Genomic DNA, 56,423 nt, shown 5'->3' on the forward strand with positions numbered 1-56,423 from the left:
GCCTCGCGCCGCCGCCCGCGCGTCGCCTCGCGCCGCCGCGCCCCGCCCCGCGCTCCCGGGCCGGCCTGCCGACGCCCCGCGCCGCCGGGCTGTCGCGCCGCCCGGGCCGTCAAACCCCGCCGCCCGGGCCGTCACCCCGCCGCCGGGGACCCGAGGCACCGCCCCTCAAGATGAAGCCCGCCTCGGGTGCCCCGCCGGTGTGAAGGATCCGGCTACCCCCGCAGCGCTGCCTTGGCGAATGACGTCATTCCCTCGGCGAAGTCCACTTCCGGCCGCCAGCCGAGCTCCGCCCGTAGGCGCCCCGAGTCCGCCGTGATGTGGCGGACGTCGCCGAGCCGGTACTCGCCTGTCACCGCCGGGGCCGGGCCGCCGAAAGCTCGCGCCAGTTCGTGGGCCATCTCGCCGACGGTGTGCGGCTCCCCGCTGCCGGTGTTGTACGCCGTGAACGCCCCCGCCTCCCGCTCGCGCACCGCCTCCAGCGCCAGCGCGTTGGCCGCCGCCACATCCCGTACGTGCACGAAGTCCCGGCGTTGGCCGCCGTCCTCGAAGACCTGGGGCGCCTCGCCCCGCTCCAGCGAGGAACGGAAGAAGGAGGCCACACCGGCGTACGGGGTGTCGCGGGGCATGCCGGGGCCGTACACGTTGTGGTAGCGCAAGGACACCGCGCGGCCACCGCTCGCCCGCGCCCACGCGGCGGCCAGATGTTCCTGCGCCAGCTTGGTGGATGCGTACACATTGCGCGGATCGGCGGGCGCGTCCTCACCCACCAGGCCGGGCCTCAACTCGGCCCCGCAGTCCGGGCAGCGGGGCTCGAAGCGCCCGGCGTCCAGATCCGCCGCCGCGCGCGGACCCGGCCGCACCACCCCGTGCCGTTCGCACGCGTAGCGCCCTTCGCCGTAGACCACCATCGACCCGGCGAGCACCAGGTCGCGTACCCCGGCCTCGGCCATCGCGGCGAGCAGCACGGCCGTACCCAGGTCGTTGCAGCCGACGTACGCGGGTGCGTCCGCGAAGTCCTTGCCGAGGCCCACCATCGCCGCCTGATGACACACCGCGTCCACCCCGCGCACCGCGTCCCGCACCGCGTCCCGGTCCCGGACGTCGGCCACGGTCCACCGCTGCCCGTCGGGCGCCCGCGGCGCGACGGCGTGCGCGGAAGGCAGCAGGGCGTCGTACACCTCCACCTCATGTCCGCGTTCGGTGAGGGCTTCGACCACGTGCGATCCGATGAACCCGGCGCCGCCGGTGACAAGTACGCGCATGCGGCCCACGCTAGGCGCGCCGAGCAGGGAAGACGGCCTGCGACGGGCCCACGTCACGGGTCCGTAAGAACCCCGCGGCGACGAGGCGTGACCAGGGGAGGGAAAGGAAGCGCGGAGGGGTTCAACCGTGCCGTGCCGTCACGATGCCGCGTGCCAGGCCGAGTTCCACCAAGTCCTGCGGGCGCAGACGGAGTTGCTCCGCCGTCGCTCTGACCTCCTCGTGCCCTCGTTTGAGGATCGCCGTGGCCTGCTCCGGGGCGATCACCGAGAAGTAGCTGTCCGGTGTCGCCCAGAGATTGTCCGGTGACGCGAGCGCGAGCGCCCCGCCCGAACCGCCCTCGCCGATGACCAGCGACGTGACCGGAACCGGTGAGGTGGCGACGGCGGCGAACAGATCGGCGATCGCCGCGCCCGCCCCCGCCCGTTCGGCCTCCGCCCCGTTGGCGGCGCCCGGGGTGTCGACGAGGGTCAGGACGGGAATCCCGAGCCGCCCCGCGAGCCGCACGAGTCGTGCCGCGGTGCGGTACCCGGCGGGCGTCGTCGCCGTCCCGCCCTGCGCCGCGAAGGCGACGGTCCGCCCTTCGCGCCGCCCGAACCCGCAGAGCATCCCCGGGTCCGAGCCCCCGCACCGGTCACCGCGCAACGGAGCCCGCTCCGTGAAGTAGGCGTCCAAATAGGCCTCCGCGCGCGGGCGTTCGCGGGCGCGGGCACGGCTGACGGCCTCCCAGCCGGTGGCGGGCAGGTCGCAGCGGCCGAGCGCGTCGGGCGGTTCGGGGGAGCCGAGCGCGTCGGGGGGCGCGGGGGAGCCGAGCGCGTCGGCCCCGGGGCGGGCGCCGCCGGGAGCGGACAGCAGACCGAGGCGCAGCGCCAGTGCCTCGCGCAACTCCTCGGGGCGTACGACGTCATCGATCGACCCGGCCGCGAGCTGGGCCTCGGCGGTGTAGGCGGTCGGATCCGCGTCCGCCGGCCGCACCCGGGACCCGGCGAAGCCGACCTGGCTGCCGGGCAGGGCGAGGATCAGGTCGGCGCCGGCCCCCAGGGTGGCCCAGCCGCCGCCCGTGGTCGGGTCACGCAGGACGGCGATCCGGGCCAGACCCGCAGCGCCGGTGAGCTCGGACTGCCGTGCGACGCGCTGAAGTTGGACCAGCGCGCGCATGCCCTCCTGCATGCGGCTGCCACCCGTCGCGATCAGCGAGACGACGGGCAGCCGGTGGTCCCGGGCGTGGCGGTGCGCGGCTTCCAGGCGGTCACCCGTGCGCTCGCCGAGGGAGCCGCCCAGGAAGGCGAACTCGAAGGAGACGATCACCGCGGGGGTGCCGCCCACGGTGGCGGCGCCGCAGACCACCGACTCCCGCTCGCCGGTGCGTTGTCCGGCGCGGGCGAGGGACTCCGCGTAGCCCTGCCAGTCGAGTGGCCCATCGGGCCGCCGGGAGGCCCCGGAAGCCCCCTCGGCCGACGGTAGTTCGCGAAAGGTGTTCCCGTCGGCCACCGCGGTGATGGCGGCGCGTGCGGTCGAGCGGAGGGCCGGGCCGGCAGGCGTCGGCTCAGGCATGGAGGGACCGCTTCATGATCTTTCCCATGTCGTTGCGGGGGAGCTCCGACAGGTAGCGAACCGTGCGGGGGCGCTTGTGCGGGGCGAGCTGGGCGGCCACGTGGTCCGCCAAGTCGGCTGCTGTGGGCGGCTGATCGGGATCGGTCGGCACGATCCAGGCGACGATGCGCTCGCCCAGGTCGTCGTCGGGTTCCCCGGTCACGGCGGCCTCTCGTACGCCCGGGTGCTCAAGGAGGGCGTTCTCGATCTCGCCCGCGCCGATCTTGTAGCCGCCGCTCTTGATGAGGTCGATGGCCTTGCGGCCGACGATGCGCACATAGCCGTCGTCGTCGCGCACCGCCATGTCGCCGGTGCGGAACCAGCCGTCGGCGGTGAAGGCGGCGGCGGTGGCGTCCGGCCGGTTCAGGTACTCGGTGAACAGATTCGGGCCGCGCACCTCGATCTCGCCGACCTCCTGCCGGTCCGAGGTCTCGGCGCCGGACTCGTCCACGAGCCGCAACTCCACTCCGCCCAGCGGCACCCCGACGGTTCCGGCGCGCGGTTCGCCGTCGGCCCGCACGCTCGTGTTCATCAGGGTCTCCGTCATGCCGTACCGCTCGATCACCCGGCGACCGGTGGCCGCCGCGATCCGTTCGTGGTCGTGGACGGGCAGCGCGGCGGACCCGGAGACCAGGATCCGTGCGCCGGACAGGGCCTTGGCGAGGCCCGGGTCGGTGGGCAGCGCCTCCGCGATGCGGTGGTACATGGTCGGCACGCCGAACAGCATCGTGGCCCCGTCGGTGAGTTCCCGCCGCACCCCCTCGACGGAGAACCGGCCCAGGTGCCGCACCGATCCGCCCCGGCGCAGCGGTCCGAGGATGCCGAGGATCAGTCCGTGCACGTGGAACAGCGGGAGCCCGTGCACCAGCACGTCGTCGGACGTCCACTGCCAGGCGTCCTCCAGGGCGTCCAGGGTGGTGGAGAGGGCCCGGCGGGGAAGTACCGCGCCCTTGGGCGGTCCCGTGGTGCCCGAGGTGTAGACGATCAGGGCGGGGGACTCGGGGTCGGGCTCGACGGGCGTGACCGCGGCCGTCGTACTGCCGGCGAGGTTGATGTCCGTGCGCTTCAACGCCCGCAGAGGCGCCGGGAGTTCGTCGCCGGGCGCCGCGAGCACCACCGTCGGGGCGCTGTCCGCCACGATGTGCCCCAGCTCGCGCTCGCCGATCTTCGGGTTCAGCGGCACCACGGGCACACCGGCGAGCAGCGCGGCCACCACACCGACGGCGGTCTCCAGGGTCGGTGTGGCCCACAGTGCCGCCCGGCGCGCCGAGCCGATCGATGCGGCCAGGGAGCCTGCCGTGGCGGCGAGCTCGGCGTAGGTCAGCGAGCGTTCGCCGAAGCGCAGGGCGGGGAGGTCGGGGCCCGCGACGAGGGCCGGGAAGAGGGGCGGATGGGGGGAGCTCACGCTGCGTATCTCCTTGGTTGTCGTCACGGGCCGTTGTCTTGTGCTGGTTCGTCCTACCCGAATCCTGGCACCACGAAGACGAGCCACACCGCGGCGGGCACCACGGCCACCACGATCCCGCCGTAGACCATCAGCTGCCGGAAGAAGCGCTCCCGGTCGACGTCCGGGGCGGCGGCGAGCACCAGCGCGCCGTTGGTGGAGAAGGGGCTGACGTCCACGACGGTGGCGGACACGGCGAGCGCCGCGATCATGCCGACCGCCCCGATCTCGCCCTGGGCCAGGAACGGTACGGCGAGCGGGATGAGCGCCCCCATGATCCCGACGGAGGAGGCGAACGCGGAGACGATCGCGCCGATGTAGCAGAGCAGTACGGCGGCGAGGAGCGGGACGCCGATGTCGGAGACGCCCTCACCGGCCCACTTGATGGTGCCCATCTCCTCAAGGACGCCGACGTAGGTCAGCACACCGCAGATGAGCAGCACGGTCGGCCAGGCGATCTCGCCGACGGCCTTGCGGCTGACATCGGGCCAGAACGCGCTCAGAAGCACGGCCAGCGTGATGGCGCTCAGGCCGGCGTCGAGATCGAAGGCCAGCACGGCGACGACGAGGGCGACCAGCGCGGCGAGCGTGGCGATCTTGGCCGGATCGAGCCGCGAACCGGCTTCGTTTTCGGCCGACTTGGCTTCTTCCGACGGCGGCTGCGCTGCTGCGGACCCGGCTTCCTCGGAGCGGCCGCCCAGCTTCAGCCCGCCGAAGAGGACGAAGACGATCCCGGCGATGATGAGGTTGACGACCAGTGAGGCGAGGAAGAGCACGACCTCGTTCCCCGGCAGGTTCTCGCGCTCCATGATGCCGTTGACGATCGACCCGTAGATGCTGATGGGCGAGAAGCCACCGCCTTGGGCTCCGTGCACGACCATGGCGCCCATCAGGAGCGGGCTGATGCCGTACCGGGCGGCGAAGCTGAGGGCGATGGGGGCGACGATCGCCACGGCGGCCGGACTGACCGCGCCGATCGCGGTGAGCGCCCCCGTGATCACGAACATCACCCAGGGGATCAGGGCGATCCGTCCGCGCACGAGGCGGATGGACGCGTGCACCAGCCAGTCGGTGGTGCCGTTGGCGCGGGCGATCGCGAACAGATAGGTCACGCCGACCAGGACGACGAAGAGGTCGCCGGGGAAGCCGGCGAAGATGCCGTCCGCATCGAGGTCGGCGACCAGTTCGCCGACCGCGAAGGCGGCGGCGAAGGCGAGCGCGCCCATGTTGATGGAGCGGGTGGTGGCGATCACGAAGACCACCACGAGTACGAGGATGGAGATGAGTTCGGCGGACATCGTGGGCTCCCGTCCCTGGGGCCGTCCCTCAGTGGCCAAGTGGCTGAGCCAATTTGGCCGTTGGCGGAACTCAGCGTCGGGGTATCGGTTTCGGCCGTCAAGAGATCGGACGCAAATTGGCTCAGCCACTTGCCCACTCGTCCACTGGATCGGCCGCTGTTAGGCTGCGGGACCATCGGCACGGGGACCGAAATCCGGCACTGAGGCCGATATGGGGGGTTGGGATGGCTGACGCACTGCGCCCCATGGGCAGGACGCGCCTTTACGAGCAGGTGCTCGACCGGCTGCGCGCCTACGTCGGCGAGGGCGGTCTGCGCTCCGGCGACCGGCTGCCGCCCGAGCGTGAACTGGCCCAGCGTCTCGGCGTGTCCCGCGCCTCCGTCAAGCAGGCCATCGTCGTACTGGAAGTGCAGGGCCTTGTCGAGGTGCGGCACGGCGGCGGCACCTACCTGGTCAAGGACAGCCTGGACGCCGAGCCCGTGGAGCGGCTCGTGGAACGCAGGCGCCGGCTGCCCGACGTCCTGGAGGCGCGCGAGGCCCTGGAGACCAAGCTCGCCGAACTGGCCGCGGAGCGCCGCACGGACGAGGACGTACGGGCGATGCGGGAGGCGCTCGACACGATGGCGCGGGAGATCGAGGCGGGTGAGCGCGGAGTCGAGGGTGACAGGCTCTTCCACGCCGCCGTGACCGCGGCCGCCCACAGCGTGCTGCTCGCCGAGTTCATGCGCTCCATCGCCGAGCAGATCACCGAGAGCCGCAACGAGTCGCTGCGCCAGGTGCGCCGTCCCGCCCGGTCCCTCGCCCAGCACCACGAGATCCTCGACGCGATCGAGGCCGGGCGGGGCCGGGCGGCGGCCGCCGCGATGCGCCGGCACGTGCGGACGGTGGCGAAGGTCCGGCTCCTCGACTGGAACCCGGACGAAGAGGCGAGCACGCCGGACCAGCCCGAGGGTTGATACCCGCGGTAACTCCCCTGCCGCACGGGTCTTTTCATTCGTCGCCCCAGACCTCACCATTCTCGGCTGAACGTGGTGAAGTCCGCCGGACCGAGGGGGAACCCGTGCTGCGCCGAATGTCCCTGCCGCTGACCGTCGCGGCCGTCGCCGCCCTGCTGCTGCCGCTGACCCCGGCAGCCCAGGCGGGCGAGAACCCGAAGGCCGCCCGCACTCCGGTGATCTTCGTCCACGGCTACAACGCCGACCCGGGCGTGTGGGGCTCCCTGCGGGAGGACTTCAAGGCGTCCGGATACACGGACGCGGAGCTGTTCTCCTGGGGGTACGACACCAGCCGGTCGGTGAACGAGGTGCTCTCCGGCCGCTTCGCCGCGTACGTCGAGGAAGTGCGCGCGCAGTCGGGCGCCGCCAAGGTGGACGTCGTCGCCCACTCCTTCGGGAGCCTCGTCACCCGCTGGTACGTCAAGCACGGCGGCGGCACCGCGACGGTCGCCCACTGGGCATCCCTCGCGGGCCCCAACCACGGCACCGCCACGGCCTGGGCCTGCGCCGCCTGGTCGCAGGCCTGCCGTGACATGACGCCGGGTTCGTACGTACAGGACGGGCTCGCGGAGGGCGACGAGACACCGGGAGGCGTCGCCTACGCGACCTGGTGGTCCCACTGCGACGAGGTCATCAACCCCGACAGCAGCGTGCGCGTCGACGGCGCCACGAACAACGCGGCCGGCTGCCTGAAGCACAACGACCTGCTGGGAGATGACGGGGTGTCACAGGGAGTGCGTGACTTCGTGGGCTAGTGGCGCACGCGGAAGCGGGTCATCAGGTCCTCGCCCGCGGGGCCCGAGGCCGACTTGTCGACCACGTAGGCGGTGCCCTTGTTCACGTGGACGTGGTTGGGCAGGGCCGCGGTGGTCACCGTCTTCACGACGGCGCCCTTGTGCGGGTCGACGACGGTGACGGTGGCGGAGAGGCGGTTGACGGCGAGGACGTGACCCGAACGGTGGTCGACGGCCACGGACTTGGTGCCCGCGCCCGATGCCACGGACCGGGTGACGGCGCCCTTGCGCAGGTCGACGACCGAGACGGTGCCCGCGGTCTGGTCACCGGTGTAGGCGGTGCGGCCGTTCTTCGAGAGCGCCACCGAGAGCGGACCGTCGCCGGTCGGGATGAGCCGCGGGCTCCCCGTACCTGCGGGGACCTCGATAATCCGGTCGCCGGTGTGGTCGGCCGCGTACACCGAGCCGGTCCGCTCGTTCACGGCGAGGCCCGTCGGTCCCGCACCGGGGACGGTGACGCGCCGCTTCTCCTTGAAGGTGCCGGAGTCGAAGGCGACGAGGGTGCCGTCGCCGAAGGCGCTCGCCCACACCAGGTCGCGCCGCTCGTCGACGACGATCTCCCGTGAGTGGTTCACGCCGGGCACGGTGGCGAGGTGCTTGCCGGTGCGCTGGCTGTAGACGGAGACGGAGTTGTCGCGGGTGTTCGTCGTCCAGACGGTGTTGTGCTCGTCGTCGACGGCGACGCCGTAGACGGACTGGACGGCGCCCGTGGCCGCGTTGGTCGCGGGCGCGTATCTCCGCTCCACCCGCAGCGAGTCCGGGTCGACCTTCAGCAGGCTGGAATCCGTGACGGGAGCGGGCGGCTGGCCCACCGAAGACGCGACCCAGAGCGCGTCGTTCCGCTCCGAGTACGCGGACTGATACAGACCCGGCGCGATCGGGGCGGTGGTCGCGGGCGAGCCGCCGCCCGTGGTGACGGCGCCCGCGGACCCGGTCGAGGCCAGGGCGCCGCCCGCGGCGAGGGACACGGCTATCGCGGTGGTACGGCGGGCCCGGCGGATGGTTGAGCTCATGCTGCGTCGATCTCCTTGGCAGGGGTGCCTCCGGAGGGAGGCACTCGCCGATCAACTTAGCCGAGCCTTACCTAATCCGTCACCGGGGGTTTCACCGGACGACTCGGGGCCCTCGCCGGACTCCGCTCAGGACAGGCAACCCGCGTGCGCGAGGGCCTGCTTGAGCAGTACGCCGTGACCGCCCGGCATCTCGTTCTGGACCACCACCGACAAGGCCTCCTGCGGGCTGAACCACGCCAGGTCGAGAGCGTCCTGGCGGGGACGGCAGTCGCCGGCGACCGGGACGACGTAGGCGAGGGACACCGCGTGCTGGCGGGGGTCGTGGAACGGCGTGATGCCTTGCGTCGGGAAGTACTCGGCGACGGTGAAGGGCTGCAGGGAGGCCGGGACGCGGGGGAGCGCCGCCGGGCCGAGGTCCTTCTCCAGGTGGCGCAGCAGGGCGTCCCGGACGCGCTCGTGGTGCAGGACCCGGCCGGAGACGAGGGAACGGCTGACCGAGCCGTCCCGCCCCATCCCCAACAGCAGTCCGATGCTGGTGACTTCGCCGCTGTCGTCGGTGCGCACCGGCACCGCCTCGACGTACAGGATCGGCATGCGCGCACGAGCCTGCTCGAGCTCGTCGGAGGTCAGCCAGCCGGGCGTGGTTTCGGTCGTGTCAGACATCGGCTGATCATACGTTCACTGGCTCCCGGCGTGCTGCTTCACCTTGGTCGCGGTGTCGCCGTCCACGGCCGACGCGAGCTGCGGAACCAGGCGCTCCAGCATGTACGGCAGGCTCAGGACCGACACGAAGGAGACGGAGTTGCCGTAGTCGCTCGCCTCCGCCACATAGACCTCACGGTCCTCCTTGGCCACGTCCAGATCGGCATAGAGGGCATTCCTGTCGAGCTTGGCCTCGTCCTTCGCGGGGTCCGTGGCGATCCACACGATCGCGTCGGTGTCCAGCAGGTCGGTGCGTTCCTTGCTGATGTTGGCACCGAACTCGTCGCCGATGACCTTGTCCAGGTCGCCCGGCAGGGTGAAGCCGAGGTCGGTGAGCACGCGGGAGCGGGGGTCCTGGCTGCCGAAGGCGAAGATTCCCTCGTACGGAGTGGCCATCACGGCACTGGACCCGGCGAACGCCGGATTCTCCTTGGCCGCGGTCTTGAACTCGGCCTCGACGCCCGTCACCAGCTTCTTCGCCTCGGCCTCCTGGCCGAGCGCCTTGCCGATGGTCTTGGTCTGCTGCTGCCACGGGACCCCGAAGTCGTTGTACTCCTTCGGCTGGGCGACCACCGGCGCGAACTTCGACAGGGTCGCGTACTGCTCCTTGGTGAGGCCTCCGTAGACCGCGAGGATCAGGTCGGGGTGCAGCGCCGCGATCTTCTCCGTCTGCGGGCCGGTGCCGGTGTCCTTCAGGACGGTCGGTGCCTTCGCGCCGCCGAGCTTGTCGGCGGCCCAGGGGCCGATGGCGCCCTTGTAGCCGCCGAGCCACTCGGTGGTGCCGACCGGTACCTCGCCCAGGGCGAGCACGGCGTCCTGGTCGGTGAGGCCGACGGTGACGATGCGCTTGGGCTCGGCCTTGACGGTGGTGCTGCCGTACTTGTGCGCGATGGACACCGGGAAGGCGCCGTTCGCGGACGCGGCGTCGTCCGACCCGGCGTCGGAGTCGTCACCCGAGCCGCAGGCCGTGGCGGTGCCGATGAGGAGGAGTGCGGAGGCGAGCGCGGTCGCGAGGCGGCCCGCGCGTCTGGGAGAGCCGAGCATCAGTCGTCGTCCTTCACGGTCGTGGTGTCGGTGCCGGCGTGCTGCGTGGGGGTCTTGTCGCTCGCGGTACGGGTGCCCGACCACGCCTGCCACAGGGAGGCGTAGGGCCCGGAGCCCGCGCGCAGTTCGTCATGGGTGCCGCTCTCCACGATCCGGCCCTCCTCCATGACGACGATCCGGTCCGCGGTCGCGGCCTGGGTGAGGCGGTGCGCGACGACCAGCGCGGTGCGTCCCTCGACCGCCCGGCCCGCGGCCTTCTCCAGGAGACGCGCCCCGGTGCTGCCCGCCTCGGCGGTCGCCTCGTCCAGCACGGCCACCGGCGGGTCGGCCAGCATCAGCCGGGCCAGGGCGAGTTGCTGGACCTGGGCGGAGGTGAGGCGGTGGCCTCCGTCGCCCACGACGGTGTCAAGGCCGTCGGGCAGGGCCTCGACCCAGTCGATGGCCTCGACGTCGGTCAGCGCCGTGCGCAGTTCGTCGTCGGTGGCGTCGGCGCGGGCCAGGCGCAGATCGTCCGCGAGCGGCCCGGCGAAGACGTGCGTCTCCTGGGTGACCAGGGCGACCGGAAGGCGGTCGTCGCCCCGGGTGCCGGTCAGGTGCACCGATCCGGAGGTAGGCCGGTGCACCCCCGCGATGAGCTTGGCCAGGGTTGTCTTGCCCGCGCCGCTCGGGCCGACCAGCGCCACCCGCTCCCCGGCCCGGAGCTTCAGGTCCACCGCTTGCAGGACGGGCTGCCCGGGCACGTACTCGTGGTCGATGCCGATCACGGTGACGGTGCCGTCCGGCTCCGCACCGGGCTCCCTGGGTGCGGCCCCGGTCCGCGCCACGGGCACGGGCTCGGGGGTGACCTCGTCGGCGACACCGACCAGGCGGGCGAGCGAGGCGGTCGCCGACTGCGCGTCGTCCAGAAGCACGAGCGCGGAGTTGACCGGCGTGAAGAGGCTGTGGAAGTAGAGCGCGGCGGCCGTCGCGGTGCCGATGGACACGGAGTCCGCGCGGACCAGGAGGAACCCGGTGACGAGGACCGCGGTGAGGCCGAGGTACTCGGCGACGTGCAGCCGGTTGTAGAAGTCCAGGACGAGCCGGATGCCGCGCATCTTCAGGGCGACCGCCGTCGAACTGCGCCGGGTCACCCGCGCGGTGTGCTCCTCCTCGATGCGGAAGGCCCGCACCGTGCCCGCGCCGGCGATGGTGTCGAGCAGCTGCTGCTGCTGGGCCCCGGTGGCGATGCGCTGCTGGGCGTAGAGCGGAACGGCGTGGCGGACGTACCAGCGGGCGGTGGACGCCTGGATGGGCACGGCGAGGAGGGTCGCGACCAGGAAACGCCAGTCGAGCGCCGCCATCGCCACCAGCGTCAGCAGGATGGCGAGCAGGGACCGGGCCAGTTCGGGCAGGGCGCTGCGCACCGCCTCGCCCACCACCGACACGTCCCGGGTCACCCGCGCGGTCAGGTCTCCTGCGCCGGCCTTCTCCACCTGTTCGAGCGGCAGCCGCAGGGCCCTCTCCACGAACCGCTCGCGCAGCTGCGCGAGCACGGTCTCGCCGAGCCGGGAGACGAGCGTCAGGCCGAGCGAGGTGGTCCCGCCGTGCACGAGGGCGACCAGGACCAGCAGGACGACGGGCAGCGTGAGGTCGCCCGCCGGGCGCTGCTCGGCCACCAGGTCGACGATGCGGCCGAGCAGCGGCTGGACCAGGAGGCCCACCGCGGTCGCCGCGATCATCACGGCGAAGCCGCCGACCGCCAGGCCGCGGTAGGGGCGCACCAGTTCACGGACCGCGGCGCGGGTGCGTGTCGCGGTGGCGGTGGGGAGCAGCTCGCGGGTGTCCGTGTGCTGCTCGGCCGGGGTCTCGTTCATGCCAACACCGCCGTGCGATAGGCCTCATGACGCTGGATCAGGTCTGCGTGCGGGGCCGTGTCGATGACCCGTCCCTCGTCCAGGAGGACCACCCGGTCGGTGACCGAGAGGAGCGCGGGGCTCGTGGTCACCAGGACCGTGGTGCGGCCCTTGCGGATCTCGCGGACACCGGCCGCGATGCCGGCCTCGGTCACGGCGTCCACCGCGGTGGTCGGATCGTGCACCACCAGGACGGGGGGCTCGGCGGCCAGTGCGCGCGCGAGGGCGACGCGTTGGCGCTGCCCGCCCGAGAGCGAGCGGCCGCGCTCACCGACCGGCGTGTCCTCGCCGTCCGGCAGGGTCCGGGCGACCTGGGCGACACCGGCCGCCGCCATGGCCTCTTCCGGGTCGGTGGCGTCGGACGCGGCGGCCGTGACGTTGTCGCGGACGGTGCCCTCGAAGAGGTCGGCGTCGTGTTCGGCGACCAGCATCGCCGTGCGCAGTTCGGCCGGGTCGAGGTCCCGCAGGGGGATGCCGTCCAGTTGCACGGTCCCGGTCTCCGGGTCGGTCCGCCGGGCCAGGCAGCGCAGCAGGTCGTTGGCGTGTGCGGGGTCCGTCGCGACCACGCCGAGCAGTTCGCCGGGCGCGACGTCCAGGTCCACGCCGCGCAGCCCGCCGTGCCGTACGCCGTCGAGCCGTACCGCTCCGCGCACCGGGAAGGGCAGGCTCCGGTCTCCGCCGGTGACGACGGGCTCCGCGGCGACGACCTCCGCGATCCGGCCGGCCGACGCCCGGCCCTGGGCGAACTCGGCGTTGACCCAGGCGAGCACCTCCAGCGGACCGAGGAGGAAGAGCGCGAGCCCCACCGCCGAGACCAGCTCGCCCAGGCTGATGCTGCCCTGCGCGGCGAGTCTGCCGCCGACCAGCGCGACGGCGGCGATCAGGCACCCCGTCAGGGCGAGGACCATGCCGCTCTGGAAGGCCTGCGCGCGTGCCGCCTTCAGGGTGGCACCCAGGGAGTCACGGCTCGTGGTGCGGTAACGGGCGATGGCAGCCGACTCACCGCCGATGCCCTTGAGGATCCGCAGGCCCGTCACCAGGTCGGCGGCGACGGCCGACGCGTGGGCCGCCCGCTCCTGCTCGGCCTCGCTGCGGCTCTCGAGCGGTTTGCTCAGGAGGTGCCCGAGCCACAGCAGCACCGGCGTGCCGAGCAGCACGACGAGGCCGAGCGTCAGCGACATGCGAAGCAGCACGACCGCGCAGGTGAGGATGCCGGTCAAGGCCGAGATCCCGGACATCAGGGCCATGTTGACGGCGCCGACGCGCTTGGCGTCCTCGGTCGCGATGTTCGCGAGAGCGCCGGGCAGCCGCCCGTCCTCGGCCCCGCCGCCGGGATGCAGGATGCGTCGTACGAGGGAGACGCGCAGGGTGTGCTCGGCGCGGGCGGCGGAACGCTCACCGGCCATGGCGCCGAAGCGGAAGCTCAGCGCGAGCGCGACATAGCCCACGGCGAGGACGCCGAGACACATGAGCAGGGCGCCGGTGTCGGAGTCGGTGACGGCCTGGTCGATCGCGACACCGATCAGGACGGGGACCAGCGCCTCGCCTATCTGGTGCCCGGAACCCAGCACCGAGCCCACGGCGACATCGCGCCGCTGGCCCCGTATCGACTCTCTCAGGACGTCCCGCCCCGACGGACTTGAAGAACTCACCCGCCACCTCTCCAGGGCCGGACAGTAAAAATCTAGGTGAGGCTACCCTAAGTCGATTCGCCGTGGTGACGTCCCATGGGAATGACCAGCGGTGTCCCGCTGACCGGGTCCGGGGTGATGCGGCACCGCAGGGAGAAGACGTCACGGACGAGGTCGGCGGTGATCACCTCGGCCGGGGGGCCCTCGGCCGCGATCCGCCCCGCCTTCATGGCGACGACATGGTCGGCGTACCGGCAGGCCTGGTTGAGGTCGTGCAGGACCATCACGACGGTGCGGTGCTCGCGGCGGTTGAGATCGGTGATCAGGTCGAGCACGTCGATCTGGTGCGCCAGGTCGAGATAGGTCGTCGGTTCGTCGAGGAGCAGTACGGGGGTGCCCTGGGCGACCGCCATGGCGATCCAGGCGCGTTGGCGCTGCCCGCCGGAGAGCTCGTCGACGGGACGGTCCGCGAGATCGGTCATGCCGGTCGCGGCCAGCGCCTCGTGCACGGCGCGCTCGTCGGACTTCGACCACTGCCGCCACCAGGTCTGGTGCGGCGAGCGCCCGCGGTTGACCAGGTCGATGACGGTCAGGCCCTCCGGGGCGACCGGGCTCTGGGGCAGGATGCCGAGACGCCGGGCCAGCTCGCGGCTCGGTATGGAGCGCAGCTCGCGGCCGTCCAGGTGGATGCTTCCCTCGCGGGGCGCGAGCAGCCGGGCCAGGGCACGCAGGAGGGTGGACTTGCCGCAGGCGTTGGCGCCGACGATGGCCGTGATGCGGCCCGGCGGGACCGACAGATCGAGTCCGTCCACGACGAGGCGGCTGCCGTACGCCAGGCGCAGGCCGTCGGCCCGCAGGTCCACGTCGGCGGCCTCCGCGGGACCGGGGCCGGAGTTGGTCGACAGGGAGTCAGCCGACATGGGGGTCAACCTCCAGAACCCGCGCGGTTCGCGCGGACGAGCAGCCAGAGCAGGATCGGCGCGCCGAGCACGCCGGTGACGATGCCGACCGGCAGTTCCGTGCCGGTGACGAGGGTGCGGGCGAGGAGGTCGCTGCCGAGGACGACCACGGCCCCGGTCAGGCCCGAGGCGAGCGTGGGCGGCCACGCGGTGCGGGCCAGGCGTTGGGTGATCTGTGGTGCGGCGAGCGCGACGAAGGCCACGGGCCCGGCGGAGGCGGTGGCGAAGGCGACGAGGCCGACCCCGGCGAGCAGGACGGCCAGGCGCACCGGCTGCACCCGGGTGCCGAGCCCGGTGGCCACGTCGTCGCCGAGCTGCAGGGTGCGCAGCAGCCGTCCCAGGAGCAGCGCCGTCGGCAACAGGACCGCGAGGGCGATCGCGAGCGGCCCGACCTGGCCCCACGTGCGCCCGTTGAGATTCCCGACCAGCCAGCCGAGCGCGGCCTGCGCCTGGAACCGCCCGCCCTTGGCCACGAGATAGTCGGTGGCGCTGGTGCAGATCCAGGCCACCCCGATGCCGACCAGGATGATGCGGTAGCCGGTGGCGCCGCGTCGCCAGGCGAGGGCGTACACGACGAGCGCCGTGGTCAGCGCGCCGAAGAGCCCGAGCGCCTGGGTGCCGAGACCGCCGTCCCAGCCGAGGACGATTCCCGCGACGACGGCGGTGCCCGCACCCTGGGTCAGGCCGATCATGTCGGGGCTGGCCAGCGGATTGCGCGTCATGGTCTGGAACAGCGCGCCCGACACACCGAAGGCGATCCCGGCGAGCAGTCCCACCAGGGCGCGGGGCAGCCGCAGTTCCTGGACGACGAGTACGGTGCCGGGGTCGCCGGAGCCGACCAGGGCGCGCACGACATCGGCGAAGGCGATGGGGTAGTCGCCGATCGAAAGCCCCCAGCAGAACAGCAGGAAGGTGGTGACGGCGAGCGCCGTGCCCAGCGCGAGCAGCCGTGGGCGGAGGATCCCGGAGACCGGCGGCACCGTCAGCCGGAAGGTGGTCGTGCTCATACCTCCGCCAGGTGGCGTCGGCGGACCATGGCGATGAAGAACGGGCCGCCGATGAAGGCGACGATGACACCCGCCTGGATCTCGGTGGGCCGGGCGAGGACCCGCCCGACGATGTCGGCGGCGAGCAGCAGACACGGGGCAAGCACCGCCGACAGCGGAAGCAGCCACCGGTGGTCGGGGCCGATGCCCGCCAACTGGGCCAATACGCGCGCTATATGAGGGACGATCAGCCCGATGAAGACGACCGGTCCGATCACGGCGACCGCCGCACCGGTCAGCAGCGTGACCGCGGCGACGCCCTGGAGCCGGACGAGGCCGAGCCGCCGCCCGAGCGAGGCCGCCACGTCGTCGCCGAGGGCCAGGCTGTTGAGCGCCGGTGCGCACGCCAGGGCGAGGGCCGTGCCCACGGCGATGAACGGCAGGATCCGCAGGACCGTCGCACCGTCCTGGTCGGCCATCGAACCGGCCGAGAAGAAGCGGTAGCGGTCGAGGGCGTCGGGGTCGGTGAGGGCGATCGCACTGGTGAGGGAGGAGAGCAGCGAGGTCACCGCGACGCCGGAGAGGGCCAGTTTGACCGGCGTCAGGCCGGAGCGGCCCAGCCTGCCGAGGGCGTAGACCAGGACGCTCGCCGCGAGAGCACCCGCGAAGGCGAACCAGACGTACCCGTGGAACGAGCCGATCCCGAGCACCCCGACGGCGAGCACGATGGCGAAGGAGGCACCGGCGCTGACGCCCAGAATGCCCGGGTCCGCGAGCGGATTGCGGGTCAGGGCCTGCATGAGCGCTCCGGAGATGCCGAGGGCCGCGCCCGCCGCGAGGCCGAGCGTGGTGCGGGGCACCCGTGCGGACCAGACGATGTTCTCCACGAGCCGGGTCGGCGCGTGGCCGAAGAGGGCGCGTACGACCTGATCCGGGGCGACGGCGGCCGCGCCGACGGCGAGCGACAGCACACAGAGCACGGCGAGGACGGTGCAGAGCAGAGCCACGAGAAGGGCTGGGCGGACCTTTTTGCGCTCCGTCACCTTACGGTCTCCAACGGCCAACTCCCTTGGAAGCGGCGGGACTTGGGCGTGGTGCGGGACGCGGGTCGCGCCGAAGCCGGGCCGGTGGATTAGGTTACCCTAACTTTTCGGCCACCGACGGTGTGGGCCTTCGTCGTTCCCGCCGCCTCCCGGTTCACGGTCCTGAGGGCCCCTAGGCTTCTCCTGGCATCGGCCCCCGACCTTGGAGCGCACACCGTGTTCGACCCCGCACCGGAGCACCCGTACCCCGACAGTCAGCGGCCGGACGAGGCGCCGACGCCGCACGCGCTGCTGGCGCCGGTGCTCGGTCTGCTGGGTACCTGGCACGGACGGGGCCAGGGCGAATACCCGACCCTCGACTCGGACTTCAGGTACGCCCAGGAAGTCACCTTCAGCCACGACGGCCGCCCCTTCCTGCGCTACGAGGCACGGGCCTGGCTCCTGGACGCGGACGACGCACCGCTGCGGCCGTCCGCGCGGGAGAGCGGCTGGTGGCGGCTGCAGCCCGACGGCCGGGTGGAGGCGCTGATCACCCAGCCCACCGGCATCGCGGAGATCGCGGTGGGCCACGCGGGCGGCGGCACGATCGATCTCTCCACCAGTGAGGTGGCCCGCACCCCCACCGCCAAGGAGGTCAAGGCCACCCGCCGCCGCTACACGCTCACCGACGACGGCGAACTCACCTTCGTCCACGACCTCGAAGCCGTCGGGCAGCCGCTGCAGCACCACCTCGCGGCACAGCTGCGCCGCAGCGCCTAGAACACCGCAGTCCGCTTCCCGCACGTGGCCCGAAAGCAGCCTTGACCGAGCCTCGCCAAAGTCTATGGTCTGGACTAATGGGCCATCGTGAACATCTGGCCCCGACTCTTCACGCACACCCCCACTCAAGAGCGCCGTGAAGGAGTACGCATGCACAGGAAGCGGAAGTTGGCCGCCATGATCGGTGCGGGGCTCGCACCGGTCCTCGCCCTCACCCTGCCGACGGGCTCGGCCAGCGCGCACGGATACGTCAACGCACCGGCGAGCAGGCAGGCGCAGTGCGCCGCGCGCACGATCGCGTGCGGCGACATCAAGTACGAACCCCAGAGCGTCGAGGGGCCCAAGGGCCTGCGGAGCTGCAGTGGAGGCAACGCGAGGTTCGCGGAGCTGAACGACGACAACAAGGGGTGGAAGGTCAGCGACGTGAGCAGGACGCAGACCTTCACCTGGACGTTCACCGCACGGCATCGCACCGCGAACTACGAGTACTTCGTCGACGGCACGAAGGTCGCGACGATCGACGGCGGCAACCAGCAGCCGCCGGCCACCGTCTCGCACCAGGTCAACCTCGGCAGCGCCACCGGAAGGCACAAGGTGCTCGCGGTCTGGAACATAGGCGACACGTCGAACGCTTTCTACGCGTGCATCGACGTGAACATCCGTTAGGTCCCACGTCGTTGGTGGAAATCTCTGCGGTCATGGCCCTATGAACTGATACGCCCTCTGGCTACCCTCCGCGCATGATTTCCACGGTTGTCTGGGGTACCGGAAATGTCGGCCGCGCGGCCATACGTGCCGTGGAGGCCCACCCCGCGCTGAAGCTCACGGCCGTGCTCGTCCACAGTCCCGACAAGGTCGGCCGCGATGCGGCCGACCTCGCCGGTCTCCAGGGGCAGTTGGGCGTCACGGCGACCGACGACATCGACGCGGTCCTCGCGGCCTCGCCCCAGGCGGTGGTGTACGCCGCCTCCGGCGACATCCGCCCCGACGAGGCCCTCCACGACGTCGGCAGGGCGATCAGGGCCGGCGCCGTCGTCGTCACCCCCGCCCTGTACGCGCTCTACGACCAGCGCAACGCCCCGCCCGAACTGCGCGATCCGCTCCTCGCCGCGGTCGCGGAGGGCGGCGGATCCCTCTTCGTGTCCGGCGTCGACCCCGGCTGGGGCAACGACATACTGCCGCTGCTGATCAGCGGACTCGGCAGCACCGTCGACGGGATCCGCTGCCAGGAGATCTTCGACTACTCCACGTACGACCAGGAGGATTCCGTACGCCATCTGATCGGCATGGGGCATCCGATGGACTACCAGCCCCTGATGCTCGCCGAGACCATCCCGACCATGGTGTGGGGCGGGCAGATCCGGCTGATGGCCAGGGCGCTCGGCGTCGAACTCGACGACATCCACGAAACGTTGGAGCGGCGCGCGCTCGACACCTCGGTGAGCACCAGGACGATGGGTGACTTCGAGGCGGGCACCCAGGGCGCCGTGCGCTTCGAGGTGCAGGGCATCGTCGAGGGCGAACCCCGCATCGTCATCGAGCACGTCACCCGCATCCACCCGTCCTGCGCACCGGACTGGCCCACGCCGCCCGACGGCGCCGGGGCGCACCGCGTGATCATCGAGGGCCGCCCGCGCATCGAGGTGACGGTCGAGGCCACCGACGAGGGAGAGAACCGGTCGGCGGGCGGCAACGCCACCGCGGTCGGCCGCCTCGTCGGCGCCATCGACTGGCTCGTGGACATGGACCCCGGACTGTACGACGCGCTCGACGTCCCGCTGCGCCCCGCGACCGGCAAGCTCGGAAGGAGCAAGCAATGAGCTCGATGCACATAGACATCCCCGAGGGGCAGGAGCCGATCGGGTACGTGTGGGGTGAGATGGTCCCCGGGATCGGCATGGCCGCGGCGAACTTCTCGCTGTCGGTGTACGAGCACACGACGCTGGGGCTAAGGGAGTTCGAGGCCGCGCGGCTACGCGTCGCGCAGATCAACGGGTGCCTGTTCTGCCTCGACTGGCGCACCGAACGCGAGGGCGAGAAGGTCGAGGAGGAGTTCGCCGAAGCGGTCACCCAGTGGCGCACCACCGACGCCTTCGACGACCGGACACGTCTTGCCGCCGAGTACGCCGAGCGGTACGCCCTGGATCACCATGGCCTCGACGAGGAGTTCTGGAAGCGGATGACCGCGCACTACACCCAGCGCGAGATCGTGGAGCTGAGCATGAGCATCGGTTCCTGGCTGGCCTTCGGCCGGCTCAACCACGTGCTGGGTCTGGACGCGGTCTGTGTGCTTCCCGGCCACTGAGGAGCGGTGCTACACATCAGTGGCGATGATCTTCTCGATGTTGCGTTCGGCGAGCGCCGTGATGGTGACGAACGGGTTGACGCTCGTGTTGCCGGGGATCAGCGAGCCGTCGATGACGTACAGGCCTGAATATCCGTGCAGGCGACCGTAGTTGTCGGTGGCCTTGTTCAGGACGGCGCCGCCGAGCGGGTGGTAGGTGAGATGGTCGCCCCAGATCTTGTACGTGCCGAACAGATCGGTGCGGTAGATCGTCCCCTCCTTTGAATTGATCTTGTCGAAGATGGTCTTGGCGGCATCGATGGACGGCTGCTTCCAGGCCGTCTGCCAGTTCAGCTCCACCTTCCCCGCCGCCGCGTTCCAGGAGAAGGCGGCACGGTTCGGGTTCTTGGTGATGGAGAGATAGAACGAGGCGTAGGTCTCGATGCCGGTGGGCAGCGGCGCGACCTCGGCGAACGCGCCACCGGCCGCCCAGTTGTCGATGCCGGCGGTGGGGATGGACGACTGGACCTTGCCGGTCGCGTCCCACATGTGGTTGGCGCGACCGCACATGACGTTGCCGTTGTCGCCCCAGCCCTTGCCGATCTCTCCGTTCAGCTGGGGCAGCGCGCCGGTGGCCTTCAGTTTGACCAGCAGTTTGCTGGTGCCGACACTGCCTGCCGCGAAGAACACCTTCTGCGCCGTGACGGTCTTGGTGGCGGTGGCGGTGCCGCTGGTGTTGAGCTGCTCGATGACGACGGTGTAGCCGCCGCCGGACGCGGGGGAGACCGAAGTGACCTTGTGCAGCGCGGAGATGGTGACCCGCCCGGTCGCGGTGGCCCGGGCGATGTAGGTCTTCTGCAGTGACTTCTTGCCGTAGTTGTTGCCATAGAGGATCTCACCGGCGACCGCCGACTTGGGGACTGTGCCGGCCGCCTCCTGCTTCATGTAGTCCCAGTCATAGACACCGGGCACGAAGACGAACGGGAAGCCGGAACGCTGGGCGTGCTTACGGCCGACCCGGGAGTACTGGTAGCAGTCGACGCTGTCGAACCAGGCGGGGTCGATGGTGCTGACGCCGAGACCGGCGTTGGCGCGCGGATAGTAGGTGGAGTACATCTCGTCGGCGTTGACCGAGGGGAGGACGGCGCCGAAGTTCTCGCGCTTGGGCGTGACCGCCATGCCGCCGTTGACCAGGGAGCCGCCGCCGACTCCGCGGCCCTGGTAGACGAGGATCCCGCCCATGTCCTCGGCGTCGAGGATCCCGGTGTAACGGGGGATGGTCTTGTCGATCGGGAAGCCGAGGAAGTTGCTCAGGGGCTGTTTGGTCTTGGTGCGCAGCCAGTAGGAACGGCCGTCGGGTGAGGTCGTGTGGGCGAAGATCTTGCCGTCGGAGCCGGGGGTGTCCCAGGCCATGCCCATCTCGACCATGTGCACGTCGACGCCTGCCTGGGCGAGGCGCAGGGCGGCGACGGAGCCGCCGTACCCGGTGCCGATGATCAGCACGGGGACGCGGGCTCCGTCACCGATGGGTCCGGCGGCGGATGCGGCGTACGTCTGGGCCGCGGGGGCGAGTGTCGCGAGGGATGCGACGCCAAGAATAGAACTGGTTCCAGCTATGAATCTTCGGCGTGAAACGCCTCCGGAACCGTTAGAACGCATGGTGGTGCCACTCATGTGACGTTCCTCACTCTCGTAGGAATGGGAACGAGTTCTACTGCTTGTTGCGCGCTAAGTCACTGCATACCTAGAAGTAACTTCTGCCCGATCTTGTCGGAGTGATCTTTAATGTCCGATCTTGTGCCCGCGTGGTGCCCTATGCGGCACCTTCGCCCGCGAGCAGCTCGCGCGCCGCCGCCACGTCGAAGTCCGCCTTCGGGTACTGCGGATCGAGCGCGGTCAGGTGCTCGAGGAGCAGACCGCTGATCGCCCAGTTGCGGTACCACTTGCGGTCCGCCGGGATGAGGTACCAGGGGGCGTCCGCCGTGGAGCATCGCTCGAGAGCGATCTCGTACGCCTCCTGGTAGGCGGGCCACAGGGCGCGCTCCTCGATGTCGCCCGGGCTGAACTTCCAGTGCTTGTCCGGATTGTCGAGACGTTCGAGCAGGCGGCGGCGCTGCTGTTCGTACGAGATGTGCAGGAAGCACTTGATGACCGTGACGCCGTCGTCGGTGAGGCTCTGCTCGAAGTTGTTGATCCTGCCGTAGCGGCGGCCGAGGTCGCTGGGCGGGACCAGTTCGCGTACGCGGGCGATCAGGACGTCCTCGTAGTGCGAGCGGTCGAAGATTCCGATCTCGCCGGGCACGGGGAGCGCCTGGGTGATGCGCCAGAGGAAGGGGTGGTTCAACTCCTCGGGTGTGGGCGCCTTGAAGGCCCGGATCCGACAGCCGGAGGGGTTGAACTGGCCGATGACGTGCTTGACGGTGCCGCCCTTGCCGCTGGTGTCCATCCCCTGCAGGACGAGCAGCACGCGGCGGCGGTCGCCCGCGGTGCTCGCCGCGTAGAGCCGCTCCTGCAGGTCGGCGAGCCGTTCGCCCGTCCGGGCGGTGGCCAGGAGCCCGGCGGCCTTGTCCGCGGGCCCGCCGGGAGTCGCGTCGGCGGCGTACGAGGTGAGGCTGACGCGCTCGCCCTCGGGGACACGGAGGAGTTCGCGGAGCGGGGTGGGGGGCTCGGGGGTCCTGGTGGCCCCGGAGGTCTTGTGGTGCTTCTTGCCGGCGCCCTTGGTGTCGTTGCCCTGCTTGCCCTGCTTCTTCTGGCCCTTCGGCTTCTTCCGGTCCTTCTTGTCCTTCGTGTCCTTGGCCACTGGGCGGCCCCTTCCTCCGGTGTCCCTCGATGGTGGGTCAGGGGGCGGGTGCCCGCCAGCCGGATCGGGGCTGCGGCGAAGCCTGCGTAAGCCTTGTAAAGGAACCTTTCTAAAGATAGCTTTACATCATGGAGGAGACCCCGGAAGCCCAAGGCGACCCCAGGCCGACCGAGCGCAGCATTCGCCTCACCGATCCCCGCGCCCTGCGGGCGTACGCCCACCCCACGCGCATGGCCCTGGTCGGTCTGCTGCGGCGGAGCGGACCGTTCACGGCCACCCGTGCCGCCGAGCTGACCGGCGAGTCCGTGGCCAGCTGCTCGTACCACCTGCGGATACTGGCGAAGTACGGGCTCGTCGAGGAGGCGCAGGGGGGCCGCGGGCGCGAGAAGCCGTGGCAGGCGACCGCCCGGTTCACCGACTGGCCCGGCCACAGCGAGGACCCGTCCGTCGCCGAGGCGTCGGACGCGTTGAGCGCGGCGGTAGCCCGGCGGTACTTCGAGCGGGCCGTCCGGGCGATGGAGGAACGCCACCGGCTGCCGCGCGCCTGGCGCGAGGCGGAGCAGTTCAGTGACTCGCTCCTCCACCTCACCCCCGAAGAGCTGACCGGCATCAGCGAGCGCATCGAGGCGCTGCTGCGGCCCTACGAGGACCGCGAGGGCGACCCGGACCTGCGCCCAGAAGACGCGCGCCCCGTCAGCCTGGTGCGGCTGGCCTTCGTCGACCGGGAGATCCCTGAGGAAGTCCCGGACGCCGACGAAGCGGATGGCGGCGGTGCGGATGGCGGCGGTGCGGGGAGCGACGCCACGAGGACCGGCGGGTGAAGCTCAAGGAGCGCATACCCGAGCTGCTCCGTGAGCGGACCTTCCGCCGCTACTGGACCGGGCAGACCGTCTCGCTCATCGGCGACGAGATATCACTGATCGCCATCCCGCTCGCCGCCGTGCTGGCCCTCGGCGCCGACGCCGCCGAGATGGGCTGGCTCAAGACCGCCGAGCTGCTGCCCGCACTCCTCCTCAACATCCCGCTCGGCGCCTGGGTCGACCGGACGGCGCGGCGAAGGCACGCCATGATCGCCGCCGACCTGGCGCGCGCGGCCCTGCTCCTGACGCTTCCGCTCGCTCATCTGCTCGACATCCTCACCCTCGGGCAGCTCTACCTGACCGCCTTCGGCATCGGCGCGCTGACCGTGCTCTTCGACGCCTGCAACGCCACGCTGTTCGTGGCGCTGGTGCCGAGCGAGCGCTATGTGCAGGCCAACTCCCTGGTGCACGGCAGCCGTTCGATGTCGTGGCTGGCCGGGCCCGGGGCGGGCGGGCTGCTCGTGCAGTTGCTCACCGCTCCCTTCGCCCTGTTCGCGGACGCCCTCACCTACCTGGTCTCGGCGCGCCAGTTGTCCCGCATCAAGCCGGTCGAGCCCGAACCGGCCCCGGTCGCCAAGGGACACTTCACGGCGGGACTGCGCTGGGTCTTCGGGCAGCCGACCATGCGGGCACTCTTCGCCTGGTCCGGCACGATCCAGTTCTTCAACTACATGTTCCATACGCTCTTCGTGCTGTACGTGACGGTCGAACTCGGCCTGAGCGCGGGCGTTCTCGGCGCGATACTCGGCGCGGGGGCCGTCGGCGGACTGCTGGGTGCCGTGTTCAGCGGACGGGTCGTACGCCGCTTCGGCATCGGACCGTCGATCATCGTCGGCTCCGTGGGCTTCACCCTGCCGCTGGTGCTCATCCCTCTCGCGGGCGGCCCGCTGCCGCTGGTCGTCACCACGCTCTTCGTCGCCGAATTCCTCAGCTGTGTCGGGGTGATGGTCATCGACGTCGCCGCCGCGTCGCTCCAGATGGCGCTCATCCCCTCCGCCATCCGCTCCCGGGTGATGGGCGCCCAACGCACCCTGAACCACGGTTTCCGCCCGCTGGGGGCGCTGACCGCGGGCGTCCTCGGCACGGCCATCGGCCTGCGCCCCACGCTCTGGATCGGCACGGCGGGAGCGGTCCTCGCGGTCCTGTGGCTCCTGCCGTCGCCCGTACCGGGCACCCGTGAGCTGCCCGAGCCCGCCGAAGACGCCGTGCGGGTCCAGGGGCGTGTTGCGGAAGTGCCGACCGTGCAGCACAACGATGTCTGATTGCCGCCAGCACGGTCCTGCCGTGGTCCTCATGCTGGCGGCATGACGATGTCATCCACTACAGAGTCGGCAACAGTTCTCACCGGTATGTATGCGGCTGAGGCGGAGTACCTGGCGGCGGGAGGCCCTGGCGAGGCTTCGTTCGACCTCCTCGCCCCCTTCTTCGCGCCGGATGTCGAGCTGCATCAAGCAGATGCCCTGCCCTACGGAGGCACTTGGCGTGGGCACAACGGCATGACGCGATTCTTCCTGATGATGGGAGAGGTGTGGGAGTCGTTCGAGATGGTGGAACAGGATTTCCTGGCCACCGGAGAGACCGCGGTCGTGCTCACACAGGTCCGTGCTCGCGCTCGCGCGACCGGCCGTGAACTCAGCTTCCCCATCCTGCAGGCGATCACGGTCAAGGGCGGGCGGATCACCGAGGTCCGTCCGTTCTACTGGGACACGCGGGCCATCGCCGATGCCTGCGCCGTGCCGACACCGACAGACTGAGGCCGACGGCAAACCCACTGTCACAGCCACTCGTTGAGGACCGCCACCAGCACTGCTCGACACGTCGGGCATTCAGCGGGGCTGGCCGCCGCCCTCGGCTATGCCTGACCGTCAGGCGCGGGCTCGGGTGCCGGTTCCGTCTGCGTGCCCGCGCGTCGGCGCTGACGTGAGGCCCGCAGGTTCGCGGCATTGCCGCAGTCGCGGGTGGAGTGCCAGACGCCGCTGTTGTTGCGCGAGCGGTCGTAGAACGCCGTGGCGCAGCGTTCGTTGCGGCAGATCTTCAGGCGGCGCCACTCTCCGGTGGTCTGGGCGAGCAGTGCCTCGCACAGCACGGCGGACGTCAGCCAGCGCCAGCCCTCGCCCTCGGGCTCGGTCGTCAGGGCGGCGTCGCCGTGCAGGTTCACCTGGAGGGCGCACGAGGTGAAACGGGCGGTCTCGCCGCTCGTCGTGCCACACCGGGAGAGCAGGGCACGGCGCAGCTGTTCGCGCAGCTGCCGCAGCTTGGGCAGGTCCTCGTCGGTGAGGGTGAGCCGCACCGCCGTGCGCCCCGTCCTCTCGGCCCAGGTGGGAAGCGCGACGGACACCCAGCCCTGCGCGGCGGCCACGTCCCCGAGGAGATCGGCCTCGGAGGCGTGGCCGGTCGGTGCGGTGTTCAGGATGTCCTGCACGAGCCCCAGGCCGCCGGGAACGGCGGTGGGGAAGTAGCGCTCGGTGGCAGGCCAGGTCATGCGCATATCGTACGCGACCGCGGGCGACAGCAGCGTATGGAGTTGACTGCTGTCGCCCGGCTGGGCCCGGTCCGCACATGCCCGGGCGACCGCCACCCTCGCTCAGGCCAGGCTCTTGAGAAGCGACTTGTCGAAGGGCAGTGCGTCGCCGAGTCGGTTCTCCAGGGCCTTGGCCGCCCACTCCGGGTCGGCGATGAGGGCGCGCCCCACCGCGACCAGGTCGAACTCGTCCCGCTCCAGGCGGTCGAGGAGCAGCTCGATGCCGGTGGACGCGGAGGGCGCGGCCCAGCCCTGCGAACCGATGAACACCTGGTCGAGGCCGACCGAGCCCACGGTGACCACCGGCACCCCGGACACCTTCTTGACCCAGCCCGCCAGGTTGAGGTCGCTGCCCTCGAACTCGGGCTCCCAGTAGCGGCGGGTGGAGGCGTGCAGGACGTCCACGCCCGCGTTCACCAGCGGGGTCAGCAGGCGCTCCAGCTCCTCGGGGGACTGGGCGAGCTGCGCGTCGTAGCTGCCGGCCTTCCACTGCGAGAGCCGGAAGAAGACGGGGAAGTCGGGCGAGACGGCGGCGCGTACGGCCGCGACGATCTCCGCGGCGAAACGGGTGCGGGCCTCGATGTCTCCGCCGTAGCCGTCCGTACGGCGGTTGGTGTGCTCCCAGAGGAACTGGTCGATCAAGTAGCCGTGCGCGCCGTGCAGTTCGACGCCGTCGAACCCGATGCGCTCGGCGGCGGCCGCGGCGTCGGCGAACGCCCGGATCACGTCGTCGAGGTCGTCGGCCGTCAGCGCGCTGCCCTTGGGCTGCCCGTCGAGGCCGATGGCCGAAGGGCCCGCCGCGGGGGCGGAGGGCACCGGGCCCTTGCCCTCGTCACGGGTGATGCCGACGTGCCACAGCTGCGGAATGATCTTCCCGCCCGCTCCGTGCACCGCGTCGACCACCTTGCGCCAGCCTTCGAGGGCGTCCTCCCCGTGGAAGCGCGGGACCCGGTCGCTCGTGCCGGCCGAGGCGTGATCGACGTACGTCCCCTCGGTGATGATCAGGCCGACTCCGGCGGCCGCCCGGCGCGCGTAGTACTCCGCCACGTCCGCGCCCGGTACGCCGCCCGGTGAGAACTCCCTGGTCATCGGGGCCATCACGATGCGATTGGGCAGGGTGAGGCTGCCGACACTGAATGGGCGGTCGAGGGACTGGGGAGTGCGCGCGGTCTGTGACGCCGAGGTCATGTGTCCTCCTGGCAGGGAACGAGGGGGCGATCTCCTGTGATCGATGACGTAAGCGTACGCGCTTTACTCATGTCGATTGATGGAGGGCCCCTCTGCTCCCCCGTCCGGTACGAGACGGGGGCGCCCCGGGGCGGCGGGTCTCCGTACGGGCGACGGAAACGGGTGGCCGCGTGGGAGAATTTCCGCGTGGACGGGGGGATCCTGGAGCGGGATCGCGAACTGGCTCGACTGACCGCCGCCGCACGGGAAGCGGGGGACGGAGCGGGCTCGGTGGCGCTCGTCTTCGGAGAGGCCGGCATCGGCAAGTCGAGCCTCGTGAACGCCCTGCCGGGTGCACTGTCCTCACAGGCCAGGGTGCTGGTCGGACAGTGCGACGACCTGGCGACCCGGCGGCCGCTCGGCCCCTTCCGGGATCTTGTCGGCAGTGTCCGCACCGAGCTGGCGCAGGCGGTCACCGAGGGTGGCGACCGGCACCGCGTGTACGACGCGCTGCGGGCCGAGCTGAGTGACCCGCTGCGTCCGACCGTCCTTGTCGTAGAGGACGTGCACTGGGCGGATGAGGCATCCCTCGACGCGCTGCGGTTCCTGGTACGCCGCGTGGACCGGATGCCCGCGGTCCTCGTGCTGACCTTCCGCGACGACGAGTTGGGCCGCGAACACCCGCTGCGGCACCTGCTCGGCCAGGTGTCGAGGGCGGCCCGCGTGCACCGCGTACCCCTGCCACGGCTCTCCCGCGACGCGGTCCGCACGCTCAGCGCGGTGAGCCGCCTCGACCCCGCGCAGGTGTACGCGGTGACGTCGGGCAACCCCTTCTACGTCGCCGAGGTCGTCGCGGCGGGCGGCACCGGGGACGTGCCCCCGACCGTGGTCGACGCCGTCCTGGCCCGGCTGCGCGGCCTCGACGACGCCGCACGTGACGCCCTCGAACAGCTCGCCGTGGTCCCCTCGGCGGCCGAGCGCACCTTGGCCGACGCCCTGCTGCCGGGCGGAGTCGGCCAGTTGACCTCGGCGGAACGGCGTGGCCTGCTCGTCGTGACCCCGGATCGTGTGACGTTCCGGCACGAGATCATCCGGCGCGCCATCGCCGACTCGCTGCCCGCGGCACGCCGCATCGAACTCGACCGAAACGTGCTCGCCGCCCTGGTCGCGCAGCCCGGCGCCGACTCCTCCCGCATCGTGCACCACGCCGCCCGGGCGGGTGACCACGACGCCATCGCGCGCTACGGCCCCGACGCGGCGAGGGACGCGGCCCGCACCGGCGCGCACCGCGAGGCCGCCGCCCAGCTGCGGCTCGTCCTGCGGCAGCGGAACCGCTACGGTCCGGCCGAACTCGCCGACCTCCTGGAGCGGTTCGCCGTCGAGAGCTACACCATCGCCGACTCGCCCGCCGCCGTCGGCGCCCAGCGGGAAGCCGTCGCCCTGCGGCGCTCCCTGGGCGACCTGCGGGCACTCGGCGCCGATCTGCGCTGGCTGTCGCGCATCCACTGGTGGGCGGGCGACGCGGACGCCGCGCAGGAGGCCGCCAGGGAAGCCATCGACGTACTCGAACAGGCCGGTGACGAGAGGCTGTTGGCGCTCGCGCTCAGCAACACCTCCCAGCTGCGCATGCTCTCCGACCGATACGCCGAGGCCATCGGCTACGGAGAGCGCGCCATCACCCTGGCCCGGCGCGCGGACGACGCGGCGATCCTCTCGCACGCCCTGAACAACGTGGGAACCGCCCGCTGGCGCGGTGGCGATCCGCTGGGCAGGCCGCAACTGGAGGAGAGCCTGGCGGTCGCGCTGAAGGCGGGCGAGGCCGAACACGCCTGCCGCGCCTACGCCAACGTCATCTGGACCCTCCTGGAGAACCTCCGCTTCACGGAGGCGGACCACTTCCTGGCGCCCGCCATGGAATTCGCGGACCGCACGGAGCATCTGGGGTTCCTCCGATACCTCCAAGTGGAGCTGGCGTTGCGGCAGTTCGCCGCGGGGAGGTGGGACGAGGCGGAAAAGCACGCCGAGTCCGGCGACGCCTACGAATTCCCGCCCGCCCGCTGCCCCGCCCTGACCGTCCTGGCACGCGTACGCATCCGGCGCGGCGCGAAAGGCGGCGACGAACTCCTCGGACGCGCCTGGGAGGTGGCCGAGCGGACCCAGGAGCTGCAGCGCACGGGCCCGGTCGCCGCGGCGCGGGCGGAGGCCGCCTGGCTGCGCGGTGACCTCGCGGCCGTGCTCGACGCCGTCGGGCCCCTGTACGCGCAGGCGCGCGGCCTGGCCGCGACGCCCTACCGCGCGGAACTCGGCCACTGGCTCAGCAAGGCGGGGCACCCCGCGGTCGAGGACGACTCCGATCACCCGTACGCGTTGCAGGCCGCCGGACAGTGGCGTCGGGCAGCCGAGGCGTGGCGGGCCGCTGGTTGCCCCTACGAGCACGCGGCGGCCCTCGCGGAGAGCCCCGACCCGGCGGACAAGCTCACCGCGCTCGCCGGCCTCGACGCCCTGGGCGCCGAACCCCTGGCCCGGATCGTCCGCGCCGACCTGCGTGGCCTCGGCGTCGCAAGGATCCCGCGCGGCCCGCACGCGGCGACCCGGCGCAACCCGGCGGGCCTCACGGGACGCCAGCTCCAGGTCGGACGGCTCCTGGCGGAGGGGCTCACCAACATCGAGATCGCCGAGCGGCTCTTCCTGTCCGTGCGTACGGTCGACAACCACGTCCGTGCGGTCCTGGAGAAGCTCGGCGCCCGCACCCGGCGCGAGGTCGCCGCCCGCGCCGCGCAGCTGGGGATGGAAATCGGCCGCGAAAAGTAGGTAATCGCCGGACGCGAGCTAGGTGGTGGACACGGATATCGGTGGGTGGCGGACAGGACTAGAACGGGCGGATCGGACACGCCGATCCAACGGGGGAGCTCATGTCCATCACGCCAGCACAGGCAGCACGCAGCGAACTGGCCGGTTTCAAGGGGGAGTTGAAGGGCCCGGGCGACGCCGGGTACGACGAGGCGCGTGCCGTCTACAACGCGATGGCCGACAAGCGCCCCGCGCTCGTCGCCCGCTGCACCGACGCCGACGACGTGTCCCGGGTCATCGGCTTCGCCCGCGCGCACGGCCTGCCGCTCGCGGTCCGCGGCGGCGGCCACCACGGCGCGGGCCTCGGCACCGTCGAAGGCGGCGTGGTCGCCGACCTGTCACCGCTCAAGTCGGTCGAGGTCGACGCGCCGAACCGCACCGTACGGGTCGGTGGCGGCTGCGTCTGGAGCGAGGTGGACCGCGCCACGCACGAGCACGGCCTGGCCACACCGAGCGGCATCATCTCCACCACGGGCGTCGGCGGGCTCACCCTCGGCGGCGGCCTCGGCCACCTCACCCGCAGGTTCGGGCTGAGCATCGACAACGTCCTGGAGGCGGACCTCGTCCTGGCCGACGGCCGTCAGGTGCGGGCGAGCACCGACGAGAACACGGACCTGTACTGGGCGATCCGCGGAGGCGGCGGCAACTTCGGCGTCGTCACCTCGTTCCTCTTCCGCCTGCACGAGCTGGGCACGGTCGTCGCTGGCCCCACCTTCTGGCCAGCGGAACGGGGCGCCGAGGTGCTCGCCGCCTACCGGGACTTCCTGCCCGAAGCGCCGCGCGAGGTGAACGGCTTCTTCATGTACGGCACCGTGCCGCCGGCCCCGCCCTTCCCCGAGACCCTCCATCTGCGCAAGGTCTGCGGCGTCGTGTGGTGCCACACCATCGAGGACCCCGAGGCGGCGGCCCAGGCCATGGCGCCGCTGCTCGACGCGCTGCCCGACCCGCTCCTGCACGCCGTGGCCCCGATGCCGCACCCCGCGCTCCAGTCCATGTTCGACGGGCTCTACCCGCCCGGCGACCAGTGGTACTGGCGGGCGGACTTCGTCGACGAGATCCCGGACGACGCCGTCGCCCTGCACGCCAAGTTCGGCCCCGAGGCGCCGACCATGAAGTCGACGATGCACCTGTACCCCATCGACGGCGCCGCCCACGACCACGGCACGGCGGAGACCGCCTGGAGCTATCGGGGCGCCCGCTGGGCCTGCGTCTACGCGGGAGTGGACACAGATCCGGGCAACGCCGATCTCATCAAGCGCTGGAGCGTCGACTACTTCGACGCGCTGCACCCGTTCTCGGCAGGCGGTGCCTACGTGAACATGATGATGGAGGAGGGGCAGGAGCGCGTCCGGGCCAGCTACCGCGACAACTACGCACGCCTTGCGCGGGTCAAGGCCGCGTACGACCCGGACAACGTCTTCCGCCTCAACCAGAACATCGAGCCCGACCCGCGCGACCTCGGGTAACCCCGGTGGACCGCCCGCCGCGCCCCGCTGTGGCGGGGATCGTAGCGTGGGGTCCATGTGCTGGAGCGCGACGGCCGATCTCGTGGCGGGCGTGGGTGTGGCCGCCGTGGGGGTCGCCTGCGTGACCCGCGCGGCTCGCGGCGGCCGACCGCGCGATCTGCCGATCGCCGCGCTGCCGCTGCTGCTCGGCGCCCACCAGATCATCGAGTCCGAGGTCTGGCGGAACGACGGTGGCACGGGATGGGCCACCGTCGCCTGGGCCGTGATCGCCCTGCCGCTGCTGGCGCTGTGGCTGCCCGTCGCGGTGCTGTGCGCGGCCCCGTCGAGCGCCCGCCGCCGCCTGCTGCTCCCCCTCGCGGCGGGCATGGCGACGGCGGCGGTGCTCTCCTACTACCTGGCGACCCGCACCGTGACGGCCGAGATCCGCGGCCATACGGTCGGGTACGCGCTCGGCCTGCCCCGGCCGGAGCTGATCATCGCCGGATACCTGATCGCCACCGTCGGCTCCCTGCTCCTCTCCGGCGACCGGGGCCTGGTCGTCTTCGGCGCCCTGGTCGCCGTCGGGGCGGCGGTGTGCGTGCTGCTGTGGCGGCGCGAGTACATCTCCACGTGGTGCGCGTTCGCGGCGGTGTGCTCGGTGTACCTCTACTTCTGGGTCAGAAGGCGTTCTCGTCCAGTTCGAGCGCCGTCCGGTCCAGGCTCTCCAGGAGTGTGAACTGGGCCTCCGTCTTCGGCAGTTCATGGCGGAAGAAGTAACGGCAGGCGGCACGCTTGCCGGCGTGGAAGTCCTCGGTGCCCGACTCGGCCGCGAGCAGCTGCTCCAGCCACATCCAGGCGACGACCACGTGCCCGACCGCTTCGAGGTAGACGCTCGCGTTGGCGAGCGCCGTCTGCGGGTCGCCGGTCGACCAGAGCCGCTGCGTCACCTCCACCGCGCGCGCCGCGGACGCGTCGAGCGCCCGGCCGTACCCGGACGCGGAGCCGCCCGCCGCGGCGGCACGGGCGGACGTCCGCGAGATCCGCTCGACGAGCAGCCGCAGCCCGCTGCCGCCGTCCATGATCACCTTGCGGCCGAGCAGATCGAGGCCGTGGATGCCGTGCGTGCCCTCGTGGATGGGGTTGAGGCGGTTGTCGCGGTAGAACTGCTCGACGTTGTACTCGCGCGTGTAGCCGTAGCCGCCGTGCACCTGGATCGCCAGGTTGTTGGCCTCGAGGCACCACTGCGACGGCCAGCTCTTGGCGATGGGTGTGAGCACGTCGAGCAGCAGCCTGGCCTCGTCGCGCGCCTGCGGCGATGTGCCGGTGTTCTGCTCGTCGAGCAGCCGCCCGCAGTACAGATTGAGCGCCATCGCGCCCTCCACGTACGTCTTCTGGGCGAGCAGCATCTTGCGTACGTCGGCGTGCTCGATGATCGGGACCTGCGCCGACGCGGGGTCCTTCGCCGCGAGCGGACGGCCCTGCGGGCGGGTGCGCGCGTAGTCGAGGGCGTGCAGGTAGCCGGTGTAGCCGAGTGCCGTGGCGCCGAGGCCCACGCCGATCCGGGCCTCGTTCATCATGTGGAACATGTAGGCGAGCCCGCGGTTCGCTTCCCCGATGAGGTGGCCGACCGCGCCGGGCTCGCCGCCGGGGCGGTGGGCGCCCTCGCCGAAGTTGAGCAGCGTGTTCGTGGTCCCTCGGTAGCCCATCTTGTGGTTGAGGCCCGCGAGCACCACGTCGTTGCGCTCGCCGAGCGACCCGTCGTCGCCGACGAGCACCTTGGGCACGATGAAGAGCGAGAGCCCCTTCACGCCGGGCGGGCCGCCCGGAATCCGGGCGAGCACCAGATGCACGATGTTCTCCGACAGCTCGTGCTCGCCGCCGGAGATCCACATCTTGTTACCGAAGAGGCGGTACGTCCCGTCCTCCTGCTCCTCGGCCCGCGTCCGCACATCGGCGAGCGACGAACCGGCCTGCGGCTCCGACAGGCACATCGTCCCCAGGAAGCGGCCCTCCACCATGGGGCGCACGAACGTGTCGATCTGCTCCTTGGACGCGTGCGCGAGGAGCAGATTGGCGTTGCCCATGGTCAGGAAGGGATACGCGGCCGTGCCGACGTTCGCCGCCTGGAACCACGCGAAGCAGGCCTGTGCCACCACGGCGGGCAGCTGGCCGCCGCCGATCTCGTGGTCCATGGCACTGGCAAGCAGCCCCGAGTCCCCGAAGACCCGCAGGGCCTCCTTCACCTCGGGGATGATGTGCACCCGATCCCCGTCGAAGGTGGGCTCCTGGGCATCGTTCTTCTTGTTGTGCGGGGCGAAGTGCCGGGTGGCGATCTGCTCGCTCAGTTCGAGCGCGGCGTCGAAGGTCTCGCGGGAGTGGTCCGCGTACCGCTCCCGGCCGGTGAGCGCGGGCACGTCGAGCCACTCGTACAGCAGGAAATCGAGGTCACGACGGGACAGGAGCAGGGATGCCATGCGGTTTCTCCATGCGGTGACGGCGGTACCGATGCCGGGGCAGAGGGCCCCGCACACCTGATACTAAGCGGTCGCTTATGGGGTTTGTCGAGGGCGGCCCCGTGACACCCGGCTCAGCCGACCACGTCCCCCTGGAAGGTGGCCGCGTGCACCGCCTCGAACAGCGCCGTGACGTCCTGCCCCGACAGCCCCGCGGACCGCGCCTGCTCCATCCACTCCGTCAGTGAGCTCTGCAGGGGCGAGTCAGGACCCGCCTGGGGCCGGGCGAGCGAGCGGGTGATGAACGTGCCGGCCCCCTGGCGGACCTCGGCGAGGCCCGCGCGCTCCAGCTCGCGGTACGCCTTGAGCGTCGTGTTCGGGTTCACCTTGGTGGCCGCGGCGACCTGGGCCGCCGTGGGCAGCCGGTCGCCCTCCACCAACGTACCCATGCGCAGGGCCTGTTCGACCTGGCGCACGATCTGGAGGTACGTGGCCACACCGCTGCGCCGGTCGATGCGGAATTCGACCACTGTCCCCACTCTCTGCTCGTTTCCGGACACTTTACGTACGTGCCGTCCCCGGCGTCCTAGAGGGGCCGCCGCGAGGCCCACCACAGGATGAACACCGCCACGGCGGCGGTCGCACCGAGCAGCACCCCGGCGCCGGTCCACTGCATGGCCGGCATCTGGTCGTAGCCGAAGTACTCGACCACGTTGTGGACGATCCCGCGCTCCTCGGCGCAGGCGGTGCTGGCCTTCTCGGTCGCTTCGACGCAGGTGCTCCAGGGGTAGAGCTGTCCGTCCGCGGTGCCGACCCAGCGGTCCGCCTCCACGACGCTGCTGCTGTTCACGAGGTTCGGCGTGTCGCCGTGCAGTGGCCACGTGATCACGCGCGGGGTGGCGAGCCGGTCGCGCAACTGGCCCCAGGCCACCTGGACGACCAGGGCGAAGAAGAAGGTGGCCAGCATGGCGGGCAGTACCCGGCGCAGCAGCATGCCGATCGCGATGCCGCTGATGGTGAGGAAGAGGGAGAGCGCCGCGAGGACGGGGCCCGTGTTGTCGAACACCGATCCCGAGAGCCACTCGGAGAGGAGGAGGCTGCGGTAGGGCTCCCACCACCAGAAGAACAGCGTGGAGAGTACGAGGGAGGCCGCCAGGACGAGTGCGAGGCACCAGACCAGCTTGGCGGCGAGCCAGCGGCGGCGCGGCACCGACTGCGTGGTGACCAGGTGCGCGGTGCCGTGTTCCTGGTCGCTCGCGATCAGCGGGGCACCGATGAAGACACCGAGGACGATGGGCAGGGCGCCCAGTGCTTGGGCGATGTACACGTAGCTCTGGGGAGCCTGCGACAGGCTGACGTCCTTGTCGGGCCAGCCCATCCCGGCGAGCATGTCGGCCATCTGGCCGCGCTCGTAGATGATCGCGGCCGAGCCGAGTACGACGAGGGCCGCGACGATCCATGTCGTGGTGCGGTGCTGGCGCAGGACGAGCCAGGTGAGCCCGTGCAGCAGACCCGGCTTCCTGGTGGCCCGCGCCGTGGGCGGCTGCTCGGTCAGGGTGGTGCTCATGCGGCGGTGACCCCTTCGGCCTCGATGCGTGCGGCGTGCGTGAAGAGCGGCTCCGCGTCCGGCGTACGGAGGTGGGCGAGCAGGACTTCCTCCAGGCTCGGCTCGGAGACCTCCCAGTCGGCGGCCAGGGGGCCGTGGGGGCGGACGAGGGCGCGGAACTGGCGTCCCTGGACCCGGAATTCGACGACCGTGTGCGGGGCGAGGTCCGCGGGCGGCATGCCGTCGGGGGCGAGCCCGGTCACCAGCGCGTGGGCCGGGACCAGCTCTTCGGTGTCACCCGCCATCCTGAGCCGGCCGTCCGCGATGACCAGGAGGTAGTCGCACATGTCCTCCAGCTCGGAGAGCATGTGGGAGGACATCACCACGGTGGTGCCGCGCTCGACGGCCTCCGACATCAGCAGGGAGCTCATCTCGTCCCGGGCCAGCGGATCCAGGTCCGCCATGGGCTCGTCGAGCAGCAGCAGATCGGGCCGCTTGCCGAAGGCGAGCGCGAAGGCGACGCGGGTGCGCTGCCCGCCGGAGAGCGTGCCGACCTTGGCGTCCATCGGCACGTTGCCGGAGCGCACGATCCGCTCGGCGGCCGCCATGTCCCAGCCCGGGTTGAGTTCGCTGCCCATGCGCAGCGTCTCGGCCACGGTGAACCGCTTGAACAGCGGCTTGTCCTGGGAGAGGAAGGCGAACCTGGGCATCGCGGCCGGGTCGTCCACCGGCACGCCGAAGATGCGCAGTTCGCCCTCGGTCGGGGCCACCAGTCGCGTCGCGAGCCCCAACAGGGTGCTCTTTCCGGCGCCGTTGGGGCCGACGAGACCGCAGATCCGCCCGGCGGGGAGCCGGAAGGAGCAGTCGCGCAGCGCCCAGCCGCGGCGGTAGCGCTTGCCCAGGCCGCGGGCCTCGAGCGCGGTCGCGCTCAAGGGGCCGTCGGCCTCGGTGGGGTCGGCAAGGGTCATGTCCACGCGCGCCTCTCTCGATTCCATTAAACAATTAATGGAATCATGATCTGGGTGCGCCGAGTCTGTCAAACGGGTCGGCTCACGGCCCCTCTCGTGCGTACGGCAGGATGCGTGCATGCGTGCATGCGCGCATGCGAGGGCGGGCCGCGCTGTGGCTGGCGGTCGCGGCCGCGTTCTTCGTCGTCGGGCTGTTCGCCGACGCGATCACGGCGTTCAGCGATCGCTTCGAGGGCGGCTACATGCGGTTCATGGACGACGTGCTGGGCGGCATCGCGCGGCTCGGTTCCTGGTTCGTGACCTGGCCGGAGCTGCGCCACGAGGGGGACGCCGCGTACTACCGGGCCCGCGTCGAGCGACGCGTCGCCAACTGGACGTCCCAGGCCGCGGCCCCGCGCGAGCCGAAGAAGCCGCGGCCGCCCGTCGAGTGCGCCATCCCCCTGCGCGACTACCGCGGCGCGGGCGGCGGCTACGTCGCGGAGGTGGCGCTGGCCCAGGGCTGGGAACTGCGCCCCACGGACGTCCGCAAGGAGGTGCGCCTGTGGTGGTCGGCGGCATCGCACGTCGACGAGGCCGCCTCGGCGTGACGATGCGCTCACCGAGGTGGGCGCCGGGCGCGTGTACTACGGCTTCGTCGTCGGCGCCGTGGCCTCGCGCTGGTGCGGGATCAGGCCCGGCGGCAGCTCGCCCTGCTGGACGTTCACCGTCCTGACCGGGGCGGGCACCCGAATGCCCTCGGCGCGGTAGCGCTGGTGCAGCTGCTTGATGAACTCGTGCTTGATGCGGTACTGGTCGCTGAACTCACCGACACCCAGGATCACCGTGAAGCTGATCCTGGAGTCGCCGAACGTGTGGAAGCGCACGGCAGGTTCGTGCTCGGGAAGGGCGCCGTCGACGTCCTTCATCACGCTCTCCACGACCTCGGTCGTGACGCGCTCGACCTGCTCCAGATCACTGTCGTAGCTGACGCCGACCTGGACCATGATGGACAGGTCCTGCTCGGGGCGGCTGAAGTTGGTCATGTTGGTGCCCGCGAGCTGGGCGTTGGGGATGATGACGAGGTTGTTCGACAGCTGACGCACCACCGTGTTGCGCCAGTTGATGTCGACGACGTAGCCCTCCTCGCCGCTGCTGAGCTTGATGTAGTCGCCGGGCTGCACCGTCTTCGCGGCGAGGATGTGCACGCCCGCGAAGAGGTTGGCCAGGGTGTCCTGGAGGGCCAGGGCCACCGCGAGGCCGCCGACGCCCAGCGCCGTGAGCATCGGGGCGATGGAGACGCCGAGCGTCTGCAGGACGACGAGGAAGCCCATCGCGAGCACGACGACACGGGTGATGTTGACGAAGATCGTCGCCGACCCCGCGACACCCGACCGGGACTGCGCGAGGGACTTCACCAGGCGGGTGACCACGCGGGCTGCCGTCAGGGTCCCGGCCAGGACGAGCAGGGCGGTCAGCGTCATCGAGACGTTGTGACCGGTCCTGGGGGTGAGCGGGAGTGCGGCGGCGGCGACGGCCGCCCCCGCGGTTATCGCCGCGCAGGGGACCAGCGTGCGCACGGCGTCGACGATGACGTCATCGCCGCTCCACCGGGTCCTGCTGGCCCGTTCGCCCAGCCACCGCAGGATCATCCGCAGCAGCAGACCCGCCGCGATGCCGACGGCCACCGCGACACCGGCGGTGATCAGGTCGTGCCATGTGAGCGCTCGCTCCATCAGTTCATTCTCCAGGTTGTGCGGGCGCGCCGGACGCGTGTTCGTGGTCCGGTGCGAGCGTCATCCTGCCCCATGGGTGCGGCGCCGTTGCCGGGGGCCCGCACCCAGCTTGCCCTCAACTCGGCGGCCGCGGGGTGATGTCCGACATCCGCGCCGAATCACCTGACTTCAGGTCAGGCGGCGGGGTCCGGCGAAAGCGTCCGGTGACAGCGCCTCGCGGCCGGACCTTGCGGCCCTCCGGCGTACAGCGGCACCGGGCCCCGTTCCTGACCTCGTCCACGGCGAGCCGCGGGTCAGGATTCCGGCCCGCGGAGGGGGTTCCCCACCGGCCAGGGATATGCAAGTCTCCTCCTTAATCTCCGGGGCAAGCGGTTGACCCACTGGTCAACAGGGCTGCCCTGGCCTCGACATGAGGTGAAGAAGTGTTGCGGAACGGGACACGGGGGCACGATCTCGCCTCGCTGCGCCGGCTGAACACCACCGTCGTGCTGCGTGCCCTGCACCGCCGCAGCCCCCAGACACTCGCGGAACTCGCCGCCGGCACCGGACTCTCCCGGCCCACCGTCGAATCCGCCGTCGAGGAACTGACCGCGCACGGCTGGGCGGGGGAGGCCGAGCGCGACGAGAGCGAGCGCGCGCCGGGGCGCCCCGCCCGGCGGTTCCGGTTCCGTGTGGAGGCGGGCCGCGTCGTGGGCGCCGACATCGGCCTGCACAAGATGGTGCTGCTCCTCGCCGACCTCGGCGGAACGGTGCTCGCCGTGCGGCGCGACGACATCGACCCGGAGCTGGGCGGAGCCCAGCGCCTCGACCTCCTGCGCAGGGGCCTCGAAGCCTTCCTGGACGCGCACTCCGTACGGCGCGACGACATCCTCGCCCGCTGTGTGGGCGTACCCGGCGTCGTCGACGCGGCGGGCACCATCACCTCCCACGTCATACCCGAATGGTCCGGCGTCGACCTCGGGCGGCTTCTCGCCGACGGTGAGGCGGGGCACACCCTCGTCGAGAACGACGTGAACCTCGCCGTCCTCGCCGAGCGCTGGCAGGGCGCCGCCACCCTCGCGCACGACGTCGTCTGCGTCCTGACCGGTCACCGCGTGGCGTGCAGCCTCACCATCGGCGGGCGACTGCACCGGGGGAGGCGGGGTGGCGCGGGCGAGCTCGGCCTGCTGCCGCTGCTCGGCATGAACACCGCGCAGGACGCACTCGATTGGCAGGGCGACCGCCGCCCCGACGAGTCCGGGGTGGCCGCACTCGCCCGCGCCGCGGACGACGGCGATCCCCGCGCACTCGCGGCCGTCGCGGACTTCGCCGACCGCATCACGCCGGGCATCGCCGCCCTCGCCCTCGCCGTCGACCCGGAACTGGTGGTGCTCACCGGCGGCGCGACCCCGCTCGGCGGCCATCTCGTGCCGCTGATCGAGGACCGACTGCGCCCGCTGACCCTGCACGTCCCGCGCATCGCGCTGAGCACGCTCGGCGAACAAGGCGTCGCGATCGGCGCCGTACGCAAGGCACTTGACCGGGTCGAGTCCGAACTCCTGACGGATGCGGACCCGGATCCGGCGTTCTGACCAGTCCTGAAGGGAGGCGCTCATGCGCAGGAGGACCCTGCTGTACGGAGCGATGGCGGCGCCCCTGCTCGCCGCCTGCTCCGGCGAGAGTGACGACGGCAAGGGGAGCGGTGGACGCACCACCCTCTCGTACGGGGTGTGGGACGTGGCTCAGGTGCCGGGGCTGCAGAAGGTGATCGACGCCTTCGAGAAGGAGAACCCCGGCATATCCGTGCGCATGGAACTCACGCCCTGGTCGAGCTACTGGACCACCCTCAAGACGGCGATGCGCGGCGGCACGGCACCCGACGTGTTCTGGATGAACGCGGTCAATCTCCAGCTGTACGCCTCCAGCGGCGTCCTGGAGCCCCTGAGCGGACACATCAAGAGCGACCGGACCCCCGTGGACCGCCACCCCGCGTCACTCGTGAGGATCTACGCCTACCAGGGCACGCAGTACGGCATACCGAAGGACTTCGACACCATCGGCCTCTGGTACAACAAGGCGCTGTTCGACAAGGCGGGCATCAAGTACCCGGACGCGGCCTGGACCTGGGACGACGTGCGCGACGCGGCGGCCGAACTCACCGACCCACGCGCGCGCGTGCACGGCATGGCCGCCGAGATGGACCGGCAGGGACAGCTCTACCCCGCCATCCACGGAGCGGGCGGTTACGTCCTTGAGGACGGGAAGTCGGGCTTCGGCGACGAGCGCTCCATCGAGGGGTTGCGCTACTGGACCGACATGATCGACCGCGGCTGGTCGCCGCCACAGAGCGCGATGGTCGAGTCCAAGGGCCGCAACCGCTACTGGTCGGAGAAGACCGCCATGTACTACGACCTCTCCGCGATGGCCGGCCAGATGTACGCCATCCCCGCCCTCAAGGACCACGGCGGCGTCGCCGTGCTGCCCAAGGGCCGGGAGCGCGCCACGATCATCCACGGTCTCGCCAACGTCATCTCCGCCAAGAGCCGCAAGAAGGCGGCGGCCTGGAAGTTCGTCCACTTCATGGCGGGCCGCAAGGCCGCCGAGATCCAGGCGTCGGCGGGCGTCACCATCTCCTCGTACGAGGGGACGCAGGGAGCCTGGCTCAAGTCGATGCCCGAGTTCGACCTGAAGCACTTCATCGAGATGCAGGAGTACGCCGTGCCGTACCCGAGCTCGAAGAACACCGCGGTCTGGGAGAACCTCCAATACCCGCTCCTGGGCGCCGCGTTCAGTGGAAAGGGCGGCATCGAGTCCGCCGCACGCACCCTGGGCGAGCAGATGGACCGGGCCCTGAAGGAGGAGCGCGCATGATGAGTGTGTTTCCCTCCACGGCGGCGGCGAAGAAGGCGAGCCGCGGCAGGCAGGCGACCGGCGGCGCGCCCAAGTCCCGTAACCAGCGCGTCGCCTACCTCTTCATCGCGCCGCTCGGCATCGGCTTCGCCGTCTTCTACTTCTGGCCGCTGCTCCAGACCTTCTACTTCAGCTTCACCGAGTTCGGGGCGTTCGGCGGCAACACCTGGATCGGCACCGACAATTACGTGCGCGTGCTCAAGGACGTCACCGTCTGGCAGGCGCTCGGCAACACCCTGATCTACTGCGCCATCGGGCTGCTCGCACTGCCCGTCGCGATCGGCGTCGCGGCGCTCCTGAACCGGCGCGGTCTGCGCGGCGTCCCGGTCTACCGCGCCCTGTACTTCGTCCCGTTCGTCACGCTGCCCGTCGCCGTCGGTCTCGTCTGGAACTGGCTCTACAACGGCGACTACGGGCTGATCAACGAAGTCTTCGAGTGGTTCGGAGCGGACCGCCGCTACTGGGTCTCCGACCCCTCGACCGCGGTGTACGCGATCGGCACCGTCATGGTCTGGTCGACCACCGGCTACTACTTGATCATCTTCATGGCGGGCATCAAGGGCATCCCGCAGGACTACTACGAAGCCGCCGAGCTGGACGGCGCCGGGCCGCTGCGCCGCTTCTTCACGATCACGCTGCCGCTGCTCAGCCCGACGATCTTCTTCGCGTCGATCATCTGCATGATCAACTCACTGCAGACCTTCGACCTGATCTACATCATGATGGCCGAGAAGAACCCGGCGATCGGTGACACCCAGTCCGTGGTGAGCCTCTTCTACAAATGGGCCTTCGTCGAGAACGCCCAGGGCGCCGCCGCCGCGCTCGCCTTCCTGCTCATGCTGATCATCGCGGCGCTGACGATGGTGCAGTTCAGGCTGCAGAAGAGGTGGGTGCACTATGCGTGAGTCCTCGGCAAAGCCCTCCACGGCGGCTTCCGTCGGGCCCTCCGCCGGCCCCCTCACCCGCCGGCGCCTCAACGCGGGTTCGGTCGCCACCCACGCGGCCCTCTCCTTGGGCGCCCTGGTGATGATCTTCCCCTTCCTGTGGCAGCTGCTCACGGCCGCCAAGTCCCTCGCGGAGACGGCGAAGGTGCCGCCGACCTTCCTGCCCGACACCTGGAACTGGTCGAGTTTCGAAGAGGTCTTCAGCGCGCTGCCGTTCAAGGAGATGCTCTTCAACAGCGCCCTCAACACCGTGGGGCGCACGGTCGGACAGCTGGTGTTCTGCTCACTGGCGGCGTACGCCTTCGCCCGCATGCAATTCCGGGGGCGCGACGTCCTGTTCGCGGTCTTCCTGTCCGTCCTCATGGTGCCGAGCTCGCTGCTCGTCCTGCCGCAGTACGACATCATCCAGCGGCTCGGCCTGCTCAACTCGGCACCCGCACTGTTCCTGCCGGGCATGTTCAGCGCGTTCGGGACCTTCATGCTGCGGCAGTTCTTCCTGACGCTCCCCAAGGAGCTGGAGGAAGCCGCACGGATCGACGGCGCGGGTCCGTTCCGCATCTTCTGGTCGATCATGCTGCCGCTGGTGCGGCCCGCGCTCGCGGCTCTCGCCGTCATCACCGCGATGTGGTCGTGGAACGACCTCCTGTGGCCGCTGATCGTCAACACCGACCCGCAGAAGATGCCCATCAGTGCAGGACTGACCTCACTGGAGGGCCAGTTCGAGACCAACTACCCGGTGATGATGGCCGGTTCGCTCATCGCGAGCCTGCCCATGCTCATCGTCTACGTCCTCCTGCAGCGGCACTTCGTGCAGAGTGTCGCGCTGTCCGGCTCCAAGAGCTGACTCCGCTGAGCCACCACATCCCTCACTGGACGAGGAAAGGTATCTCCCTTCATGCGACCGCTTCACATCGGTCTGATCGGCGCGGGTGGCATCGCCCGCGCCCATCTCCCGGGCTGGCTGGAACTGGGTGCGCGTGTCAGCGTCCACACCGTCGACGGCTCGGCGGAGAAGCTTGCCGCCGAGTACGCGGGCCGCGAGGTCACCGCGGTGGCGGACCTCGGCGAACTGCTCGCCGACTGCACGGCCGTCGACATCTGCACCCCCACCCCGACCCACAAGGAACTCGCCCTCGCGGCCGTCGCGGCGGGCCGCCACGTGATCTGCGAGAAGCCCCTCGCGCTGAACACGCGGGACGCCGAGGAGATCTCGGCAGCCGCCGAAGCGGCGGGCGTCCGGCTGCACCCCGCCCATGTCGTACGGTACTTCCCGGCGTACGCGTCGATGCAACAAGCTGTAGAGCAAGGCCAGTTGGGTGACCTCGCGGTGCTGCGCCTCACGCGCGGCGGGGCGCGTCCGCAGTGGGCCTCTTGGTTCGGTGACCCCGCCCTGTCCGGTGGCGTCATCATGGACCTGATGGTGCACGACATCGACATCGCACGCTGGATCGCGGGCGACGTGGTGCGCGTGCACGCGCAGACCCGAGGCGTCGAACACGCCACGGGTGACGCCCGGGCCGAGGTCGTGTCGGCGACCGCCGTCCTCACCCACGCCTCCGGCGTGATCAGCCACATCACCGGACTCTGGGGTCTCCCGGACCAGCAGTTCCGTACGACGTTTCGCGTCGCGGGCGCCGACGGGCTGCTGCGGCACGACTCCACGTCCGTGCCGGGCTACCGGATCACCGCGCAAGGGGTGCGCGCGGCCAACGAGGGCATCCCGTCGAGCCCGATGACCGAGAGTCCCTACCTCTCCGAGCTGCGGGAGTTCGCGGCTTCCTGGGAGGAGGGTGGTCCCGAACCGCGGGTGGGGCCGCGGGACGGGATCGAGGCGGTGCGGATCGCCGAGGCGGCGGTCGAGTCGAGCCGTACGGGCCGGGCGGTAGAGGTAGGGGTTCGGACGGGTGTCAAGGAGGTCACGCGATGAAGGTCGCCGTTCTGTCGTTCGCCCACGTCCATGCGGCCGGGTACCTGCGACTTCTTGCCCGGATGCCGGGTGTCGAGGTGATCGGCAGCGATCCGGACAGCCGGTCGGGCGCGCCCGGTGAGGTGCGGGGGCGCGCGTTCGCCGAGGAGAGGGGGGTCGCTTACGTGGAGACGTACGAGGAGGCCTTCGCCTGGGGCCCCGACGCGGTGATCGTCTGCTCCGAGAACGCGCGGCACCGTCCGCTGGTGGAGCTCGCCGCGTCCCACGGGGTCGACGTCCTGTGCGAAAAGCCGCTGGCCACGACGGTCGAGGACGGGGAGGTGATGCTCGCGGCGTGCCGGGAGGCCGGCGTGCGGCTCGCTGTCGCCTTCCCGGTCCGCTTCAGCCCGGCGTACGCGGCCGTCAAGGCGGCCGTCGCGTCGGGGGACGTGGGCCGGGTCCTGACCGTGTCCGGCGCGAACAACGGCTCCATGCCGAGCTCACGGCGCTGGTTCGCCGACCCGGAACTCGCGGGCGGTGGCGCCCTGATGGACCACACGGTCCACATAGCCGACCTCCTGGACGATCTCTTCGGCGACGCCCGCCCCGTCGACGTGTACGCCCAGACGAACAACCGCATGTACGAGGGCGAGGTCGACGCCGAGACCAGCGGCCTGGTCACCGTGACCTACGACAACGGCTCGGTGGCCACGATCGACTGCAGCTGGTCGCACCCCCGCTCGCACCACTCCTGGGGCGGGCTCGAACTCACCGTGGTCGGCGAGCGGGCGACCCTCGAGATGGATGCCTTCGACCAGTCGGTCCACGGCTACAGCGAACGCCACCGGCAGGGCCTGGAACTGCCCTTCGGCGCCGACCTGGACGAACGGATGCTGCGTGCCTTCCTGTACGGGCCGGACGAGGGCGGCATGGACGTGGCCGACGGCGAGGGCGGGCTGCGCACGCTGAAGATCGTGACGGCGGGCTACGCGTCGGCTCGGAGCGGGGTCCCGGTGGCGGTGGGCTGAGGGGAGCCGCGCCCCGGCAGCCCGGCGGGCGGTTCTCGGCCGGCCTCAGCCGCCGAACAACTGTGTCCAGTACGTGCCCGCCGAGCCGCCGCCCGCGAAACCCACGCCGAGGTGGGTGAAGGAGGGCTTGAGGATGTTGGCCCGGTGGCCGGGACTGTTCATCCAGCCGTCCACCACCTCGGCGGGCGTGCGCTGCCCGCAGGCGATGTTCTCGCCGATCGCGCGGTGCGTGCTGCCCGCGGCGGACGCGCGATGCCAGGGTTCACCGCCGTCGGGCGAGGTGTGGGAGTAGAAGGCCCGGGCCACCATGTCCGCGCTGTGGGCCTGCGCCGCCGCGGTCAGGAGCGGGTCGGGGGAGAGGGGTGGCAGGCGCGCTGCGGTCCGTTCGGCGTTGGTGAGGCGGAGGACCGCCGACGCCCACTCCGCGAGGCCCTGCGTGCTGAAGGGGGTGGCCCACAGCGCCGTCCAGTAGAGGTCGCCCGAGCGCGCGTCGGCGGCGTGGCCCACACCGACGTGCGTGTACGCGCGGCTCCGCACCGTCAGCCGCGACTGCTCGCCGGAGAGGCAGTACTCCACGAAGTCGGCGGGCGAGCGGGGCCCGGAGACCAGATGCTCGCCGATGGCCAGATACGCGTACCCCCCGGAGACGACGCGCTGGTAGAGGGATGTGCCGTCCGGGTGCTCCGAGCCGAGCGTGGACCGTGCCGCCATCCCGGCGGCATGCGCGCTCGCGGCGGCGGTCAGCCGGGCGTCGAGCGAGACGGGAGGAGCGCCCGCCGACGCCCGCGCCGCGTTCACCAGCGGGAGGAATCCATCGGGCGCGGGCGGGGCAGAGGTTGCGGGCAGGCCGGTGCGTGCGGGTGGCCCGGAGGGCGCGGCGGGGCGGTACGGAGGGGCTGCACGCGTGGGCCCGGTCGGCGGCTGCGCGGCTTCGTCCTCCGCCACGTCCACCCCGAAGTCGCGTGCCACCCCGGCGAGCCCGTCCGCATACCCCTGGCCGAGTGCCCGCAGCTTCCACCCCGGGCCGCCGCGGTAGATCTCCGCGAGCAGCAGCACCGTCTCGCGGTCGGGGCGCGGCGGTGTGAAACGCGCCACCAGGCCGCCGGGCCCGTGCACCTGGAGCGCGATGCCGGGCAGCCGTCCCAGAGGCGTGCCCGGCTCGGCGGGGCTCACGGCCACGGTGACGCGGCTCGCACCGGCCCGCAGGCGCCGCCCGTCGACCGTGACCGTGTCGCCCTGGAGCCGGGCGCCGGCCGTGGCGGGCTGGTTGTAGAAGACGAAGTCGCCGTCGCCGGAGACCTTTCCGCTGTCGCCCGTGACGATCACGGACAGGTCGAAGGGGCCGGGCACCCGGAGGGTGACGGCACCGTCGGGCAGCGGCACGTTCCCCCCGGCAACCAGCTCGTTCATGCAAGGACAACGCGAGGACGGAGGTCCTGGGTTCCCGGCACGCGGACCCGGAGCCGGAGGTACCGCCGAAGGGCGGAGGGCGGCTGAGACCGGAGGCGGATCCGCGCGGGAAAAGCCGCGTATTAGCGTGGGGGTCACGGGAAAGCACAATTCACCGACAGGATCCGAGGTGCCCGGCAGATGGCAAGCCGCAGCGAGAGCCGTACCCAGCTCGTCGAGGGACTCATGGAGCGGTTCCCGCAGGTGCCGCGAGAGGCGGTGATCAAGGAGGACCTGCTCAGGGGCGGGATGGCGTTCGACGAGTCCGCGCTCAGCGACAACGAGGGCGGCGAGGTCAAGCCGAAGTCGTACTTCATCTTCTCCTTCGACCACAGCACCCTGCCCGAGCTCGGCGCCGCCGCCCTGCGCCGCCCACCCGAGGAGATCGTCCTCACCGGCGGCCCGTACGACCTGCGCCGCACGGTCGTCTCGGTCCGCGTGAACCCCTCCTCGCCCTACCGTGTGGCCGCGGACGACGACGGCGTGCTCGGCCTCTACCTGGACGGCGTACGGATCTCCGACGTGGGCCTGCCGCCGATGCCGGACTACTACCGGCACACGCTGGAGAACGGTAAGTCCGTGATGGAGGTGGCGCCCACGATCCAGTGGGGCTACCTGATCTATCTGACGGTCTTCCGGGTCTGCCAGTACTTCGGCGCCAAGGAGGAGTGCGGGTACTGCGACATCAACCACAACTGGCGCCAGCAGAAGGCGGCGGGCCGCCCCTACACGGGCGTGAAGCCGATGGACGAGGTCCTCGAAGCCCTCGCCATCATCGACAAGTACGACACCGCGAAGTCCTCCACCGCGTACACGCTGACCGGTGGCGCCATCACCTCGCAGCTCCAGGGCAAGGACGAGGCCGACTTCTACGGGCAGTACGCGAAGGCCATCGAGGAGCGCTTCCCCGGCCGCTGGATCGGCAAGGTCGTCGCGCAGGCGCTGCCCAAGGCGGACGTCCAGCGCTTCCACGACTACGGCGTGCGGATCTACCACCCCAATTACGAGGTGTGGGACCCGTACCTGTTCGAGCGCTACTGCCCCGGCAAGGAGCGCTATGTCGGCCGTGACGAGTGGCACCGCCGCATCCTGGACTCCGCCGACGTCTTCGGGCCGCGCAACGTCATCCCGAACTTCGTGGCGGGCGTGGAGATGGCGGAGCCGTTCGGCTTCAAGACGGTCGGCGAGGCCATCGACTCCACCGTGGAGGGGCTGCAGTACTTCATGTCGCGCGGCATCACGCCCCGCTTCACCACTTGGTGCCCGGAGCCCACGACACCTCTGGGCAAGGCGAACCCGCTGGGCGCGCCGCTGGAGTACCACGTGCGTCTCCTGGAGGCGTACCGCGCGACGATGGAGGCCAACGGCCTCTCCTCGCCTCCTGGTTACGGCCCCGCGGGCCCGGGACGCGCCGTGTTCTCCGTCTCCTCCTTCATGGACAGCCTGGCGCCCGACGAGGCCGCCCCGGAGGACCGCGTGACCGGAAACGTCGTTCCCGAAAAGGCCTAGTTCCCGAGAGGCCTAGTTCCCGGGCGCGCCCAGCGCCGACAGCAGACGTTCGGCCTCCGCCGTCACCGAGGTGAGGGCGGAGGCGGGATCGGGCGAGCGGGCGAGGAGCATGCCCGCCTCGCACAGCGCGCCGAACATCAGCTGGCAGCGCACGTCCAGATCCCCGGCGCCAAAGTGCCCCGCGTCCGCCGCCGTACGCATGCCGTTCGTCAACACCCGCAGCGTGTGCGCGTATTGGATCTCGCGGACGCCCTCCCAGCCGAGGACGGAGGGCGCGTCGAGCAGCACGATGCGCCGGAACCCGGGGTCCAGGCAGTGCTCCAGGAAACGCCGGCAGCCGCGCAGCAGCGCGGACCAGGCGTCGGCCTCCTCGGCCGCGGCGCGCTCCAACTCCGCCGCGATCTCCTCCTGTTCGCGGACGAACACCGCGCGGAAGAGATCCGCCTTGCCCCGGAAATGGTGGTAGGCCGCTCCCTTGGTGACCCCCGCGGCGGCCGCCACGGCGACGATCGAGGTCGTCGCGTACCCGTCCCGGCCGAAGAGGCGTTGCGCCGCTGCTATCAGCTGAGCGGTGGTCGCGTCGGAGCGTTCCGCCTGTGTGCGGCGGGCAGTTGATCGCGCTGAAGGCGCTGACGGAATCACGATCGGCTCCTCTTGACGAACATACTCAGGGTACGTAGGTTCCGCACCAGTTGCATACCTTCGGTATGAAAGCGAGTTGAGCATGACAAAGCCGCTCTTCGCAATCTACGGGGCCTACGGCCACACCGGACGACTCGTGGCCGCCGAACTCCGCGCCAGGGACGCGGAGTTACTCCTGGTCGGCCGCGACACCGAGGCGTTACGGGCGCTGGCCGACGAACTCGACGCAGGGCAGCGCGTGCGGACCCGCACCGCCGCCGTGGACGACGCCACGGCGCTGCGCGAGGTGATGACCGCCGCCGATGTCCTCATCCAGTGCGCGGGCCCCTTCGCGGTCACCGGCGCTCCCGTCGCCGCAGCCGCGGCGGAGGCAGGCTGTCATTACGTCGACCACGCACTCGAACCCCACCACGTGAAAGGCGTCTTCGACGCCGCGCAGGCCGCGGCGCAGCGCACCGGTGCCGTCATGATCCCCGGCCTCAGCTTCTACGGCGGCCTCGGTGACCTCCTGGCGGGAGCGGTGGCGGACGGCATCGCGGGCATCGACCGGATCGTCGTCGCGTACGCGGTGAACGGCTGGCGGCTGACCACCGGCGCCAAGAACACCGCGACCCACCTCTTCGCCGAGACCGAACGCCTCACCTTCGACGACGGCGCCCTGCACGCGGGCTACGTCGAGCCCCGCAACGCCGTCTTCCCCTTCCCGCCCCCGCTCGGCCCGCGCTCCATGATCGCTCCGTTCCCGTCGAGCGAGGTCGTGACGGTGCCGCGCCATGTCCCCGTCCGGGCCGTCGACTTGATGCTCAGCACGAGCGCCTTCGAGGCCGAGGAGGCGTTCGAGAGCGAGCACATCGGCGCCGCGGAACGCGCGGCCACCGACTTCACCGTGGCCGTCCAGGCGATGTGGGAAGGAGGCAGCGCGGCGGGCCAGTTGACGGGCCACGACCTGTGGCGGGCCGGAGCGCTCGCCTCGGTGGAGGGCGCGATGCGGCTCGCGGAGGGAAGGGGCCCGACGAAGACAGGGGTCCTCGCCCCCGGCGAGGCGTTCTCGGCGGAGCCGTTCCTGCGGGATCTGGAGCGCCAGGGCGCGTTCACGCTCACGCTGCGACGAGGGGAGAGGTGAGCGGCGGGATGACACAGACACCGCAGTCACCACAGACGTCATCGACGACGAACGAGCCGGTCCTTGTCACCGGGGCCGCGGGTGGGCAGCAGGGTTCCACCGGCCGCCACGTCGTGCGGCTGCTGCTCGACCGCGGCCAGGCGGTACGTGCCTTCGTGCGCACCGACGACGACCGAGCCGCCGCGCTGCGGGCGATGGGCGCCGAAGTGGTCGTCGGGGATCTGCGCGAGATCACGGACGTGCTCGCCGCAATGCGGGGCGTGCGCCGGGCCTTCTTCACCTATCCGGTCACCGACGGACTGCTGGAGGCGGCCGGCGCCTTCGCGGCCGCGGCCCGGCGGGAGGGCCTCGAACGCGTCGTCGAGGTGTCGCAGCTGGCGGCGGCCCCGGACGCGGGAACGCCACGGATGCGGCAGCACTGGGTCGCGGAGGAGGTCTTCGACCGGGCGATGATCGGGGCGGTGCACCTGCGCGCCGGGGTCTTCTTCGAGAACCTGGACTTCCTGGTGCGCGCGGGCAGTGGTCACGAGCTCGCGATGCCGCTGGGCCCCCTGGACACGGTGCTTCCGCTGATCGCGGGGGAGGACGTGGCGCGGGTCGGCGCGGGGCTCCTCGCGGATCCGATGCCGGACTGCCCGGATCCTGTGGTGCTGCTCACCGGTCAGATCCTGAGTGTGGGGGAGGCCGTGGAGGCCTTCGGCGGCGGCCTGAAGTATGTGGACGTGCCACCGGAGGAGTGGCGTGAGCGGGCGATGTCCCTGTACGGGGACACGCATGCGGTGGCCCACCTGGACAAACTGTGGGAACTGTTCCGCCTGATCGGCTCGCACCACGAGCTGTACGAGGTGACGCCGTCGATCGAACGGTTCGCGGGGAGGGCGCCGGGGACGTTGGCGGAATTCGTGCGGCGGTCGAGCCCGTCCGGCGTTTGAGTCACAGCCGGGAAGGATGGGGGTTGGCGAATGATCGATCAAACGGAATGATCGATCAAACGGCAACCCCGTCCACCCGCACCTCCGGAGGATCACGTGCAACACCACCCCGTCACGGTAGTGACCGGCGGCAGCCGCGGCATCGGCGCGGCCATCGCCACCCGCCTCGCCGCGGACGGCCACCACATCGCCCTCGGCTACCACTCCGACGCCGACGCCGCCGAGAAGGTGGCCGCCGAAGTCCGCGCGACGGGCACCCGCGCCCTCGCCGTCCGGATGGACACCGCCGAGGAGGCGGACGTCGACCGCCTCTTCGAGACCGCGGCCAGGGAACTCGGCCCGGTCACGGGGCTCGTGAACAACGCCGGGATCGGCGCCCCGGTGGGCCCCCTCGCGGAGGCCGACGTCGCCGCCGTGCGCCGCGCGCTCGACGTGAACGTGCTCGGCTACCTGCTCTGCGCGCGCCGCGCGATCCGCGACATGAAGCGGACCGGCGCCGGCGGCGGCATCGTGAACATCTCCTCCGCTGCGGCGACCCTCGGCGCCCCGGGCGAGTACGTCCACTACGCCGCAGCCAAGGGAGCCGTGGACACGATGACCGTCGGCCTGTCCAAGGAGGTCGCGGCGGACGGCATCCGCGTCAACGCGGTCGCACCTGGCGTGATCTGGACCGAGTTCCACGCGGACCCGGAGCGTCCGGCGAAGCTCGCCGCGGACATCCCCCTGGGACGCCCGGGCCGCCCCGAGGAGATCGCGGCGGCCGTCGCATGGCTGCTCTCGGCCGAGGCGTCCTACGCGACCGGAACGATCCTGCGGGTCGCCGGCGGAAGGTGAGCCACCCGGGTGCGGCGGACACGTGCGCCGGGCCGGCGCACGTGTCCGCCGCGGTCCCTAGGCTTGGCGCATGATCACCGAATCAGCCCGCATCGCACCGGACGTCGTCATGCGCCCCGCCAGGCTCGAGGACGCCGAAGGTCTCGCGCACGCCCGGCTGCGCAGCCGCGCGCATCTGGAGCCGTGGGAACCCAGCAGACCCGAGGACTACTTCACCCGGCAGGCACAGGCGGCCAGGCTCCGCGCTCAGCTGGAAGAATGCCGGGCCGGGCGGACGGCCCCCTGGGTGCTCGACCGCGACGGGGACATCGTCGGCTCGGTCACCCTGTCCACCATCGTCCTCGGCCCGCTCCGCAGCGGGAGTCTCGGCTACTGGATCGACGTGGACCACACCGGCCGCGGCCTCGCCACCGCCGCCGTGCGGCAAGCCTGCGCCGCCGCGGACACCGAGCTCGGCCTGCATCGCGTCGAAGCGGGCACGCTTCTCGACAACGTGCCCTCGCAGCGTGTCCTCACCAAGTGCGGCTTCGAGGAATTCGGTGTCGCGCCGGAGTTCCTGCACATCAACGGCGCCTGGCGCGACCACCGGCTCTTCCAGCGGATCCTCAACGACCGCACCCCCTGAGACGATCCCAGGGGGCGGGGCCGTCAGGGGACCGCTCAGACGATGTCCTCCGCGATCTCGGCCTGCTCCCGCTCCGACCCGTACGCGGACGGCGTGCTGTAGGAGCGCCGCGCCACGAACCACCACACCGTGGCGAGGGTCAGCACCGCGACCAGCGCGATCGACGCGTAGTTCATCGAGTCGACCGTCACCGGCGAGACCTGCGGCAGGCAGAACAGCACGGTCACGAACGCCACCCAGACCACCGCTATCCAGCCGATGGGCTTGCTCCAGCGCCCCAGGTTCCACGGGCCCTTCTCGAAGCGGTCGCCCGCTCGCAGGCGCAGGTAGATCGGGATGGCGTACGCGGGCGTGATGCCGATGACGTTGATGGCGGTGACGGCCGTGTACGCGGTCGTCGAGTACAGCGACGGCAGGGCGATGACCGCGGCCAGGCCGACCGAGAGCCACACCGCGGGCACCGGGACCTGGGTGCGGGAGCTGACCTTGCGCCACACCTTCGAGCCGGGCAGCGCGTTGTCGCGGCTGAACGCGAACACCATCCTGCTGGCCGCCGCCGTCTCGGCGTTGCCGCAGAACAGCTGCGCCACGATCACGATGAGCAGCAGGGCCGTCGCGCCGGACTCGCCGATGGCGTCGATCATGATCTGGGCCGGCGGCACCCCGGTCTCGGTCTTCTGGGTGCCCGCGTAGTCCTGGATCGCGAACGTGAGACCGGCAAGGAGCACGAAACCGGCTATCCAGGACGCCCAGATGGCACGCACGATGCCGCGCGCGGCGGTCACCGAGGCGTTCGAGGTCTCCTCCGACAGGTGGGCGGAGGCGTCGTACCCGCAGAAGGTGTACTGCGCCAGGAGCAGACCGATCGCCGTGACGTAGAGCGGGTTGTCCCACCCGGTGTCGTTGACGAACTCACCGAAGACGAACCCGGGCGACTGGTGGTGGTCGGGCACGATCGCGAGGACGCCCACGATCACGGCGACACCGGCCACGTGCCACCACACGCTGATCGAGTTGAGCAGACTGACCAGACGTACGTTGAAGAGGTTGAGGACGGCGTGCAGGAGCAGGATGCACAGGAAGATCAGGAAGGTCTTCTCCGGCGTCGGCGTGAAGCCGAACTTCAGGTTCAGGAAGGCCCCGGAGAAGAGCGCGGCGCCGTAGTCGATGCCCGCGATCGCGCCGAGCAGGCCGAGCAGGTTCAGCCAGCCCGTGTACCAGCCCCAACGTCGGCCGCCGAGCCGGTCGGCCATGTAGTAGAGGGCACCCGAGGTCGGGTACGCGCTGGTGACCTCGGCGAGCGCCAGGCCCACGAAGAGCACGAAGAGGCCGACGCCTGCCCAGCCCCAGAGCATCACGGCCGGGCCGCCGGTGCCGAGCCCGAAGCCGTACAGGGTCATGCAGCCGGAGAGGATGGAGATGACGGAGAAGCTGATGGCGAAGTTGCCGAAGCCGCCCATCCGCCGTGCAAGGACCGGCTGATAGCCGAGCTCCCTGAGCCTTTGTTCCTCGTCGTGCAGTGGGGCCGCGGTCGATTCGGGGCTCGACCAGGTGGTGCGGGACACGGATGTACCTCCGTCGGGGAGCGGTGGACCGGGGAGCTGGTGGTGCTGATTGCGATGGATCGTGCCGAGGAGGGTGCTCAGCCCGGATCCCGTACGGCGCTCAGACAGCGCGTACGTGCCTGCGTGAACGCCTCGGCGGCCGCGTCGGCGTCACCGGGCGAGCGGGTGCGGTACGTCCATGGCGCCACGGTGTAGAAGGGGTCGAGGACCTCGAACACCCGGTACGCGTCGGCGAATTGATGCGCGCCCCATAACGCGTGGGCGACGTGGTTGAGGTCGAGCAGCGAGGTCGCCGCGGGCCGCGTGTGCTCGAACCACAGGTGCAGCGCGCGCAGGGCGGAGCGGGTCGCGTCCTCCCCGATCCAGTGCAGATCCAGGGCGTGTTCGGCGCCGCCGTCCTTGCGGTAGCGCTCGACGCGCACATACAGGGGCAGGACGTGCAGGGCGGAGCCCGGGGGCGCCGAACCGGACGCCCAGTGAGCGAAGTTGACCGCTTCGGTGAGCGGGCCTCCGGGGCGTCGCGTGTACGCGAACTGCAGCATCCGGTGGTAGGCCTCGCGGTTCCCGGGGTCTCGCTTGTCGGCCTCGGCGAGGAGATGCCAGGGGCCGGGGAAGAGCATCGGCTCGGGGGCGGGCACCCGGTGCTCGTCCCAGCGCTGCCCCTTGTCGAGCTGGGCGAGAGCGAGCAGGCAGACCCACGGCACGGGGTCCTCGGGGGAGGCGTCGATGGCGGCTCCGCAGGCCGCTGCCGCCTCGCGCCACAGTTCGTTGGTGTGGCGGTGTCCGGCGCGATGGGCCCGCAGGGTCCGCTCGACCAGGACCCTGGTGTGCAGCACGGATGCCGCCGCACTGTGCGGTTCCTCGGCCCGCCAGGCCCTGACCACGTCGGAACCGGCGACGGCGGCGGCGAGGATCTGGGTGCGCTGCGTCCAGAGGCCCCAGTCGGGGGTCGAGTCGAGCAGGTTGCGCGTCGACACCCAGCGACCTGTCTTGAGGTCCTGGAGGACGGCGCGCAACTGTTCGTCGTGGCCCGCCGGGTGGTACACGGGGCGGCCTGACGGAGTGGGCATGAATCCTCTGTGGGGGCAGAGAGGGGCGGGCAAGGACCGAACTGGCGTGTGGCGAAGTGATGTTGTTTGTTCGGCGGTCAGTGTAGATCTGTAACTTCCGTTTACAGGACGGTTCGTGGATCTTTTGGGATCGAGTTGGGATCAACTCGGCGCGCCGGTTGGCAATGTGAGGAAAGGTCAGTCGGAGTCCGGTCGGCGAAGGGGGCCCTTGACGCCTTCCTGGGCGCTGTAGCAGGCTTCCGCGGTGATCACCAACGGCGGAGGACCGCGCGGCGAGGCTGTCCTCGCCATCGACCAGGGCACGTCCGGCACGAAGGCTCTCGTCCTTAGCCCGGAGCGCGGGGTGATCGGTTCCGGTGCCGCGCCCGTACGCCCGCGCCACCTCCCCGGCGGCCGGGTGGAGGTAGATCCGGCCGCGCTTCTCGCCTCGGTCGTCGACGCCGGACGCCGCGCCCTGACGGACGCCGGGGAGTCGGTCGCCGCCGTCGGCCTCGCCAACCAGGGCGAGACGGTGCTCGCGTGGGACCCCGCGTCCGGCCGCCCGCTGACCGAGGCGATCGTCTGGCAGGACCGCCGCGCGGAACCGCTCTGCACCGAACTCGCTCCATACGCCGCTGAGTTGAAGCACCTCACCGGGCTCCCTCTCGACCCCTACTTCGCCGCGCCGAAAATGGCATGGATACGCCGTCACCTCACTCGGGAGGGCGTCGTCACCACCAGCGACGCCTGGCTGATCCACCGGCTCACCGGCGAGTTCGTCACCGACGCGGCGACCGCCGGACGCACCCAGCTCCTCGATCTGGACGACGCCACGTGGGCGCCACGCGCCCTGGACGTCTTCGGTCTCGCCGACGAGCGGCTGCCCCGGGTCGTCGACGCGGCGGGCCCGGTCGGCACCACGAAGGCCTTCGGCCCCGAACTCCCGCTGACCGGCCTCCTCGTCGACCAGCAGGCCGCGCTGCTCGCCCAGGACGTGACCGAGCCAGGCACCGCCAAGTGCACCTACGGCACCGGCGCGTTCCTCCTCGCCCAGACCGGCACCCGCCCGCGCCGCGGCGACTCCGGCCTGGTCAGCTGTCTCGCCTGGCGCCTCGCGGGGGAGAGCAGCTACTGCCTCGACGGGCAGGTCTACACGGCCGCGTCCGCCGTCCGCTGGCTCACGGACCTCGGCGTGATCGAGGGGGCGGCGGACCTCGACCTGGTCGGCTCGTCGGTGGCGGACGCGGGCGGCGTCACCTTCGTGCCCGCGCTCGCCGGACTCGCGGCGCCCTGGTGGCGCGGCGACCTGCGCGGTTCGATCACCGGGCTCGGCCTCGACACGGCCCCCGGCCATCTGGTCCGCGCCCTGTGCGAGGGCATCGCGGCCCAGGTGGTCTCCCTCGCCGACGCCGTGGCCGCCGACCTGGGCGAGCCCCTGACGAGCCTGCGCGTCGACGGCGGCCTGACGCGCTCGGCCCTCCTGATGCAGACCCAGGCCGACCTCCTGCAACTCCCCGTGGAGGTATCGGCGTTGCCCGATGTCACCGCCCTCGGCGTGGGGGCCGTCGCCCGCATGGGCCTCGATCCGAAGCTCACGGTCCGGGACGCCGTCCCCCGCTGGCAGCCCGCCGCCGTGTACGAGCCGAAGATCGACGCCACGCGGGCCGCCGAGCGCCTCGGGGGGTTCCGTTCGGCGGTCGACGCCCTGCTCGACCGCGCGCCCGCCCCCTCGTCGTGAGCGTCACCACCAAGGGCCCACTGCCGACGGAGCCCTACGACGTGACCGTCGTCGGCGCCGGGGTGGTCGGCTCGGCCATCGCCAGGGAGCTCGCCCGGCACCACCGCCTCCGCGTCGCCCTGGTGGAAGCCTCCGGCGACGTGGGCGACGGCACGTCGAAGGCCAACACCG

The 56,423-nt window shown here is 71.3% G+C and carries 51 protein-coding genes and 1 pseudogene (1 of these 52 running past the window's edge); 27 read left to right on the plus strand and 25 right to left on the minus strand.

Features of this window, described 5'->3' with window-relative positions; genetic code table 11:
- Positions 1-203: pseudogene (locus tag ACWGIH_RS27200) on the plus strand (hypothetical protein); the annotation flags it as partial.
- 9 nt (positions 204-212) lie between these two features.
- Here the strand turns inward: ACWGIH_RS27200 and ACWGIH_RS27205 are convergent.
- From ACWGIH_RS27205 to ACWGIH_RS27220, 4 genes are all read right to left on the minus strand, one after another.
- Positions 213-1,262 (minus strand): NAD-dependent epimerase/dehydratase family protein, encoded by a 1,050-nt coding sequence (locus ACWGIH_RS27205; RefSeq protein ID WP_453451516.1) that lies wholly within the window; start codon positions 1,260-1,262, stop codon positions 213-215.
- A 121-nt stretch (positions 1,263-1,383) separates the two neighbouring features.
- Entirely contained in the window at positions 1,384-2,814 is a 1,431-nt protein-coding gene (locus ACWGIH_RS27210) for a carboxyl transferase domain-containing protein (RefSeq protein ID WP_453451517.1), read from the minus strand.
- The gene (locus ACWGIH_RS27215; RefSeq protein WP_453451518.1) at positions 2,807-4,258 is read right to left on the minus strand and encodes an acyl-CoA synthetase; all 1,452 of its coding nucleotides are present in this window, start codon (positions 4,256-4,258) and stop codon (positions 2,807-2,809) included. The genes ACWGIH_RS27210 and ACWGIH_RS27215 overlap by 8 nt, the downstream gene beginning before the upstream one ends.
- 53 nt (positions 4,259-4,311) lie before the next feature.
- On the minus strand, positions 4,312-5,595 hold the full coding sequence (locus ACWGIH_RS27220) for an SLC13 family permease (RefSeq protein ID WP_453451519.1): 1,284 nt from the start codon (positions 5,593-5,595) through the stop codon (positions 4,312-4,314).
- Positions 5,596-5,819: 224 nt separating this feature from the next.
- On the opposite strand from ACWGIH_RS27220, the gene ACWGIH_RS27225 reads away from it, so the two are divergent.
- Together ACWGIH_RS27225 and ACWGIH_RS27230 are read left to right on the plus strand one after the other, a co-directional pair.
- Positions 5,820-6,551: a FadR/GntR family transcriptional regulator gene (locus tag ACWGIH_RS27225; RefSeq protein WP_453451521.1), complete on the plus strand. Its 732-nt coding sequence runs from the start codon at positions 5,820-5,822 to the stop codon at positions 6,549-6,551.
- Between the two features lie 107 nt (positions 6,552-6,658).
- Complete coding sequence (locus ACWGIH_RS27230) at positions 6,659-7,345, plus strand: esterase/lipase family protein (protein ID WP_453451561.1); 687 nt, start codon at positions 6,659-6,661, stop codon at positions 7,343-7,345.
- Here ACWGIH_RS27230 and ACWGIH_RS27235 read toward each other — a convergent pair.
- The 8 genes from ACWGIH_RS27235 to ACWGIH_RS27270 all read right to left on the minus strand — a co-directional run bounded on the left by ACWGIH_RS27235 (position 7,342) and on the right by ACWGIH_RS27270 (position 16,618).
- On the minus strand, positions 7,342-8,397 hold the full coding sequence (locus ACWGIH_RS27235) for a YncE family protein (protein WP_453451522.1): 1,056 nt from the start codon (positions 8,395-8,397) through the stop codon (positions 7,342-7,344). The two genes, ACWGIH_RS27230 and ACWGIH_RS27235, sit on opposite strands and share 4 nt — an antisense overlap.
- A gap of 126 nt (positions 8,398-8,523) precedes the next feature.
- Positions 8,524-9,060, minus strand: a complete 537-nt coding sequence (locus tag ACWGIH_RS27240) for an NUDIX hydrolase family protein (protein ID WP_453451523.1) — start codon at positions 9,058-9,060, stop codon at positions 8,524-8,526.
- Between the two features lie 15 nt (positions 9,061-9,075).
- A complete protein-coding gene (locus ACWGIH_RS27245) occupies positions 9,076-10,143 on the minus strand; it encodes an iron-siderophore ABC transporter substrate-binding protein (RefSeq protein ID WP_453451524.1) in 1,068 nt (355 codons plus the stop codon).
- Complete coding sequence (locus ACWGIH_RS27250; RefSeq protein WP_453451526.1) at positions 10,143-11,996, minus strand: ABC transporter ATP-binding protein; 1,854 nt, start codon at positions 11,994-11,996, stop codon at positions 10,143-10,145. Before ACWGIH_RS27250 ends, ACWGIH_RS27245 begins: the two co-directional genes overlap by 1 nt.
- Positions 11,993-13,687: an ABC transporter ATP-binding protein gene (locus ACWGIH_RS27255; RefSeq protein WP_453451527.1), complete on the minus strand. Its 1,695-nt coding sequence runs from the start codon at positions 13,685-13,687 to the stop codon at positions 11,993-11,995. The genes ACWGIH_RS27250 and ACWGIH_RS27255 overlap by 4 nt, the downstream gene beginning before the upstream one ends.
- A 47-nt stretch (positions 13,688-13,734) precedes the next feature.
- Positions 13,735-14,586, minus strand: coding sequence for an ABC transporter ATP-binding protein (locus ACWGIH_RS27260; RefSeq protein ID WP_453451528.1), 852 nt, complete (start codon positions 14,584-14,586; stop codon positions 13,735-13,737).
- A 5-nt stretch (positions 14,587-14,591) separates the two neighbouring features.
- A complete protein-coding gene (locus ACWGIH_RS27265; RefSeq protein WP_453451529.1) occupies positions 14,592-15,632 on the minus strand; it encodes a FecCD family ABC transporter permease in 1,041 nt (346 codons plus the stop codon).
- On the minus strand, positions 15,629-16,618 hold the full coding sequence (locus ACWGIH_RS27270; protein ID WP_453451562.1) for a FecCD family ABC transporter permease: 990 nt from the start codon (positions 16,616-16,618) through the stop codon (positions 15,629-15,631). The genes ACWGIH_RS27265 and ACWGIH_RS27270 overlap by 4 nt, the downstream gene beginning before the upstream one ends.
- A 252-nt stretch (positions 16,619-16,870) precedes the next feature.
- Here ACWGIH_RS27270 and ACWGIH_RS27275 point away from each other — a divergent pair, with 252 nt between their 5' ends.
- From ACWGIH_RS27275 to ACWGIH_RS27290, 4 genes are all read left to right on the plus strand, one after another.
- Positions 16,871-17,413, plus strand: coding sequence for an FABP family protein (locus ACWGIH_RS27275; protein ID WP_453451530.1), 543 nt, complete (start codon positions 16,871-16,873; stop codon positions 17,411-17,413).
- 150 nt (positions 17,414-17,563) lie between these two features.
- Positions 17,564-18,079, plus strand: a complete 516-nt coding sequence (locus tag ACWGIH_RS27280) for a lytic polysaccharide monooxygenase auxiliary activity family 9 protein (RefSeq protein ID WP_453451531.1) — start codon at positions 17,564-17,566, stop codon at positions 18,077-18,079.
- A 74-nt stretch (positions 18,080-18,153) separates the two neighbouring features.
- The gene (locus tag ACWGIH_RS27285) at positions 18,154-19,233 is read left to right on the plus strand and encodes an NAD(P)H-dependent amine dehydrogenase family protein (protein WP_453451532.1); all 1,080 of its coding nucleotides are present in this window, start codon (positions 18,154-18,156) and stop codon (positions 19,231-19,233) included.
- Positions 19,234-19,238: 5 nt separating this feature from the next.
- Positions 19,239-19,718, plus strand: coding sequence for a carboxymuconolactone decarboxylase family protein (locus ACWGIH_RS27290; RefSeq protein WP_453451563.1), 480 nt, complete (start codon positions 19,239-19,241; stop codon positions 19,716-19,718).
- 9 nt (positions 19,719-19,727) lie between these two features.
- Here the strand turns inward: ACWGIH_RS27290 and ACWGIH_RS27295 are convergent, their stop codons facing one another.
- Together ACWGIH_RS27295 and ACWGIH_RS27300 are read right to left on the minus strand one after the other, a co-directional pair.
- Positions 19,728-21,356, minus strand: coding sequence for a GMC oxidoreductase (locus tag ACWGIH_RS27295; protein ID WP_453451564.1), 1,629 nt, complete (start codon positions 21,354-21,356; stop codon positions 19,728-19,730).
- A gap of 154 nt (positions 21,357-21,510) precedes the next feature.
- Positions 21,511-22,497, minus strand: a complete 987-nt coding sequence (locus tag ACWGIH_RS27300) for a polyphosphate kinase 2 family protein (RefSeq protein WP_453451533.1) — start codon at positions 22,495-22,497, stop codon at positions 21,511-21,513.
- Positions 22,498-22,625: 128 nt separating this feature from the next.
- On the opposite strand from ACWGIH_RS27300, the gene ACWGIH_RS27305 reads away from it, so the two are divergent.
- Genes ACWGIH_RS27305 through ACWGIH_RS27315 form a run of 3 tightly spaced genes read left to right on the plus strand, consistent with a single transcriptional unit; the run spans position 22,626 to position 25,111 of the window.
- Entirely contained in the window at positions 22,626-23,318 is a 693-nt protein-coding gene (locus tag ACWGIH_RS27305; protein WP_453451535.1) for a winged helix-turn-helix domain-containing protein, read from the plus strand.
- Positions 23,315-24,619 carry an MFS transporter gene (locus ACWGIH_RS27310; protein ID WP_453451536.1) on the plus strand — a complete coding sequence of 435 codons (1,305 nt, stop codon included), beginning with the start codon at positions 23,315-23,317 and terminating at the stop codon, positions 24,617-24,619. Before ACWGIH_RS27305 ends, ACWGIH_RS27310 begins: the two co-directional genes overlap by 4 nt.
- A gap of 42 nt (positions 24,620-24,661) precedes the next feature.
- Positions 24,662-25,111, plus strand: a complete 450-nt coding sequence (locus ACWGIH_RS27315; RefSeq protein ID WP_453451537.1) for a nuclear transport factor 2 family protein — start codon at positions 24,662-24,664, stop codon at positions 25,109-25,111.
- Between the two features lie 98 nt (positions 25,112-25,209).
- Here the strand turns inward: ACWGIH_RS27315 and ACWGIH_RS27320 are convergent, their stop codons facing one another.
- Together ACWGIH_RS27320 and ACWGIH_RS27325 are read right to left on the minus strand one after the other, a co-directional pair.
- Entirely contained in the window at positions 25,210-25,839 is a 630-nt protein-coding gene (locus ACWGIH_RS27320; protein WP_453451538.1) for a CGNR zinc finger domain-containing protein, read from the minus strand.
- A 102-nt stretch (positions 25,840-25,941) separates the two neighbouring features.
- Positions 25,942-27,066, minus strand: a complete 1,125-nt coding sequence (locus tag ACWGIH_RS27325; protein ID WP_453451539.1) for an NADH:flavin oxidoreductase — start codon at positions 27,064-27,066, stop codon at positions 25,942-25,944.
- Positions 27,067-27,252: 186 nt separating this feature from the next.
- Here ACWGIH_RS27325 and ACWGIH_RS27330 point away from each other — a divergent pair, with 186 nt between their 5' ends.
- The 3 genes from ACWGIH_RS27330 to ACWGIH_RS27340 all read left to right on the plus strand — a co-directional run bounded on the left by ACWGIH_RS27330 (position 27,253) and on the right by ACWGIH_RS27340 (position 32,076).
- On the plus strand, positions 27,253-29,856 hold the full coding sequence (locus ACWGIH_RS27330; protein WP_453451540.1) for a helix-turn-helix transcriptional regulator: 2,604 nt from the start codon (positions 27,253-27,255) through the stop codon (positions 29,854-29,856).
- A gap of 101 nt (positions 29,857-29,957) precedes the next feature.
- Positions 29,958-31,361, plus strand: a complete 1,404-nt coding sequence (locus tag ACWGIH_RS27335) for an FAD-binding oxidoreductase (protein WP_453451541.1) — start codon at positions 29,958-29,960, stop codon at positions 31,359-31,361.
- A 55-nt stretch (positions 31,362-31,416) separates the two neighbouring features.
- Positions 31,417-32,076, plus strand: a complete 660-nt coding sequence (locus ACWGIH_RS27340; protein WP_453451542.1) for a DUF6629 family protein — start codon at positions 31,417-31,419, stop codon at positions 32,074-32,076.
- Here ACWGIH_RS27340 and ACWGIH_RS27345 read toward each other — a convergent pair.
- The 4 genes from ACWGIH_RS27345 to ACWGIH_RS27360 form a co-directional block, all read right to left on the minus strand.
- Complete coding sequence (locus ACWGIH_RS27345) at positions 32,018-33,814, minus strand: acyl-CoA dehydrogenase (RefSeq protein WP_453451544.1); 1,797 nt, start codon at positions 33,812-33,814, stop codon at positions 32,018-32,020. The two genes, ACWGIH_RS27340 and ACWGIH_RS27345, sit on opposite strands and share 59 nt — an antisense overlap.
- 113 nt (positions 33,815-33,927) lie before the next feature.
- A complete protein-coding gene (locus ACWGIH_RS27350) occupies positions 33,928-34,332 on the minus strand; it encodes a GntR family transcriptional regulator (protein ID WP_453451545.1) in 405 nt (134 codons plus the stop codon).
- A 47-nt stretch (positions 34,333-34,379) separates the two neighbouring features.
- Positions 34,380-35,360: an ABC transporter permease gene (locus ACWGIH_RS27355; protein ID WP_453451546.1), complete on the minus strand. Its 981-nt coding sequence runs from the start codon at positions 35,358-35,360 to the stop codon at positions 34,380-34,382.
- Complete coding sequence (locus ACWGIH_RS27360) at positions 35,357-36,307, minus strand: ABC transporter ATP-binding protein (RefSeq protein WP_453451565.1); 951 nt, start codon at positions 36,305-36,307, stop codon at positions 35,357-35,359. Before ACWGIH_RS27360 ends, ACWGIH_RS27355 begins: the two co-directional genes overlap by 4 nt.
- A gap of 122 nt (positions 36,308-36,429) precedes the next feature.
- Between ACWGIH_RS27360 and ACWGIH_RS27365 the strand changes: the two genes are divergently transcribed.
- Entirely contained in the window at positions 36,430-36,894 is a 465-nt protein-coding gene (locus tag ACWGIH_RS27365; protein ID WP_453451547.1) for a hypothetical protein, read from the plus strand.
- Between the two features lie 36 nt (positions 36,895-36,930).
- On the opposite strand, the gene ACWGIH_RS27370 is transcribed toward ACWGIH_RS27365, so the two are convergent.
- Positions 36,931-38,019 (minus strand): mechanosensitive ion channel family protein, encoded by a 1,089-nt coding sequence (locus ACWGIH_RS27370; protein WP_453451548.1) that lies wholly within the window; start codon positions 38,017-38,019, stop codon positions 36,931-36,933.
- 422 nt (positions 38,020-38,441) lie between these two features.
- On the opposite strand from ACWGIH_RS27370, the gene ACWGIH_RS27375 reads away from it, so the two are divergent.
- From ACWGIH_RS27375 to ACWGIH_RS27400, 6 genes are read left to right on the plus strand one after another with little or no spacing between them, the layout of a single operon-like run.
- Complete coding sequence (locus ACWGIH_RS27375; RefSeq protein WP_453451549.1) at positions 38,442-39,590, plus strand: ROK family protein; 1,149 nt, start codon at positions 38,442-38,444, stop codon at positions 39,588-39,590.
- Positions 39,591-39,612: 22 nt separating this feature from the next.
- Positions 39,613-40,869, plus strand: coding sequence for an ABC transporter substrate-binding protein (locus ACWGIH_RS27380; RefSeq protein ID WP_453451550.1), 1,257 nt, complete (start codon positions 39,613-39,615; stop codon positions 40,867-40,869).
- The gene (locus tag ACWGIH_RS27385) at positions 40,866-41,813 is read left to right on the plus strand and encodes a carbohydrate ABC transporter permease (protein WP_453451551.1); all 948 of its coding nucleotides are present in this window, start codon (positions 40,866-40,868) and stop codon (positions 41,811-41,813) included. The genes ACWGIH_RS27380 and ACWGIH_RS27385 overlap by 4 nt, the downstream gene beginning before the upstream one ends.
- On the plus strand, positions 41,806-42,696 hold the full coding sequence (locus tag ACWGIH_RS27390) for a carbohydrate ABC transporter permease (RefSeq protein ID WP_453451552.1): 891 nt from the start codon (positions 41,806-41,808) through the stop codon (positions 42,694-42,696). The genes ACWGIH_RS27385 and ACWGIH_RS27390 overlap by 8 nt, the downstream gene beginning before the upstream one ends.
- 51 nt (positions 42,697-42,747) lie before the next feature.
- On the plus strand, positions 42,748-43,779 hold the full coding sequence (locus ACWGIH_RS27395) for a Gfo/Idh/MocA family protein (RefSeq protein WP_453451553.1): 1,032 nt from the start codon (positions 42,748-42,750) through the stop codon (positions 43,777-43,779).
- Positions 43,776-44,786 carry a Gfo/Idh/MocA family protein gene (locus tag ACWGIH_RS27400; protein ID WP_453451554.1) on the plus strand — a complete coding sequence of 337 codons (1,011 nt, stop codon included), beginning with the start codon at positions 43,776-43,778 and terminating at the stop codon, positions 44,784-44,786. Before ACWGIH_RS27395 ends, ACWGIH_RS27400 begins: the two co-directional genes overlap by 4 nt.
- Positions 44,787-44,831: 45 nt before the next feature.
- Here ACWGIH_RS27400 and ACWGIH_RS27405 read toward each other — a convergent pair whose 3' ends face one another.
- Complete coding sequence (locus ACWGIH_RS27405; RefSeq protein ID WP_453451555.1) at positions 44,832-46,196, minus strand: CAP domain-containing protein; 1,365 nt, start codon at positions 46,194-46,196, stop codon at positions 44,832-44,834.
- A gap of 180 nt (positions 46,197-46,376) precedes the next feature.
- Between ACWGIH_RS27405 and ACWGIH_RS27410 the strand changes: the two genes are divergently transcribed.
- Positions 46,377-47,744 (plus strand): radical SAM protein, encoded by a 1,368-nt coding sequence (locus ACWGIH_RS27410; protein ID WP_453451556.1) that lies wholly within the window; start codon positions 46,377-46,379, stop codon positions 47,742-47,744.
- 12 nt (positions 47,745-47,756) lie between these two features.
- Here the strand turns inward: ACWGIH_RS27410 and ACWGIH_RS27415 are convergent, their stop codons facing one another.
- On the minus strand, positions 47,757-48,386 hold the full coding sequence (locus tag ACWGIH_RS27415; protein ID WP_453451557.1) for a TetR/AcrR family transcriptional regulator: 630 nt from the start codon (positions 48,384-48,386) through the stop codon (positions 47,757-47,759).
- A gap of 82 nt (positions 48,387-48,468) precedes the next feature.
- Here ACWGIH_RS27415 and ACWGIH_RS27420 point away from each other — a divergent pair, with 82 nt between their 5' ends.
- The 4 genes from ACWGIH_RS27420 (at position 48,469) to ACWGIH_RS27435 (ending at position 51,900) form a co-directional block, all read left to right on the plus strand.
- Positions 48,469-49,509: a saccharopine dehydrogenase NADP-binding domain-containing protein gene (locus tag ACWGIH_RS27420; protein WP_453451558.1), complete on the plus strand. Its 1,041-nt coding sequence runs from the start codon at positions 48,469-48,471 to the stop codon at positions 49,507-49,509.
- An 8-nt stretch (positions 49,510-49,517) separates the two neighbouring features.
- The gene (locus ACWGIH_RS27425) at positions 49,518-50,441 is read left to right on the plus strand and encodes an NmrA family NAD(P)-binding protein (protein WP_453451559.1); all 924 of its coding nucleotides are present in this window, start codon (positions 49,518-49,520) and stop codon (positions 50,439-50,441) included.
- Positions 50,442-50,537: 96 nt separating this feature from the next.
- Entirely contained in the window at positions 50,538-51,275 is a 738-nt protein-coding gene (locus ACWGIH_RS27430; protein ID WP_453451560.1) for an SDR family oxidoreductase, read from the plus strand.
- Positions 51,276-51,345: 70 nt separating this feature from the next.
- Positions 51,346-51,900: a GNAT family N-acetyltransferase gene (locus ACWGIH_RS27435; RefSeq protein ID WP_453450443.1), complete on the plus strand. Its 555-nt coding sequence runs from the start codon at positions 51,346-51,348 to the stop codon at positions 51,898-51,900.
- A 35-nt stretch (positions 51,901-51,935) separates the two neighbouring features.
- Here ACWGIH_RS27435 and ACWGIH_RS27440 read toward each other — a convergent pair whose 3' ends face one another.
- Both ACWGIH_RS27440 and ACWGIH_RS27445 read right to left on the minus strand, forming a co-directional pair.
- A complete protein-coding gene (locus tag ACWGIH_RS27440; protein WP_453450444.1) occupies positions 51,936-53,465 on the minus strand; it encodes an amino acid permease in 1,530 nt (509 codons plus the stop codon).
- Positions 53,466-53,542: 77 nt separating this feature from the next.
- Complete coding sequence (locus tag ACWGIH_RS27445; RefSeq protein ID WP_453450445.1) at positions 53,543-54,535, minus strand: hypothetical protein; 993 nt, start codon at positions 54,533-54,535, stop codon at positions 53,543-53,545.
- A gap of 244 nt (positions 54,536-54,779) precedes the next feature.
- Between ACWGIH_RS27445 and ACWGIH_RS27450 the strand changes: the two genes are divergently transcribed.
- Complete coding sequence (locus ACWGIH_RS27450; protein WP_453450446.1) at positions 54,780-56,252, plus strand: FGGY family carbohydrate kinase; 1,473 nt, start codon at positions 54,780-54,782, stop codon at positions 56,250-56,252.
- Positions 56,249-56,423, plus strand: the start of a protein-coding gene (locus ACWGIH_RS27455; RefSeq protein ID WP_453450447.1) for an FAD-dependent oxidoreductase. Its footprint extends 1,280 nt past the window's final position; 175 of the gene's 1,455 nt are visible here — the first part of the coding sequence; its start codon is at positions 56,249-56,251; its stop codon lies beyond the right edge, outside the window. The genes ACWGIH_RS27450 and ACWGIH_RS27455 overlap by 4 nt, the downstream gene beginning before the upstream one ends.

The organism is Streptomyces sp. NPDC054872 (genome assembly GCF_053610705.1).

Bases quoted from the DNA above. Each gene is read 5' to 3' on its own strand.
- ACWGIH_RS27315 (WP_453451537.1), top strand. From the start codon at position 24,662: ATGACGATGTCATCCACTACAGAGTCGGCAACAGTTCTCACCGGTATG.
- ACWGIH_RS27235 (WP_453451522.1), bottom strand. From the start codon at position 8,397: ATGAGCTCAACCATCCGCCGGGCCCGCCGTACCACCGCGATAGCCGTG.
- ACWGIH_RS27360 (WP_453451565.1), bottom strand. From the start codon at position 36,307: ATGACCCTTGCCGACCCCACCGAGGCCGACGGCCCCTTGAGCGCGACC.
- ACWGIH_RS27425 (WP_453451559.1), top strand. From the start codon at position 49,518: ATGACACAGACACCGCAGTCACCACAGACGTCATCGACGACGAACGAG.
- ACWGIH_RS27250 (WP_453451526.1), bottom strand. From the start codon at position 11,996: ATGAACGAGACCCCGGCCGAGCAGCACACGGACACCCGCGAGCTGCTC.
- ACWGIH_RS27390 (WP_453451552.1), top strand. From the start codon at position 41,806: ATGCGTGAGTCCTCGGCAAAGCCCTCCACGGCGGCTTCCGTCGGGCCC.
- ACWGIH_RS27370 (WP_453451548.1), bottom strand. From the start codon at position 38,019: ATGGAGCGAGCGCTCACATGGCACGACCTGATCACCGCCGGTGTCGCG.
- ACWGIH_RS27220 (WP_453451519.1), bottom strand. From the start codon at position 5,595: ATGTCCGCCGAACTCATCTCCATCCTCGTACTCGTGGTGGTCTTCGTG.
- ACWGIH_RS27325 (WP_453451539.1), bottom strand. From the start codon at position 27,066: ATGACCTCGGCGTCACAGACCGCGCGCACTCCCCAGTCCCTCGACCGC.
- ACWGIH_RS27240 (WP_453451523.1), bottom strand. From the start codon at position 9,060: ATGTCTGACACGACCGAAACCACGCCCGGCTGGCTGACCTCCGACGAG.
- ACWGIH_RS27345 (WP_453451544.1), bottom strand. From the start codon at position 33,814: ATGGCATCCCTGCTCCTGTCCCGTCGTGACCTCGATTTCCTGCTGTAC.
- ACWGIH_RS27385 (WP_453451551.1), top strand. From the start codon at position 40,866: ATGATGAGTGTGTTTCCCTCCACGGCGGCGGCGAAGAAGGCGAGCCGC.
- ACWGIH_RS27245 (WP_453451524.1), bottom strand. From the start codon at position 10,143: ATGCTCGGCTCTCCCAGACGCGCGGGCCGCCTCGCGACCGCGCTCGCC.
- ACWGIH_RS27320 (WP_453451538.1), bottom strand. From the start codon at position 25,839: ATGACCTGGCCTGCCACCGAGCGCTACTTCCCCACCGCCGTTCCCGGC.
- ACWGIH_RS27340 (WP_453451542.1), top strand. From the start codon at position 31,417: ATGTGCTGGAGCGCGACGGCCGATCTCGTGGCGGGCGTGGGTGTGGCC.
- ACWGIH_RS27420 (WP_453451558.1), top strand. From the start codon at position 48,469: ATGACAAAGCCGCTCTTCGCAATCTACGGGGCCTACGGCCACACCGGA.
- ACWGIH_RS27265 (WP_453451529.1), bottom strand. From the start codon at position 15,632: ATGAGCACGACCACCTTCCGGCTGACGGTGCCGCCGGTCTCCGGGATC.
- ACWGIH_RS27405 (WP_453451555.1), bottom strand. From the start codon at position 46,196: ATGAACGAGCTGGTTGCCGGGGGGAACGTGCCGCTGCCCGACGGTGCC.
- ACWGIH_RS27400 (WP_453451554.1), top strand. From the start codon at position 43,776: ATGAAGGTCGCCGTTCTGTCGTTCGCCCACGTCCATGCGGCCGGGTAC.
- ACWGIH_RS27280 (WP_453451531.1), top strand. From the start codon at position 17,564: ATGCACAGGAAGCGGAAGTTGGCCGCCATGATCGGTGCGGGGCTCGCA.
- ACWGIH_RS27305 (WP_453451535.1), top strand. From the start codon at position 22,626: ATGGAGGAGACCCCGGAAGCCCAAGGCGACCCCAGGCCGACCGAGCGC.
- ACWGIH_RS27290 (WP_453451563.1), top strand. From the start codon at position 19,239: ATGCACATAGACATCCCCGAGGGGCAGGAGCCGATCGGGTACGTGTGG.
- ACWGIH_RS27335 (WP_453451541.1), top strand. From the start codon at position 29,958: ATGTCCATCACGCCAGCACAGGCAGCACGCAGCGAACTGGCCGGTTTC.
- ACWGIH_RS27205 (WP_453451516.1), bottom strand. From the start codon at position 1,262: ATGCGCGTACTTGTCACCGGCGGCGCCGGGTTCATCGGATCGCACGTG.
- ACWGIH_RS27410 (WP_453451556.1), top strand. From the start codon at position 46,377: ATGGCAAGCCGCAGCGAGAGCCGTACCCAGCTCGTCGAGGGACTCATG.
- ACWGIH_RS27355 (WP_453451546.1), bottom strand. From the start codon at position 35,360: ATGAGCACCACCCTGACCGAGCAGCCGCCCACGGCGCGGGCCACCAGG.
- ACWGIH_RS27395 (WP_453451553.1), top strand. From the start codon at position 42,748: ATGCGACCGCTTCACATCGGTCTGATCGGCGCGGGTGGCATCGCCCGC.
- ACWGIH_RS27445 (WP_453450445.1), bottom strand. From the start codon at position 54,535: ATGCCCACTCCGTCAGGCCGCCCCGTGTACCACCCGGCGGGCCACGAC.
- ACWGIH_RS27210 (WP_453451517.1), bottom strand. From the start codon at position 2,814: ATGCCTGAGCCGACGCCTGCCGGCCCGGCCCTCCGCTCGACCGCACGC.
- ACWGIH_RS27435 (WP_453450443.1), top strand. From the start codon at position 51,346: ATGATCACCGAATCAGCCCGCATCGCACCGGACGTCGTCATGCGCCCC.
- ACWGIH_RS27225 (WP_453451521.1), top strand. From the start codon at position 5,820: ATGGCTGACGCACTGCGCCCCATGGGCAGGACGCGCCTTTACGAGCAG.
- ACWGIH_RS27380 (WP_453451550.1), top strand. From the start codon at position 39,613: ATGCGCAGGAGGACCCTGCTGTACGGAGCGATGGCGGCGCCCCTGCTC.
- ACWGIH_RS27285 (WP_453451532.1), top strand. From the start codon at position 18,154: ATGATTTCCACGGTTGTCTGGGGTACCGGAAATGTCGGCCGCGCGGCC.
- ACWGIH_RS27260 (WP_453451528.1), bottom strand. From the start codon at position 14,586: ATGTCGGCTGACTCCCTGTCGACCAACTCCGGCCCCGGTCCCGCGGAG.
- ACWGIH_RS27295 (WP_453451564.1), bottom strand. From the start codon at position 21,356: ATGCGTTCTAACGGTTCCGGAGGCGTTTCACGCCGAAGATTCATAGCT.